The organism is Allomuricauda sp. XS_ASV26 (assembly GCF_041224615.1).
Lineage (GTDB): Bacteria > Bacteroidota > Bacteroidia > Flavobacteriales > Flavobacteriaceae > Flagellimonas > Flagellimonas alginolytica.
On record NZ_JBGFGK010000033.1, the window covers coordinates 288,358 to 346,028 of the forward strand.

General features: G+C 40.9%; 60 protein-coding genes (2 of these 60 only partly in view). 13 read left to right on the forward strand and 47 right to left on the reverse strand.

What is annotated here, in order from left to right; all coding sequences use genetic code 11:
- Positions 1-33: the end of a hypothetical protein gene (locus tag AB9K32_RS13425; RefSeq protein ID WP_369885475.1), read on the forward strand. Its footprint begins 288 nt before the window's first position; the window shows 33 of its 321 coding nt (coding positions 289-321); its start codon lies off the left edge, out of view; its stop codon occupies positions 31-33.
- On the opposite strand, the gene AB9K32_RS13430 is transcribed toward AB9K32_RS13425, so the two are convergent.
- From AB9K32_RS13430 to AB9K32_RS13460, 7 genes are all read right to left on the reverse strand, one after another.
- Positions 19-537, reverse strand: coding sequence for a GNAT family N-acetyltransferase (locus AB9K32_RS13430; RefSeq protein ID WP_369885476.1), 519 nt, complete (start codon positions 535-537; stop codon positions 19-21). The two genes, AB9K32_RS13425 and AB9K32_RS13430, sit on opposite strands and share 15 nt — an antisense overlap.
- A 323-nt stretch (positions 538-860) precedes the next feature.
- Positions 861-1,514 (reverse strand): 3-oxoacid CoA-transferase subunit B, encoded by a 654-nt coding sequence (locus tag AB9K32_RS13435; RefSeq protein ID WP_224835897.1) that lies wholly within the window; start codon positions 1,512-1,514, stop codon positions 861-863.
- 2 nt (positions 1,515-1,516) lie between these two features.
- Entirely contained in the window at positions 1,517-2,218 is a 702-nt protein-coding gene (locus AB9K32_RS13440; protein WP_224835898.1) for a CoA transferase subunit A, read from the reverse strand.
- A gap of 97 nt (positions 2,219-2,315) precedes the next feature.
- Positions 2,316-4,640: a transglycosylase domain-containing protein gene (locus AB9K32_RS13445; RefSeq protein ID WP_369885477.1), complete on the reverse strand. Its 2,325-nt coding sequence runs from the start codon at positions 4,638-4,640 to the stop codon at positions 2,316-2,318.
- 2 nt (positions 4,641-4,642) lie between these two features.
- Positions 4,643-5,131, reverse strand: a complete 489-nt coding sequence (locus AB9K32_RS13450) for a gliding motility lipoprotein GldH (protein WP_224835900.1) — start codon at positions 5,129-5,131, stop codon at positions 4,643-4,645.
- Positions 5,121-6,281 carry a regulatory iron-sulfur-containing complex subunit RicT gene (locus AB9K32_RS13455; RefSeq protein ID WP_224835901.1) on the reverse strand — a complete coding sequence of 387 codons (1,161 nt, stop codon included), beginning with the start codon at positions 6,279-6,281 and terminating at the stop codon, positions 5,121-5,123. The genes AB9K32_RS13450 and AB9K32_RS13455 overlap by 11 nt, the downstream gene beginning before the upstream one ends.
- Positions 6,282-6,383: 102 nt before the next feature.
- The gene (locus AB9K32_RS13460) at positions 6,384-7,415 is read right to left on the reverse strand and encodes a rhodanese-related sulfurtransferase (RefSeq protein ID WP_369885478.1); all 1,032 of its coding nucleotides are present in this window, start codon (positions 7,413-7,415) and stop codon (positions 6,384-6,386) included.
- Between the two features lie 268 nt (positions 7,416-7,683).
- Between AB9K32_RS13460 and recA the strand changes: the two genes are divergently transcribed.
- The 5 genes from recA to AB9K32_RS13485 all read left to right on the forward strand — a co-directional run bounded on the left by recA (position 7,684) and on the right by AB9K32_RS13485 (position 12,586).
- On the forward strand, positions 7,684-8,691 hold the full coding sequence (gene recA, locus AB9K32_RS13465) for a recombinase RecA (RefSeq protein WP_369885479.1): 1,008 nt from the start codon (positions 7,684-7,686) through the stop codon (positions 8,689-8,691).
- 98 nt (positions 8,692-8,789) lie between these two features.
- Complete coding sequence (locus tag AB9K32_RS13470; protein ID WP_369885480.1) at positions 8,790-9,230, forward strand: hypothetical protein; 441 nt, start codon at positions 8,790-8,792, stop codon at positions 9,228-9,230.
- A gap of 27 nt (positions 9,231-9,257) precedes the next feature.
- Positions 9,258-9,788, forward strand: coding sequence for an RNA polymerase sigma factor (locus AB9K32_RS13475; protein ID WP_252081060.1), 531 nt, complete (start codon positions 9,258-9,260; stop codon positions 9,786-9,788).
- Positions 9,789-9,799: 11 nt separating this feature from the next.
- Positions 9,800-11,257: a hypothetical protein gene (locus AB9K32_RS13480; RefSeq protein ID WP_369885481.1), complete on the forward strand. Its 1,458-nt coding sequence runs from the start codon at positions 9,800-9,802 to the stop codon at positions 11,255-11,257.
- Between the two features lie 108 nt (positions 11,258-11,365).
- On the forward strand, positions 11,366-12,586 hold the full coding sequence (locus tag AB9K32_RS13485) for a histidine kinase (protein WP_369885482.1): 1,221 nt from the start codon (positions 11,366-11,368) through the stop codon (positions 12,584-12,586).
- Position 12,587: 1 nt separating this feature from the next.
- Here the strand turns inward: AB9K32_RS13485 and AB9K32_RS13490 are convergent, their stop codons facing one another.
- Positions 12,588-13,319: a 1-acyl-sn-glycerol-3-phosphate acyltransferase gene (locus AB9K32_RS13490; protein ID WP_224835908.1), complete on the reverse strand. Its 732-nt coding sequence runs from the start codon at positions 13,317-13,319 to the stop codon at positions 12,588-12,590.
- A 136-nt stretch (positions 13,320-13,455) separates the two neighbouring features.
- On the opposite strand from AB9K32_RS13490, the gene trpS reads away from it, so the two are divergent.
- Positions 13,456-14,424 (forward strand): tryptophan--tRNA ligase, encoded by a 969-nt coding sequence (gene trpS, locus AB9K32_RS13495; protein ID WP_369885483.1) that lies wholly within the window; start codon positions 13,456-13,458, stop codon positions 14,422-14,424.
- Positions 14,425-14,819: 395 nt separating this feature from the next.
- Here trpS and dprA read toward each other — a convergent pair whose 3' ends face one another.
- Positions 14,820-15,926: a DNA-processing protein DprA gene (gene dprA / locus AB9K32_RS13500; RefSeq protein WP_369885484.1), complete on the reverse strand. Its 1,107-nt coding sequence runs from the start codon at positions 15,924-15,926 to the stop codon at positions 14,820-14,822.
- A gap of 105 nt (positions 15,927-16,031) precedes the next feature.
- Between dprA and AB9K32_RS13505 the strand changes: the two genes are divergently transcribed.
- Together AB9K32_RS13505 and AB9K32_RS13510 are read left to right on the forward strand one after the other, a co-directional pair.
- A complete protein-coding gene (locus tag AB9K32_RS13505) occupies positions 16,032-16,976 on the forward strand; it encodes an SPOR domain-containing protein (RefSeq protein WP_338197587.1) in 945 nt (314 codons plus the stop codon).
- Positions 16,977-17,038: 62 nt separating this feature from the next.
- Positions 17,039-17,554, forward strand: coding sequence for an acyl-CoA thioesterase (locus tag AB9K32_RS13510; protein WP_224835912.1), 516 nt, complete (start codon positions 17,039-17,041; stop codon positions 17,552-17,554).
- Between the two features lie 3 nt (positions 17,555-17,557).
- Here AB9K32_RS13510 and AB9K32_RS13515 read toward each other — a convergent pair whose 3' ends face one another.
- The 19 genes from AB9K32_RS13515 to AB9K32_RS13605 all read right to left on the reverse strand — a co-directional run bounded on the left by AB9K32_RS13515 (position 17,558) and on the right by AB9K32_RS13605 (position 35,578).
- Positions 17,558-18,394 (reverse strand): aldo/keto reductase, encoded by an 837-nt coding sequence (locus AB9K32_RS13515; RefSeq protein WP_369885485.1) that lies wholly within the window; start codon positions 18,392-18,394, stop codon positions 17,558-17,560.
- A 4-nt stretch (positions 18,395-18,398) separates the two neighbouring features.
- Positions 18,399-19,625 (reverse strand): murein hydrolase activator EnvC, encoded by a 1,227-nt coding sequence (locus AB9K32_RS13520; RefSeq protein ID WP_369885486.1) that lies wholly within the window; start codon positions 19,623-19,625, stop codon positions 18,399-18,401.
- Between the two features lies 1 nt (position 19,626).
- Positions 19,627-20,406 carry a DUF4292 domain-containing protein gene (locus tag AB9K32_RS13525; RefSeq protein WP_369885487.1) on the reverse strand — a complete coding sequence of 260 codons (780 nt, stop codon included), beginning with the start codon at positions 20,404-20,406 and terminating at the stop codon, positions 19,627-19,629.
- Entirely contained in the window at positions 20,406-21,323 is a 918-nt protein-coding gene (locus AB9K32_RS13530) for a hypothetical protein (protein ID WP_369885488.1), read from the reverse strand. The genes AB9K32_RS13525 and AB9K32_RS13530 overlap by 1 nt, the downstream gene beginning before the upstream one ends.
- Positions 21,324-21,364: 41 nt before the next feature.
- A complete protein-coding gene (locus AB9K32_RS13535; protein WP_224835918.1) occupies positions 21,365-22,381 on the reverse strand; it encodes a sugar phosphate nucleotidyltransferase in 1,017 nt (338 codons plus the stop codon).
- 90 nt (positions 22,382-22,471) lie between these two features.
- The gene (gene dut, locus AB9K32_RS13540; protein ID WP_338197574.1) at positions 22,472-22,906 is read right to left on the reverse strand and encodes a dUTP diphosphatase; all 435 of its coding nucleotides are present in this window, start codon (positions 22,904-22,906) and stop codon (positions 22,472-22,474) included.
- Positions 22,896-24,359, reverse strand: a complete 1,464-nt coding sequence (locus AB9K32_RS13545) for a lipopolysaccharide biosynthesis protein (protein WP_369885489.1) — start codon at positions 24,357-24,359, stop codon at positions 22,896-22,898. The genes dut and AB9K32_RS13545 overlap by 11 nt, the downstream gene beginning before the upstream one ends.
- 194 nt (positions 24,360-24,553) lie before the next feature.
- Entirely contained in the window at positions 24,554-25,414 is an 861-nt protein-coding gene (gene atpG, locus AB9K32_RS13550) for an ATP synthase F1 subunit gamma (RefSeq protein WP_224836438.1), read from the reverse strand.
- 100 nt (positions 25,415-25,514) lie between these two features.
- Positions 25,515-27,095: a F0F1 ATP synthase subunit alpha gene (gene atpA / locus AB9K32_RS13555; RefSeq protein WP_224835921.1), complete on the reverse strand. Its 1,581-nt coding sequence runs from the start codon at positions 27,093-27,095 to the stop codon at positions 25,515-25,517.
- A 2-nt stretch (positions 27,096-27,097) separates the two neighbouring features.
- Positions 27,098-27,637 (reverse strand): ATP synthase F1 subunit delta, encoded by a 540-nt coding sequence (gene atpH, locus AB9K32_RS13560; protein ID WP_252081048.1) that lies wholly within the window; start codon positions 27,635-27,637, stop codon positions 27,098-27,100.
- Positions 27,638-27,643: 6 nt separating this feature from the next.
- Entirely contained in the window at positions 27,644-28,144 is a 501-nt protein-coding gene (locus AB9K32_RS13565) for a F0F1 ATP synthase subunit B (RefSeq protein ID WP_224835923.1), read from the reverse strand.
- Positions 28,145-28,239: 95 nt separating this feature from the next.
- Positions 28,240-28,431, reverse strand: a complete 192-nt coding sequence (gene atpE, locus AB9K32_RS13570; RefSeq protein ID WP_053970734.1) for an ATP synthase F0 subunit C — start codon at positions 28,429-28,431, stop codon at positions 28,240-28,242.
- A gap of 31 nt (positions 28,432-28,462) precedes the next feature.
- Complete coding sequence (gene atpB, locus AB9K32_RS13575; protein ID WP_252081047.1) at positions 28,463-29,602, reverse strand: F0F1 ATP synthase subunit A; 1,140 nt, start codon at positions 29,600-29,602, stop codon at positions 28,463-28,465.
- A gap of 119 nt (positions 29,603-29,721) precedes the next feature.
- Positions 29,722-30,111 carry a hypothetical protein gene (locus AB9K32_RS13580; RefSeq protein ID WP_252081046.1) on the reverse strand — a complete coding sequence of 130 codons (390 nt, stop codon included), beginning with the start codon at positions 30,109-30,111 and terminating at the stop codon, positions 29,722-29,724.
- Positions 30,108-30,341: an AtpZ/AtpI family protein gene (locus tag AB9K32_RS13585; protein WP_224835926.1), complete on the reverse strand. Its 234-nt coding sequence runs from the start codon at positions 30,339-30,341 to the stop codon at positions 30,108-30,110. The genes AB9K32_RS13580 and AB9K32_RS13585 overlap by 4 nt, the downstream gene beginning before the upstream one ends.
- Complete coding sequence (locus AB9K32_RS13590) at positions 30,319-30,741, reverse strand: polymer-forming cytoskeletal protein (RefSeq protein WP_293297917.1); 423 nt, start codon at positions 30,739-30,741, stop codon at positions 30,319-30,321. The genes AB9K32_RS13585 and AB9K32_RS13590 overlap by 23 nt, the downstream gene beginning before the upstream one ends.
- A 21-nt stretch (positions 30,742-30,762) precedes the next feature.
- A complete protein-coding gene (locus AB9K32_RS13595) occupies positions 30,763-33,264 on the reverse strand; it encodes a tetratricopeptide repeat protein (RefSeq protein WP_369885902.1) in 2,502 nt (833 codons plus the stop codon).
- 130 nt (positions 33,265-33,394) lie between these two features.
- The gene (locus tag AB9K32_RS13600) at positions 33,395-34,090 is read right to left on the reverse strand and encodes an ABC transporter ATP-binding protein (RefSeq protein ID WP_224835928.1); all 696 of its coding nucleotides are present in this window, start codon (positions 34,088-34,090) and stop codon (positions 33,395-33,397) included.
- 18 nt (positions 34,091-34,108) lie between these two features.
- A complete protein-coding gene (locus tag AB9K32_RS13605; protein ID WP_338197555.1) occupies positions 34,109-35,578 on the reverse strand; it encodes a DUF5687 family protein in 1,470 nt (489 codons plus the stop codon).
- Positions 35,579-35,695: 117 nt separating this feature from the next.
- On the opposite strand from AB9K32_RS13605, the gene AB9K32_RS13610 reads away from it, so the two are divergent.
- Positions 35,696-36,742: a 2Fe-2S iron-sulfur cluster-binding protein gene (locus AB9K32_RS13610; protein ID WP_369885490.1), complete on the forward strand. Its 1,047-nt coding sequence runs from the start codon at positions 35,696-35,698 to the stop codon at positions 36,740-36,742.
- 6 nt (positions 36,743-36,748) lie between these two features.
- Here the strand turns inward: AB9K32_RS13610 and AB9K32_RS13615 are convergent, their stop codons facing one another.
- Positions 36,749-37,522, reverse strand: coding sequence for a patatin-like phospholipase family protein (locus AB9K32_RS13615; RefSeq protein ID WP_252081041.1), 774 nt, complete (start codon positions 37,520-37,522; stop codon positions 36,749-36,751).
- Between the two features lie 199 nt (positions 37,523-37,721).
- On the opposite strand from AB9K32_RS13615, the gene AB9K32_RS13620 reads away from it, so the two are divergent.
- Positions 37,722-38,057, forward strand: coding sequence for an arsenosugar biosynthesis-associated peroxidase-like protein (locus tag AB9K32_RS13620; RefSeq protein WP_252081040.1), 336 nt, complete (start codon positions 37,722-37,724; stop codon positions 38,055-38,057).
- A gap of 102 nt (positions 38,058-38,159) precedes the next feature.
- A complete protein-coding gene (gene arsS, locus AB9K32_RS13625; protein WP_369885491.1) occupies positions 38,160-39,248 on the forward strand; it encodes an arsenosugar biosynthesis radical SAM (seleno)protein ArsS in 1,089 nt (362 codons plus the stop codon).
- Here arsS and AB9K32_RS13630 read toward each other — a convergent pair.
- From AB9K32_RS13630 to AB9K32_RS13640, 3 genes are read right to left on the reverse strand one after another with little or no spacing between them, the layout of a single operon-like run.
- The gene (locus AB9K32_RS13630) at positions 39,245-40,294 is read right to left on the reverse strand and encodes a glycosyltransferase family 9 protein (protein ID WP_369885492.1); all 1,050 of its coding nucleotides are present in this window, start codon (positions 40,292-40,294) and stop codon (positions 39,245-39,247) included. The two genes, arsS and AB9K32_RS13630, sit on opposite strands and share 4 nt — an antisense overlap.
- Positions 40,278-40,883, reverse strand: a complete 606-nt coding sequence (locus tag AB9K32_RS13635) for a DUF4254 domain-containing protein (RefSeq protein WP_369885493.1) — start codon at positions 40,881-40,883, stop codon at positions 40,278-40,280. The genes AB9K32_RS13630 and AB9K32_RS13635 overlap by 17 nt, the downstream gene beginning before the upstream one ends.
- 39 nt (positions 40,884-40,922) lie before the next feature.
- Entirely contained in the window at positions 40,923-41,852 is a 930-nt protein-coding gene (locus AB9K32_RS13640) for a DUF6427 family protein (RefSeq protein WP_224835936.1), read from the reverse strand.
- Between the two features lie 39 nt (positions 41,853-41,891).
- On the opposite strand from AB9K32_RS13640, the gene AB9K32_RS13645 reads away from it, so the two are divergent.
- Positions 41,892-42,113 (forward strand): uracil phosphoribosyltransferase, encoded by a 222-nt coding sequence (locus tag AB9K32_RS13645; protein ID WP_224835937.1) that lies wholly within the window; start codon positions 41,892-41,894, stop codon positions 42,111-42,113.
- Here AB9K32_RS13645 and purD read toward each other — a convergent pair.
- The 15 genes from purD to AB9K32_RS13720 all read right to left on the reverse strand — a co-directional run.
- Complete coding sequence (purD, locus tag AB9K32_RS13650; RefSeq protein WP_369885494.1) at positions 42,108-43,379, reverse strand: phosphoribosylamine--glycine ligase; 1,272 nt, start codon at positions 43,377-43,379, stop codon at positions 42,108-42,110. The genes AB9K32_RS13645 and purD overlap by 6 nt on opposite strands.
- A gap of 63 nt (positions 43,380-43,442) precedes the next feature.
- Positions 43,443-44,414 carry a UDP-glucuronic acid decarboxylase family protein gene (locus AB9K32_RS13655; RefSeq protein WP_252081035.1) on the reverse strand — a complete coding sequence of 324 codons (972 nt, stop codon included), beginning with the start codon at positions 44,412-44,414 and terminating at the stop codon, positions 43,443-43,445.
- A 6-nt stretch (positions 44,415-44,420) separates the two neighbouring features.
- Positions 44,421-45,773 carry an undecaprenyl-phosphate glucose phosphotransferase gene (locus AB9K32_RS13660; protein WP_224835940.1) on the reverse strand — a complete coding sequence of 451 codons (1,353 nt, stop codon included), beginning with the start codon at positions 45,771-45,773 and terminating at the stop codon, positions 44,421-44,423.
- A gap of 111 nt (positions 45,774-45,884) precedes the next feature.
- Positions 45,885-46,586, reverse strand: a complete 702-nt coding sequence (locus AB9K32_RS13665) for a WecB/TagA/CpsF family glycosyltransferase (protein WP_369885495.1) — start codon at positions 46,584-46,586, stop codon at positions 45,885-45,887.
- Entirely contained in the window at positions 46,558-47,739 is a 1,182-nt protein-coding gene (locus AB9K32_RS13670) for an O-antigen ligase family protein (protein ID WP_369885496.1), read from the reverse strand. Before AB9K32_RS13670 ends, AB9K32_RS13665 begins: the two co-directional genes overlap by 29 nt.
- Positions 47,733-48,842, reverse strand: a complete 1,110-nt coding sequence (locus AB9K32_RS13675; protein ID WP_369885497.1) for a hypothetical protein — start codon at positions 48,840-48,842, stop codon at positions 47,733-47,735. The genes AB9K32_RS13670 and AB9K32_RS13675 overlap by 7 nt, the downstream gene beginning before the upstream one ends.
- 4 nt (positions 48,843-48,846) lie before the next feature.
- On the reverse strand, positions 48,847-49,998 hold the full coding sequence (locus tag AB9K32_RS13680; RefSeq protein ID WP_224835944.1) for a glycosyltransferase: 1,152 nt from the start codon (positions 49,996-49,998) through the stop codon (positions 48,847-48,849).
- A 2-nt stretch (positions 49,999-50,000) separates the two neighbouring features.
- Entirely contained in the window at positions 50,001-51,083 is a 1,083-nt protein-coding gene (wecB, locus tag AB9K32_RS13685; protein WP_224835945.1) for a non-hydrolyzing UDP-N-acetylglucosamine 2-epimerase, read from the reverse strand.
- Complete coding sequence (locus tag AB9K32_RS13690) at positions 51,080-52,351, reverse strand: polysaccharide deacetylase family protein (protein ID WP_369885498.1); 1,272 nt, start codon at positions 52,349-52,351, stop codon at positions 51,080-51,082. The genes wecB and AB9K32_RS13690 overlap by 4 nt, the downstream gene beginning before the upstream one ends.
- An 89-nt stretch (positions 52,352-52,440) precedes the next feature.
- Positions 52,441-52,935, reverse strand: coding sequence for a DapH/DapD/GlmU-related protein (locus AB9K32_RS13695; RefSeq protein ID WP_369885499.1), 495 nt, complete (start codon positions 52,933-52,935; stop codon positions 52,441-52,443).
- Between the two features lie 3 nt (positions 52,936-52,938).
- Positions 52,939-54,150 carry a hypothetical protein gene (locus AB9K32_RS13700; RefSeq protein WP_224835947.1) on the reverse strand — a complete coding sequence of 404 codons (1,212 nt, stop codon included), beginning with the start codon at positions 54,148-54,150 and terminating at the stop codon, positions 52,939-52,941.
- Positions 54,123-55,403 (reverse strand): lipopolysaccharide biosynthesis protein, encoded by a 1,281-nt coding sequence (locus tag AB9K32_RS13705; protein ID WP_224835948.1) that lies wholly within the window; start codon positions 55,401-55,403, stop codon positions 54,123-54,125. Before AB9K32_RS13705 ends, AB9K32_RS13700 begins: the two co-directional genes overlap by 28 nt.
- Positions 55,404-55,411: 8 nt before the next feature.
- Entirely contained in the window at positions 55,412-56,353 is a 942-nt protein-coding gene (locus tag AB9K32_RS13710; RefSeq protein WP_010516307.1) for a Gfo/Idh/MocA family protein, read from the reverse strand.
- Positions 56,350-57,444, reverse strand: a complete 1,095-nt coding sequence (locus AB9K32_RS13715) for a DegT/DnrJ/EryC1/StrS family aminotransferase (RefSeq protein WP_369885500.1) — start codon at positions 57,442-57,444, stop codon at positions 56,350-56,352. Before AB9K32_RS13715 ends, AB9K32_RS13710 begins: the two co-directional genes overlap by 4 nt.
- Positions 57,441-57,671 carry the 3' portion of an acyltransferase gene (locus tag AB9K32_RS13720; protein WP_224835950.1) on the reverse strand. The gene runs 354 nt beyond the window's last position, so the window shows 231 of its 585 coding nt (coding positions 355-585); its start codon lies beyond the right edge, outside the window; its stop codon occupies positions 57,441-57,443. Before AB9K32_RS13720 ends, AB9K32_RS13715 begins: the two co-directional genes overlap by 4 nt.

A 57,671-nucleotide genomic window follows, 5' to 3' on the forward strand; every position in this document is an offset into this window, starting at 1 on the left:
ATTCTGTTTCTGGGAGATTTATTGAATCTCTAATCGCAACAACCAATCGGTTTGTTCATCTGTTCCTATAAGGTATGGGTGTTCTCCGAACTTTACAAATCCATGGTTCTGGTAAAAACGTATGGCCTTTGGGTTATGCTCCCAGACACCCAGCCAAATATATTGCTTGTGCATTTCTTTGGCCTTTTCGGTAATTCGTTTAAGCATCCGTGAGCCAATCTTTTTGCCTTGATGTTCATTGAGCACATAAATACGTTCAATCTCGAGAGCTTTGGGGTCTTGTACATCCGATTGGGCAGATTCAACATTTAGTTTAAAGTATCCTACCAATTCTTGGCCATCGTATACAAAATAAAAAAATGTGTTTTTATTGGAAAGTTCTTTGGCCAATTGTTTGGATCCAAATGCCTTTTGAAGATAGGCACGAAAGTCATGTGGATCATTGTCCTTTTCAAAAGCATCTGAAAATGTGATTTTGGAAAGTTGTACCAGAGAGTCTAGGTCCGTACTATCACATTGTCGAAAATAAAGTGCCATTCCATCTAAATTACATCTCAAAATACCATAAAAAAAGAGCCTAACACGATGTTGGCTCCAATTTTTTCAGGGGGATGAATACTGACCTATAGCATAAAAAGCTTCTTGATCAATAACATAAAACCTGTAAAAAAATCGTTTCTGTAAACTTGTACGTTCTCGTTCATCGTGGTGTTTGATTTTAGTGCCATGGTCAATAGGTTTTAACGGTGTTAATTTGGGTAAAAATTTCGATATAACCAAATATATAATCGATGAACTGCCTGTAAAAACTATTGTTGTGTAATCTCTTTTTTTTGTTGTAAAATTGCGATTGATTCGATTCAAATATTCATTTCGGGAATATCTCCTTCCACAATCAACTCTCCCTCAGTAGCTTTCTTGATTTCTTCCACCGAAACACCGGGAGCCCTCTCCAATAATTTGAACCCTTTTGGCGTCACCTCGAGCACCGCAAGGTTGGTCACTATTTTTTTTACGCATCCTACACCTGTCAACGGCAGTGTGCAGCGTTTTAACAGTTTTGATTCCCCTGCTCTGTTGGTATGCATCATAGCTACGATGATATTTTCCGCCGATGCCACCAAATCCATGGCGCCTCCCATTCCCTTGACCATTTTACCGGGAATTTTCCAATTGGCAATATCCCCGTTTTCGGCCACTTCCATAGCTCCAAGAATGGTGAGGTGTACATGTTGTCCACGGATCATTCCAAAACTAAGTGCAGAATCAAAAAATGAAGCTCCGGGCAATGTGGTAATGGTCTGTTTTCCTGCATTAATGATATCGGCATCTTCCTCTCCTTCAAAAGGAAAAGGCCCCATACCGAGTACACCGTTCTCACTTTGAAACTCTACACTGATATCATCGCGTACAAAATTGGCCACCAGGGTTGGGATTCCAATCCCTAGATTCACATAATACCCGTCTTTGACCTCTTTTGCGATGCGTTTTGCAATTCCATTCTTGTCCAACATAACTATGCTTTCTGTCTTACGGTTCTTTGTTCAATTCGTTTTTCAAATTTTTCACCTTGGAAGATTCGTTGTACAAATATTCCCGGAATGTGGATTTGATTAGGGTCCAAGCTTCCTGCAGGAAGCAGCTCCTCCACTTCTGCGACGGTAATGGTCGCAGCTCCACACATGCATGGATTAAAATTTCTTGCGGTTCCTTTGAATATAAGGTTTCCCGCCTCATCGCCTTTCCAAGCTTTCACAAATGAAAAATCGGCCTTAAAGGCGGGTTCCAGCACATACATTTTGCCATCGAACTCCCTAGTTTCCTTTCCTTCGGCAACTTCGGTACCATAACCTGCCGGAGTATAGAACGCAGGGAATCCAGCCTGTGCTGCCCGACATTTTTCTGCCAGGGTGCCCTGTGGTGTCAATTCCACTTCGAGCTCACCGCTGAGCATTTGACGTTCGAACTCATCATTCTCTCCTACATAGGAAGATATCATTTTTCTAATTTGATGTTTTTGCAACAACAGGCCAAGCCCAAAGTCATCTACACCAGCATTGTTCGAGATACAGGTAATGTCCTTAATGCCCAAACGTACCAGTTCGCCAATTGCATTTTCCGGAATGCCACATAGGCCAAATCCGCCCAACATAAATGTCATACCGTCCTTAACACCTTGTAAAGCTTCGGCAACATTCGCAACTGTTTTATTGATCATGCATTTCGTATTTATGATTGCCTGAAATTACGATTTAAATAAAAAAGCCCCAAGCAAATTATGATATGCTTGGGGCTTTCTTTTAAATTATTTCCGGTTAGAAGTCCAAATCATCCAAATCGTCGTCGGTATCTATATCTTCCTCTTCTTTTTGCTTGGAACAATCCACATTTATGGATAAGTCCTCCGGCTCTTCAAATGCATCTTGCGACACTCCCAGTTCTTCGTTGGCATAATTCTTTTTCATGTACAAGGCCCAAATAGGCAATGCCATCGCAGCACCCTGACCGTAAGCCAAACGATTGAAATGGATAGATCTTTCCTCACCGCCTACCCAAACACCGGTCACCAAGTTGGGTACCATTCCCATAAACCAACCATCACTTTGGTTCTGTGTGGTCCCTGTTTTACCAGCTATGGGATTATACAGCTTGTATGGATAACCCGTTACAACTTCTTTGTAAACTGTATTATTTACTCCATATGTATGTCTAAGCCTTCCGCCCGATCCGGCTTCGGTAACGCCTTGCAATAGGTTAACCACCGCATAGGCCACATCTTTGCTCAGTACATCCTTAGTTTCTGGTGTATATTCATAAAGCACGGTTCCATTCCTATCTTCTATACGGGTAACCATTACGGGCTTAACGTACACACCTTGATTGGCAAATGTTCCAAAGGCCCCTACCATTTCATAAACGGATACATCCGGTGTTCCCAGCGCAATGGAAGGCACTTCGGGAATTTCTTTGGTAATCCCCATGCTTTTCGCAATTGAAACCACCGCACCCGGGCCCACTCTATCTATAAGTTGAGCTGTTATTGTGTTTACCGAGTTCGCCAGAGCGTTCTTTAGCGTCATATCTTCCCCAGAGTATTTGCCATCGGCATTTTTTGGGGTCCAGGCTTCCATGTTTCCGTGTTTTCCTGGCTCAATACTATACTGATTGTCCGGCAAGGTATAGCAAGGCGAATAACGCAACTGATCAATGGCCGCTGCATACACGAAAGGCTTGAACAAAGAACCTGCTTGCCTTGCTCCCTGTATCACATTATCATATTGGAAATGCTTGTAATCTATTCCTCCGACCCATGCTTTTACATGACCAGTTTGTGGCTCCATGGACATCATCGCGGTTCGCAAAAAGGTTTTATAGTACCTGATTGAGTCCAGTGGGGTCATTATGGTATCTTTCTCGTAGGAATCACTGTTCCAATCAAACACGGTCATTTCCGTCTTTTTGTGGAAAGTAGCTTCGATATCTTTATCCGACAGTCCCTCGCGTTTTAGATGACGCCACCTGGCAGAGCGTTTCATGGCGTTTCGCATTATGGTGTCCACAGCGCCTTTACTGATGTCCAAAAATGGTGTAGTAGGGTTGCGCTCGGGCGTATTTTGGTTAAAGAACTCGGCCTGAAGGTTTTTCATGTGTTCCTGTACCGCTTCTTCTGCATTTTTTTGCATTCTGGAATCTACGGTCGTGTAAACTTTTAACCCATCCAAATAGATATTATACTTTTCACCATCGGGCTTTGGGTTGTCCTCTACCCATCGGTTCAACCAGCGTTGCATGTACATTCTAAAATAGGTGGCCAAACCTTCCCTATGTGATTCTGGGTTAAAATTGATTTTCATCTCCAAGCTTTGGAGTGAGTCTTTCTCCTTTTCCGAGATGTATCCATATTTTGCCATTTGGCCCAACACGGTGTTTCTTCGGTTGAACACCAATTCTTCTCTTCGTATGGGATTGTATAGCGATGAATTTTTGAGCATTCCTACCAAAACGGCTGATTCTTCTGTTTTTAGCTCTGTTGGTTCTTTTCCAAAATAGATTCTGGCCGCGGAACGGATACCATCGGCATTGTAGTTAAAATCATAAATGTTCAAGTACATGGCTATGATCTCCTCTTTGGTATAGTTCCTTTCCAGACGGGTGGCTATGACCCACTCCTTTATTTTTTGGGTAACGGCTTCGAAAAGGTTTCTGGATCTTACCCCCACAAAAAGCTGACGTGCCAATTGTTGAGAAATGGTACTTGCACCTCCTTTGGATCCCAGATAGGCCAATGCTCTGGCAAATCCCCTGGCATCGATTCCTGAATGATCATAATACCTGGCATCCTCTGTTGCAACTAATGCGTCCACAATATTTTGAGGCAAGGTCTCATAATCCACCCATGTACGGTTGTCATCCAAATAGAGCTTACCCAAGGTTTCGCCATCCGCTGAAATGAATTCCGTGGCCAGATTTGTCTCGGGGTTTTCCAATCGTTCAAAAGTGGGCATTTCGCCAAACGCGCCCCAAGAGGCCAATTGAAAAATAAGAACAACGGAAAGTATTCCTATTGCGAATACAATCCAAAACCACTTAATAAAAGGTCGAAAATTTTGTTGCTGTTTTTTTTGACGCTTTTTTGCCATTATTATTTGGGTGCTTTTTCTATTTCCAAACCAACATCTGTTACTCCTTCCAAAATATGGAGTCCTTCCACATTGCCATTTTTGCGCATGGCGTGCGAAACATTCACTTTATATACGCCAGATTCCGAAAAATCGATCATTTCCTTGTACCAAAGTTTATTTTCCTTTACGCTTCCCATTCCCTTTCCCAACCATTCTCCACTGGGTTCCGCCATTCTATATTCCAACGTATCCTTAATTGTGTTGCCGTTGGGATACTCTAACTCGGTAATTAAGAATAAATTGCTAAAAGGATAAGAATCATCATTTCTAATATTGATGAACAGGTTATAGGTCTGTGTGGAGTCCAGTTCGGAAAACTGAAAATCAACTGTTTTATCGAGCTCCCACTTTCCTTCCTTGATCGGCCGATAATCGGAATACACCAACAACTCATTGCAAGAAGATAGGGTCACTACTGCAATAAGAAGCAACAAAATTTTATTTCGCATTGGATGATGCTTTAGGTTTTGGCTTTCTTCGCTTTTTATTTCTTCGCTTTTTCTTTTTGGGCCTATCGAATCGGGTGAGACTGTCTTGACCGACCACGTTCTCGAAGGTTGTTTTCTCTTCGATCACATTGTCGGCAGCATACTCCTCGAGACTTGCCACTTTTTGATTTTTTTTGTTCAGTTCCAAAATTTCCAACACTTGATCTTTGGTCAAAGTGTGCCAAATTGCAGGTTCGTCCTTGTATGAAAACCAAAGCTTTTCCTTAAAAATATCTGCTTTCTGACAAAAGGCCAGGCCCTTGTTTGTTTTTAGCTTACAGTCCGACGAAGGAAAGTTTTTTAGGGCTTCGAGATACATATCGAGCTCATAGTTGAGACAACATTTTAGCTTGCCACATTGACCTGCCAATTTTTGGGGGTTCAAGGCCAGTTGCTGGTAGCGCGCAGAGGCCGTACTCACCGATCTAAAATCGGTCAACCAAGTGGAGCAGCAAAGTTCACGACCACAAGAACCGATTCCTCCCAAACGTTGTGCTTCTTGCCTGTAGCCGATTTGGCGCATCTCTATTCTGATACCAAAGGCTTTGGCCATGTCCTTGATCAATTGTCTAAAGTCCACACGATCTTCTGCCGTGTAATAGAAGGTAGCTTTGGAACCATCGCCTTGGAACTCCACATCGCTCAGTTTCATCTGAAGTTTAAGTGATATAGCAATCTCACGGGAACGCTTTTTGATTTCTTCTTCCTTGTCCCTACATTTTTGCCAAATATCAATATCCCTTTGTGAAGCTTTTCTATAGATCTTTGGAATATTCTTGTCCTCTGGTGAAACTTTTTTGCGTTTCATTTGAATACGCACCAGTTCACCGGTCAATGTAACCACTCCGACATCGTGACCGGACTTGGCCTGAGTGGCCACAACATCACCTATGGACAATTGAAGATTGTCCGAGTTCCGATAAAATTCTTTTCTGCTATTTTTAAAACGTACCTCAACGCAATCAAAGGGTTTTTGACCGTTGGGCAACGACATATTGGAAAGCCAATCAAAGACTGTTAGCTTGTTACAACCATCTGTGCCGCAAGTTCCATTGTTCTTGCAACCACGCGGTTGTCCATCCTTGCCGGTTGAACAACTGCTACACGCCATATTTAATATCTTGATTTAAGGAAATTTGAACCATCTCCTTAAATAGGGTTCATAAAAATTACTCATTGTAAATATAGTACAATTTGTGGCAGCAGGGAAATGCTACTTCTTGTATTTCAACACAGGGGAACGTCCTTTTTTAAATATTTTGTTGCTGGCGCCCTTTCCCTTTCGCAAACGTTTTTGTTCTTCATAAGGTAAAGCATGCACTTCTTTACATTCCACGGAACAACAATTGTTCATCTCTTGGGCACATTCCTCGCATTGAATAAACAATAAATGACAAGCTTCGTTGGCGCAGTTCACATGGGTATCGCAAGGTTTTCCGCATTGGTGGCAGTGCGCTATCACTTCGTCAGAAATTCGTTCGCCCCTCCTATGGTCAAAAACAAAGTTCTTACCGAGAAATTTGTTTTCCAAATTCTTTTCGCGCACTTGTCTGGTGTATTCGATTATCCCGCCTTCTAGTTGGTACACATTTTTAAAACCTTTGTGTTTGTAGTAGGCACTGGCTTTTTCGCAGCGGATACCTCCCGTGCAGTACATCACAAGTTTTTTATCCTCCTTGTGCTCAGCTAAATTTTGCTCAATAATATCGAGTGAATCTCGAAAGGTGTCTACATCTGGAGTTATGGCATTCTTAAAATGGCCTATCTCACTTTCGTAGTGGTTGCGCATATCCACCAACACAGTATTTTCGTCCTCAATAAGTTCGTTGAATTGCTCTGCTCCTACATGGACTCCTTTATTGGTGACATCAAAAGTGTCGTCGTTGAGGCCATCGGCCACAATCTTTTTGCGGACCTTTACCTTGAGTTTTAAAAAAGATTTATTGTCCTGTTCAATGGCAATATTCAAGCGTACATTTTCCAAGAAAGAAATGCTATCCAAATGCTCCTTAAAAATCCCGAAATTCTCTGCCGGCACCGAAAGCTGGGCGTTGATCCCTTCGTGAGCGACATAAATGCGGCCAAGAACATCCATGTCGTTCCAAGCCAAAAAAAGATGGTTCCTCAAAATTTGAGGATTCCCTATATGTGCATATTTATAGAAAGAGATCGTAAGCCTATCCTTGCCGGCTTCCTCAATAAGAGCTTCCCTTTCTTTTGCACTTAATGTATTGTACAGTTGCATGCTATACCTGATTAAGTTAAAGAATGGTCCTTTAAATTTTTTGCAAAGATAGGGATTGAAAACAACAGTAAATCAAAAGGGCCATTAGGCCCCCTTAATTCACTTTTTCTTTTTCACAACTAAATTTTCTTTTCTAGCAATTCTGAGCTAAATAAAGCTCTATAAAGATGAGTTAGTACACCCAAGATGCATTGTTATTAAAAAGGTTGCGTCGTCTTTGTGGCATGTAGAAAGAAATGGTATTTTAGCCTTCCTAACAATTTTTACCATGAGCAAAGAGAAAGAAGCAAAATTAAAAGCCCTCAAACTTACACTAGATAAATTGGACAAAACCTACGGCAAAGGTGCCGTTATGAAAATGGGGGACAGTGTTGTTGAAGATGTCGAGGTTATTCCTTCAGGGTCGTTAGGTCTGGATATTGCACTCGGGGTCGGTGGTTACCCAAAAGGAAGGGTTGTTGAAATATATGGTCCGGAATCATCCGGTAAGACCACTTTGACCTTGCATGCGATCGCAGAAACTCAAAAGGCCGGTGGCATTGCCGCTTTTATTGATGCCGAACATGCTTTTGATCGTTTTTATGCGAAAAAACTGGGGGTGGATATCGATAATTTGATCATCTCACAGCCCGATCATGGGGAACAGGCCTTGGAAATAGCCGATAACCTTATCCGTTCCGGCGCCATTGATATTGTGATTGTGGATTCCGTAGCAGCCTTAACTCCAAAAAGCGAAATCGAAGGGGAAATGGGCGATTCAAAAATGGGGCTCCATGCACGATTAATGTCCCAAGCGCTCAGAAAACTTACCTCAACCATAAGCAAGACCAAGTGTACCGTAATTTTCATAAACCAGTTGCGGGAAAAAATCGGGGTAATGTTCGGCAACCCCGAAACTACCACCGGTGGGAATGCCCTAAAATTTTATGCTTCGGTGCGTTTGGATATTAGAAGGTCTACCCAAATTAAGAGTACCGATGGTGAAGTCCAAGGGAACAAGACCCGGGTAAAAGTGGTAAAAAACAAAGTGGCTCCTCCATTTAAAACCGCCGAATTCGATATTATGTACGGAGAAGGTATTTCAAAAATCGGCGAAATACTCGATTTGGGCGTAGCATACGAAATTGTAAAGAAAAGCGGTTCTTGGTTCAGTTATGGAGACACCAAATTGGGACAAGGCAGGGACGCGGTAAAAACATTACTGTTGGACAACCCCGAACTGTCCGAAGAATTGGAAGAAAAAATACGGGAAGCCATTGCCGCAGTAAGCGAATAAGCTTTTAATCGATTTTTTGGGCAGATTAACTTTTGGTTATGAAAATCCTACGCAACCCTTGATTGTACCGCACATCTAAGGGAAAAAGGATTTTTGATATGAAAAAAGTGTTAATGCCCGTTGTGTTATTTGTGGCATGCTCATGGTTCGTTTCCTGTGAAGTGGACGATGATTCCCCCAATTTTTACTTTACCGCGCTTCATACGATAGAGGCCGATGTGCCCGAATCTTTCGAATACGGTAGAACTTACGACATCGACATAACCTACCAACGCCCCAATGGCTGTACATTTTTTGAAGGGTTCGATGTGGTGCAGACCTCAATGACCGATCGCGATGTGGTGGTGATCGGATCCGTGCTCACCGACGAAAACAGAGCGTGTACACAAGCTGTTGAAGAAGTAATGGCCACATTAACGTTTAATGTAATTTACAACAAAGATTATACCTTTAGGTTTTATGCGGGAGACGATGCCGAGGGGAACCCGACCTATTTGGAATATACAGTTCCTGTAGCAACGGAATCCACGCAAAAGTAAAAATACGAATCCAGAATTGACCAACATTTGGATCTTGAAGAACTGATACATAACTGTAAAAAAGGGAATCGGCAGGCGCAAGCTGAGTTATACCGAAGGTATTCCAGCATCCTATTTGGTATGTGCTTAAAATATTCCCGGAACAAAACCGAGGCGGAAGATAATCTGCACGACAGTTTTATGACCATTTACGAGAAAATAGGGCAGTTCAATTTTAAAGGGTCCTTTGAAGGGTGGATCAAAAGAATAACCGTAAACACAGTTCTTCAAAAGTATCGAAAGGATCAACACCTCAATGTGGTTTCGGAAAACACAGAAGATGAGGTCGAGGTGGACACCGAGGCTACCGATGTCAGCCTCTCCACACTTTTGGGATACATTCAGGAATTGCCGCATAAATACCGGTTAACATTCAACCTTTATGTATTGGATGGCTATAGCCACAAAGAAATTAGTGAGCTATTGGGAACCTCAACAGGAACCTCAAAATCGAATTTGGCTAGGGCCAAGGCCATTTTGAGAGATAAAATAGAAAAAACCAAGATCAACATTGCTTAAATAGACAGACCATGGGGAAAAAGAATTTAGAGCAATTGTTCAAAGAACAGTTTCGGGACTATCAAGAAATTCCGGACCAAAAAGTATGGAGTGCCATTGAATCCTCTTTGGACAACAAAAAACAGAAGAAACGGATCGTGCCCATTTGGTGGTACCTAGGCGGTGTTGCCGCTGCCTTGGTGGTCGTATTGTTCGCTATCGATCCATTTGCCGGTGAACCGGCAGAGCAACAAATCATTACAAATGTCGAGGACGACCCCTCCTCTCCAACCAATGCCGAAAAGGATGTGGATACCGACACTTTCAATAAACCATCTCTTTCTCCTGGTACTGATTTAACGCTTGAGGACAAAGTTTTGGCAGATACAGAAAACTCCAAAAAGAACAGTAATTCCAAGCCTTCTAACAATAAAGCAAATACAACTTCGAGCTCATTGCCCACTTCCACCACCAAAAACAATTTCACTGTAGCAGATAATGTACCTGAAAATAATTTGGCCCCATCGGAACCTAAATTTTCAAAAAGCCGTGGAACAGCATCAGAAAGCAATGCGGTCTTGGCCTCCAATAAACTTGTTGGAGAACCTACTGATAAGCAGCAGTCTATTCCAACTACTCCCAATTCAGAGGAAGCAATTGCGTCTACCGAAGTAGAAAAGGATAAGATGGAAAAACAATCCATTTATGATGCCATTAAAGAACAAGAAGATCTAGATAAGGCTGTTGCCAACAACAACGCTGGCAAATGGTCCGTTGGCCCTTCTTTGGCACCAGTTTATTTTGATGCTTCTGGTGATGGCTCCCCAATCGGCCCCGACTTTTCTTCCAATTCAAAATCGGGAAACCTTAATCTAAGCTACGGGCTCACCGTAGCCTACGAAATAGGAAAAAAAATAAAACTGCGTTCCGGGGTACATCGCGTTAATTTCGGGTACAGCACCAACGATGTTCTTTTCTCCTCTACATTAAACGCCGCAGCAACGGACAGAATCGCTAATATTGACTACAAACCAAACCCAACAAACATAATTGTTGAAAGTAGGGATGCAAACAAAGGTTCGCCATCCGCGACCTCTAAAGAAATAGCGTTGAACAGTACTCCCGCCCTAGATGGTAAAATGGTGCAACAATTGGGCTACATAGAGGTCCCTTTGGAAGTAAATTATGCTCTTGTGGACAATAAGTTCGGTGTGGATTTGATAGGGGGCTTTAGTTCTCTGTTATTGGTGGATAATTCCGTGTTGTTGGAATCCAACGATTTGGTAACAGAGGTGGGTGAAGCGAACAATATAAATTCGCTGAATTTTAGTGCCAATGTGGGCATGGGCCTCAATTATAAGTTTTCCAAAAAAATCAAGATAAATGTGGAACCTGTTTTTAAATATCAATTGAACACCTTTTCCAATGTTTCGGGTAATTTTCAACCGTATTCCATTGGTGTTTACAGTGGTTTTAGTTTTAGGTTTTAGCATAAAGAAGTTGGTTAGGAAGATTGCTCCTCTATGCAATCATTTAAGCGCTCTTGTTGATCAAGAGCGCTTTTTTTAAACAAAATATTCGCATATTATTCTTACATTATGCCTCAAAACACAAACCAACTCCCTGACAATGTGAATGCTGATCAATTTGAAAATATCCTTATCTATTTTTCCAAATCCCTTATGGGCATGGAAAATGAAGAAGACATTCTTTGGGATGTTGCAAAAAACTGCATTTCCAAATTGGGGTTTGTCGATTGTGTGATCTACTTGGTTGACCCTGGCCAAAAAATGCTAATTCAGAAAGCGGCATACGGGCCAAAAAGCCCAAAAGACCAAACATTGTACAACCCTGTGAAAATTGCGGTTGGAGAAGGCATTACAGGCAGTGTCGCAACCACTGGTTCACCCGAACTGATTCTCGACACTACGAAGGACTCGAGATATATCGTGGATGATGATTTTAGGCACTCAGAAATTTGTGTCCCCATTAAATATGAAAATGAAATTTATGGTGTAATAGACTGTGAACACCCGGAAAAAGGTTTTTTTACTGATCGGCATTTAAAAATGCTATCTGCCATTGCATCTATCTGTGCCATAAAAATTAGAAGTGTGCGCACCAATAGACAATTGCTGGAAAAACAGCGTAAGCTTATTGAGGTAAGGGAAGAAATACTCGAGCTAAAGTTAAAAACACTGAGTTCGCAACTTAATCCGCATTTTGTGTTCAATGCCTTAAATGCCATACAATACTTTATTACTTCACAAAATACCAAGTTGGCCCTTGATTATTTTTCTACATTTAGTAAGCTTGTCCGGTTTTATTTAAAGCAGATAGGTCAAGACTCGGCTTCTCTGTACAACGAGGTCGACATGTTGAATTGGTATTTAAAGCTTCAAAAATTGAGATATGATGATTCTTTCGACTACACTATCTCAATGGAAAAAAATAATATTATTTCAAAAGAAGCTTACATCCCGCCTTTTGTAATACTTATGCTCTTTGAGAATATTGTGGAACAATCCATTATAAATGGAGTTACCGATCAGCATTTTAAGATTGGAATAAAAACCATAAAAAACAAGGTTACTTTTGATGTTGAATATCATTGTAAAGGGATGGATTCCGAGTCCCCAGACAATCATTGGTACCGTAAAAACATGATAAATTGGAAAGAGCAGATTGAACTTTTGAACACGGTAAAAGGGTATCAAATTTTCCATGAGACCACGAGCTCCTTCAACAATGGAACAGATATAAAACATATTGTTTTACAACTGCCCAACCTTGCTATATCGGAAAACGCAATGGATTAATTCAAATCAGTTCCTCAAGAATAACATCCCTGACCTCTTCCCTTAAGGTGGATGTGTCCTCCGGACTCAAGATCCCGGTTTCAAAAAATTGATGCACCCGTACCCGGATTCTACCAGGTCCGCCACTGTAAAAAGTAAATGAGAACCTCTTTTTGTTATCATAAAAAGTCATCGGCACCACCGGAATTTTATGGGTTATGGCCATTTTAAATGCTCCGTCCTTAAAACTGTCCAAAACTACTTCTTCGTCAGGGACCCCTCCTTCTGGAAAAATACAGATACTTAAACCTTGATCCAATCGCCTTTGTGCCCTTCGATACACACCTGTGCGGCTTTTAACACTGTCCCTATCCACCAAAATGCAAACTCTTTTATAGAAAAATCCAAATATGGGAATCTTTACCAATTCCTTTTTGCCCACAAAAACAAAAGGGTTTTTACTTACATGGAGCATCAACATAATATCGAGCATGCTGGTATGGTTGGCCACCAACATATAACTCTTCCCCCTATCCATCCGTTGTTCGCGCACAACTTTAGGAAAGCATCCCATACCGTACAAAATGGGACGAGCCCATAAATTTCGGGCCAACCAGAAAAATTGGGGATAGGTCTTCTCCGAAATTGTAGTGGCCAGTAGAAAGGGAAAAAACAGAAAAATAGGAACAGCCACCAAAATATAGAACCAAACCCTATACAACCAATGCCCCACATTTTTGATTATTCCAAGCATCTGCCAAAAGTAACCTATTTCCCAATTTTAATCGATATGGGATGTATGGGCATAACCGGTTCTTTAAACAAACAGTCCTATATCCAGCTTTTTTTATAATCAGCGGATGCTTACTTTTACGGTCAAAAAATTAAAAATGGCCAGAATTCTTACAGGAATACAAAGTACAGGCACACCCCATTTAGGAAATATTTTAGGTGCAATTGTCCCTGCCATTGAAATGGCGGGCAACCCTAAAAACGATTCCTTTTTGTTTATTGCCGATATGCATTCGTTAACTCAAATAAAAAATGGGGAGCTGTTAAGGAGCAATACCTATGCCATTGCCGCTGCTTGGCTCGCTTTTGGCCTGGATATTGAAAAAACTGTTTTTTACAGACAGAGTGATATTCCCCAAACTGCGGAATTGGCTTGGTACTTAAGCTGCTTTTTTCCATACCAGCGACTTACATTGGCCCATTCCTTTAAAGATAAGGCCGGCAGGCTGGAAGATGTGAACGCAGGACTTTTTTCCTATCCCATGCTAATGGCCGCGGACATATTGTTGTACGATGCAGAAATTGTTCCTGTAGGGAAAGATCAACTGCAACATTTGGAAATAACAAGGGATGTAGCTTCTCGTTTTCACAATCAGATGGGCGAAACATTTGTAATGCCCGAGGCCAAAGTCCACGAGCAGACCAAATACGTTCCAGGAACAGATGGTGAAAAAATGAGCAAAAGCCGCGACAACCTTATAAACCTTTTCCAAACCGATAAAAAATTAAGAAAACAGATCATGGGCATTGTTACGGACAGTACACCCATGGAAGAACCCAAAGATCCCAGCAAGGACAATGTGTTTGCACTGTACAAGCTTTTGGCCAGCCCAGAGCAAATCGAGGAAATGAGCGCCAATTATTTAGCGGGCAATTATGGCTACGGACACGCCAAACAAGCCTTGTACGAGCTTATTATAGAAAAGTTCGAAGAGCCCCGGGAAAAGTTTGAGTATTACATGAACCATACAGGCGAGATCGACGAGGCCTTGGCCTTTGGTGCGGAAAAAGCCCGAAAAGTGGCCAATGAGGTATTGGTCCGTGTTCGAGAAAAGTTGGGGTATTAGCCTTTTATCGATATTTTGACTTAATAGGCCCATATTCAAGGAGCGGGTAAATTTGGACTTCCTTGCCAAACCCTTTTTAAAAAGGAAAGAAAACCCGATTTTTTGTGGCAAGTCTTCGATGAACAACGCCCTAAAACAGAGTGACTGTTCTGTTATCATTCCATACGACGAATGTCATTCCTGCGCAGGCAGGAATCCATCATCAAAAAACTGAAAACTAAATCTGGTGGAATTCTTTGCTCTTCTTCCACAAGCTCAGGATGAGAGCTCTTGATGACGGTTCGCAACAACACCTTACCACACCCATAACTGTCTGTTGAACGACCACCGACTATCGTTTCGAATACGCTCAACGACCTACTACCCACTGCTCCCTACCAATTGAACCTCGGAAACTACACCGCCTCGAACAGTTTACCGGGCAGTGATCGGATCACGCCCTTCATTTCCATGTTCAATAATGTGCTGGAAACCTTAAAAATGGGCAGATTACATTCCAAAGCAACGGTGTCCAGTAGTTGTTTTCCGTTTATTTGCAAGTAGTTGTAGATTGACTGTTCTGTTTCATCCAACTCGACAAACAGCTGCTTTTGCACCGCTTTTTCTTGTTTTTCCGCTTCAATTTCCCATCCTAGAAGATAAACCAGCTCGGCTGCAGACGTCAATATATGCGCTTTTTGATATTTTATGAGGTCATTACAGCCTTTGCTCCATTTATCGGTAGCCCTGCCAGGAACGGCAAAAACTTCCCGGTGGTACCCATGTGCCAGATCGGCGGTTACCAAACTCCCCCCTTTTTCCGCAGATTCGATCACAATGGTTGCTTCACTTATTCCTGCAATTATGCGGTTTCTTTTGAGGAAATTTTCCCGATTAGGCTGGCTTGTACTCCAAAACTCGGTCATAAACCCACCATTTCGCTCTATTTTGGTTTGATATTTGGCATGTACCTTAGGATATATTTGATCCAATCCATGCGCCATACAAGCTATGGTCTGTAATCCATGGTCCATGGCCGCCTTTTGAACAGCAATATCCACTCCGTAGGCGAATCCACTAACGATAACCGGGTTCAACGGCGCCAATTCCTCTATAAATCGATGACAGAACGAGACACCATAGTTGGTCACATTTCTTGTGCCCACCACACTGATTAGCTTTTGACCCTTTAAATCTATATTCCCGCGCTGAAACAATATAATAGGCCCGTCCAAGCAATGTTTCAACCGGGCCGGATAATCTTCATCCATAAAATAGGAGATGGTAATATTCTGCTTGGACAGAAATTCGAATTCTTCTTGGGCTTCTTCAAGGTAAATTGTGTCCTGCAGACCTTTCAAAGTAACTTTTCCAATGCCATCAATTTTTAAAAGATGATGCATTTTATCTTCAAAAACTGCTGTTGGGCTTCCACAATGTGCAATTAATTTCTTGGCGGTCACATCCCCGATATTGGGAATGTTTTGCAGCCGTAAAGCCGCAATAATTTCAGGTTCAGTCATTTGATTTGGGAGTCAAAGTTGTTCACAAAATACAGATTTTTAAATGTTAATAAAAAGTTATGCCGCATATTTTGTACTCCCCCTTTTTTTGCAATATTTGTGGCTATGCGGATAGACTCATACCTAGAAAAATTATTGTTCGAGTACAACTGTGTGGTTGTTCCCGGTTTTGGGGCGTTTTTAGCTCACGGAAAATCCGCAGAAATCGATTTGACCACCAACACATTGGTACCACCGAGCAAGGTAATTTCCTTTAATGCCCAACTTACCAAAAACGATGGGCTATTGGTATCCCACATATCCAAAGAAAAGAATATCGGGTACGAGGAAATGCTAAAGGAAGTGGAAAATATCTCACTGGATTGGAACAATAAATTATCCAAAGGTGAGAGCATTGAGCTTTTTGGTATAGGCAAACTGTGGCACAACAACGAGCATAAAATCCAATTTCAGCCAGAGGAAAAAATCAACTTTTTGACGTCTTCCTTTGGATTGTCCGCTTTTGCCGCTACGCCGATCAAGCGTGAGGTGATCAAGGAGGAGGTTGAAGAACTGGAAGAGCGCATTCCATTTATAATTACCCCTGAGAAAAGGGAACAGACCTCGTTCAGGCCTTGGTTAAAATATGCCGCGGTTATTCTATTGGCCGTTTCCATGGGTGTAACATCGTACCGAACTTATGATGATTTACAGCAAAAAGAGGTTGCCGCCCAGCAAGATGCACAACAAGAAGTTTCCCGTTTGATCCAAGAAGCTACTTTTTTTGAAAGTTCTCCTTTGGAACTGCCAGCCATCAACCTTAGCGTGACCAAAAAGAAAAGGGGGCACCACCATATTATCGCGGGAGCTTTCCGGGAGCAACAGAATGCTGAAAAAAGGGTAGGTCAACTTAAAGAAAAAGGATACAATGCCTTTTATCTTGGGGTAAACAAATATGGCCTGCACCAAGTGGCTTACGATAGCTTTGAAGACCCTCAAAAAGCACTGCTGTTCCTACGAAAGGTCAAAGTTGAGGATTCCAGGGATGCTTGGATGCTTTCCGAAAAATAAATAATCCCGCTTTCTTTTAAAACCTTTCCGTACTTCAATATCTTTGCGCAAAATTTAAAGGTATGACGCCTAAGACTCCTAGTGAATCACGTACGGTAATGACCGATTTGGTATTACCCAGCGAAACCAACCCGTTGAACAACCTATTTGGCGGTGAACTATTGGCCCGCATGGATCGTGCTGCCAGTATTTCTGCCCGTAGACATAGCAGACGTATCACCGTAACTGCCTCCGTGAACCATGTTGCATTTAACAGCGCAGTTCCTTTGGGCAGTGTGGTGACCGTAGAGGCTTCTGTTTCCCGCGCTTTTAATACCTCCATGGAAATTTTCTTGGATGTTTGGATAGAAGATCGCTTTACGGGAGAGCGTACCAAGGCAAATGAGGCCATTTACACCTTTGTTGCGGTGGATGACACCGGCAAACCAACGGAAGTCCCACCGTTGGAGCCGGAAACCGAGCTGGAAAAGCAACGTTTTGCCGCTGCGTTACGACGTAAACAGCTCAGCTTGGTACTTGCCGGTAAAATGAAACCTGCCGATGCTACCGAACTAAAAGCATTGTTTACTACTTCCTAAAGTTTAAAAATCAAATTTGTCCGGATCGGGGCCAAATCGTTTGCCTTTGTCCAAACTATCGAGGAGCTTTACGTCTTCATCCGAAAGTGTAAAATCGAACAGCTCCGAATTGGCTTTGATCCGTTCTTTTTTGGATGATTTAGGAATGGTGACCACTCCTTTTTGCAGATCCCATCGCAGCACGATCTGGGCAATTGTTTTGTTGTATTTAGCTGCCATGTCCTTCATAATGTCCAAATCAAAGATGTTCCCTTGCATTAAAGGGGACCACGCTTCATATTGGATTTGGTGCGAGCTGCAAAAATCCATCAACTCTTGCTGCACCAAGTAGGGATGAAACTCCATTTGATTGACCATGGGCACAATCTCGGCGGTATCCAAAAGATCTTCTAAATGGTGCTTTAAAAAGTTGCTAACTCCGATGGCTCGCACCCGTTTTTCCCTGTACAGTCTTTCAAGTGCTCGCCAGGTGTCTTTGGACAGGTCCCCTTTGGGCCAATGGATGAGGTACAAGTCCAGATAATCGGTTCCCAAACGATTTAAACTGGCTTCGAATGCCTTCAATGTAGCTTCGTATCCTTGATCGGTATTCCAAACTTTACTTACCAAGAACACATCTTCCCGAGGTACATTGCTTTGCCTTATTCCTTCGCCCACCCCTTCCTCATTTTCGTAAATGGCAGCAGTATCTATATGACGATAACCTTGGTTCAAAGCTTCTTTTACCGCATTGATCACCTCTTCTCCATCTTTGGAAAGGTAAACACCAAGCCCTAAATAGGGCATCTGGACCCCATTGTGGAGTTCAAAGGAGCCTTGCAAGTCTGATAATTTCTTCATAGTGTTAGAGTTGATATATCCAATCTTCAGGGTTCAATCGGTTGGAATCCCTATACAGATAGAACTTCAATTTTGTTGTGCCATCAAACCGATTGGTATTTATTTCGCCCAAAATATCCTTGGCAGCTACTTTATCCCCTTTTTTTACATAAAGATCGGATAGGTTATAATAGGTGGTGATGTAGTTTCCGTGTTTTATTTGAACACCCTTGTTCCCACCTGGAACGGTAAGTATGGCTATTACCTCTCCCTCAAAAATAGCCCTTGCCTTGCTGCCCTTGTCCGTAGTAATGGTAACCCCATTGTTCCTGTGCTTGATTCCAGGATACAATTTATCGGCATAAACCCCGTACCCTTGGCTTTTAACTCCTTTTTCCACCGGCCAAATAAGCCTTCCTTTATTGGAGGTAAAGTTGTCCGCAACCAATTTAGTTTCCGGGGTCATGGCAAAAGTTGGACTGCTAGTCGATTTACCGGAGCTTTTATTAGAGCTGGCGATCGCACTTTTGATCATTCGTTCTATCTCTCGATCAATTTTACGGGCCTCTGCCTGCTTCTTGTTTATTGCTGTAGTATATTTTGCCTCGTTTTGTTTTATGCTCGTTAAAAGGCTCTTTTGGGTCTCTATTTCTTTCGTCAGTTCATCTTTTGCCTTTCTATTCTCCGCAATGAGTTGGTCTTTTTGCTTGCGCTGACGTACCAAATCCTGGTTTAAAAGGGTAAGCTCTTCGGTTTTCTTTACAATATCTTCCCCTTGTTTTTTTCGATGTTTGGCATATTGTTGCATATACTGAAGCCTTTTAAAAGCCTGAAAGAAATTCTCAGCTGAAAGCAAAAACATGAGTCGATTGTTCTGTGATTTATTCTGGTAGGTTTTTTGGATCAAATGGGCATAATCTTCTTTTAGTGCATTTAAGTCTTCTCTTAATTTGCTTATGCTTCTGATGTTTACATTTATCTGCCTGTTTAGCAAGTTCGACTGTTGGTTGGTTACTCGAATAAGTTCTTGGCGAACGTTGATCTTGTTGTCCAAGGCTTCCATTTGGTCCAATACGGTGCCCTTTTCTTTACGTTCTGCAAAGAGCAATCTATTGATTTCCTTAATTTCTTTCTGCAGTCGTTCTCGTTTGGCCTCCAGTACTTTTTGCTCGCTGGTCTGGGCAAAACTCCCCGATGAAACAAAGAATATAACTAACGCATAATAAAACAGATATGAATTTTTATCTTTCATACTACTTTAATATAATTTTATCATATCCTTTGGGTATCTTATAGGGAAAACTCATGGGTTTATTCAATTCCAGGTTTCTAAAACTTAGGTCAATAGTGGTCAGCTCACCTGCTTCTTCGGCGACAATCTTAACTTCGTTCGGCAGCACATTTCCTGAAATATCCTGATAGGTATATTTAGCCATTAGTTGTCTGGAATTTTCCGGCTGGGATATTTCTTGAGACGCTATCTTAAAATTTTTAGGTTCCAACTGAAACAGTATTTTGAAAAGCTCTTGGGCCTTTTTCGGTTTTAATTGGTAATTCCCATTGTACACTTCGCTATTGAATTTTTCCTTTCGCAGGTCCAACACAGCATTGCCGAGGAGGAGGTTCTGTACTTTTTCAAAATCCAATTGGGTGCCCAAAAGTTCGCTCAAATAACTAAAATCCCCATCGAAATATTCGTTTTGTAACTTGTTGTAGAAGGAAACCTTCTTTGGGGTAATGTGCGCCTTGACCACTCCTAAGGGAGCACTCATCCAAATAACCTTGTCCTTTTCCATTCTTAGGCTCACATTAACTCCTTGCGAATCGTCTCCGTTGGCGTAATCTATCTTTACCCTTCCTCTCAATGTCTTAAAATTGGATTGATTGGCGTAATGGGCGTTTATAATGTTCTTTGCCGTAAGACGAGAATTGACCTCCCCACCAGTAATGGATTTAGTGCTCTTACAAGCGCCCAATACGAACAACAACATTGGTATTGCGGAGAATCTTATTATATTTTTATGTAGGTTCATTATAATCCCGAATTGATTTTGTTCAAATACTCGTTTGCCTTTTGCGTATTCCCAATTTTGGTGTATCCTTCGAAGAGCTTTTGAAATATCCTATTTTGCAAAGTTTGATTGTCCAAAAGATAATCCAGTCCACTTTCCAGCACTTGAATGCCCTTGTTGGAATTTCCGGTGCCAATAAGGGCCGTACCATATGCATAATAAAAATAGGGCTGTAAGGGATAAGTGTCCAGAGCCTCTTGCGATTCGCTCAACAGCTTCTTAAAATTGGACGCTGAGATCAATTGTTCCATTGTTGCTTGCAATTTTAGTACCGGATCGTTGCTATTGTTTCTTTCTTCCACTGTCCGAACTTCTTGCATCTGACCTCCTTTTTCCAAAGAATCGTTTATTTTTCGAGTCAGCTCTGTTTTTAAACCCGAATTCTCCATGCTACCCAACACTTTAGAAGCTTCCTCATACTTTTTCATCCTAAAGAGCGAAACCGCCATGTTTTGCCGTAACTTTTCATTTTGATAAGGTATGCGTTGCTTAATCCCTTCTATTGGGCTTCCCTGTTTGTCGAGAATGGTCAATATATTGTCCAAATACCAATAATCTTCAGGTTTTGAAAGAAGTGCTGCAACAGCATAATCTTGAGCCTGTATGTACTTTTTGTCCAAAAGATAGGCTTTGGCCAGTTCGTAGTCCACAACACTGTTATCGGGCTCCAATTGCTTACATCTTAAAAACAGATCAATTGCTCTATCGTAGTTTTGGATACCTTTTTGTTTTAAGGCCTCAAAAAAGTTTTCTTGAAACTCATCGGTATATTCGTCGAGGTAGACCTCGGCGCTTTCTTGTTCTTCTTGGGCATAAGTATCGCAGGGCACCAACATCGATGCTACAAAAAACACCCAAAGAAGTAATACATTTTTCATACCGTCTTAAGTCCCCGTCAAACTAAAAATCTATACTAAAGTTATTCCAAAACGGAATAATCTCCAATACTAATGGTCTCAAAATTACCATTGTACACCACATGGTTCCCGATCATGGCATTATCCAGGTTTGCGTTGCTAATTTTACTGTTGCTCTGGATAAGGCTATTTTTTATGGTAGAATTTTCCAATACCGTGTTTGCCCCTACGGATACATATGGGCCGACCGTGGTATTTTTCAATACCACATGCTCCCCGATAAAGCATGGTTCTATAATGTTTGCATTTTCTTGTTGTACCGTTTCGGCCACCATATTCTCCCCTTCCTGCTCCAAAAAGCCCAACATGCGCTGATTGGTTTCCACGGTTACATTTTTATTGCCACAGTCCATCCATTCGTCCACCTTTCCGGGAACAAATTTCATGCCCTTTTCCATCATTCGTTTTATGCCGTCGTTGATTTGGTATTCGCCCCCATGCGTAATATCGTTATCCAACACATGTTGTAGCTCGTTTTTGAGAACTTCCACGTCCTTGAAATAGTAAATTCCGATTACCGCTAGATCGGAAACAAATTCTGCTGGTTTTTCGACCAACTCAACAATTTCATTTTGATCATTTAATTGTACTACTCCATAAGCTTCGGGATGTTCTACTTGTTTTACCCATATTACGCTGTCCGCAGATTTGTCCAAATCAAAATCTGCACGGATCAATGTATCGGCATAAGCTATTACCGCTGGTCCACTAAGGGAGTCTTTTGCGCTCATTATGGCATGTCCGGTTCCAAGTGGCTGATCTTGTCTATATATTGATCCTTTGGCTCCCATTTCGCTGGCCAATTCCATTAAGCTCTCTACAACATCATCGCCAAAAAAGGCGGGATCGCCCAGAATAAAGGCAACCTCATCAATTGGTTCACCCAACACTTTGGCGATATCGGTAACCAGTCGGTGTACTATCGGTTTTCCCGCAACAGGTATCAATGGTTTCGGAACTGTTAATGTATGTGGTCTTAATCGGGAACCTCTTCCCGCCATTGGAACGATTATCTTCATAGTTTACGCACCTGTCTGGCCAGGTGTCTCTTTTTAATGGTTAGACTTTTATTAAAAAGGTCAAGACTAAGCTCGACCCTACATTCTTCTTTATTTGGTTCCGGTACTTCCGAACCCACCTTCGCCTCTATCGGTTTCTGAAAGTGCTTCAACTTCTTCCCACTCGGCGCGCTCATGTTTGGCAATTACCATTTGGGCGATACGCTCTCCATTTTCCACTATAAAATCCTCATTGGATAAATTGACCAAGATTACCCCGACATTACCGCGATAATCCGCATCGATGGTTCCTGGTGCATTGAGCACTGTAATCCCTTTTTTTGCCGCCAATCCGCTTCGAGGTCTTACCTGCGCTTCATAGCCTACCGGAAGCTCCATAAACAGTCCTGTAGGGACAATAGCCCTTTCCAAGGGTTTCAATGTTATGGGTGAATCGATATCGGCCCTTAGATCCATCCCTGCCGAGGCAAGGGTTTCGTAATGTGGCAACTTGTGGCCGGATGTATTGATTATTTTAATTTTCACGTTTTATAAAAATACTTCTAAGTTTATCTCCTTCCATCTTATATACTAACCCCAAAAATAAGAAAAGTAGTATGCTGCCCACTATTAAATTTCTATTAAAAACATAGAACGATAGTATTGAGAACAAGAGTGATACAGCGAAATAAAAGACAATTTTCCTCATGTTATAGGGGACAGGGTAATATTTTTTTCCAAAGTGATACGATAGGACCATCATGGTCGCGTAGGCCGCCAGAGTTGCCAGGGCCGATGCCATATATCCTATTTTGGGAATCAAGCTTATATTGATGGCCAAAGTGATGATTGCTCCAACGGAAGAAATATAGGCGCCAAATTTGGTTCTATCCGTTACTTTGTACCAAACTGAAAGGTTGTGATAAATGCCCAAACAGAAACTTGCCAAAAGTATGATAGGAACCACGTCCAAAGCCTCCCAAAAAGCAGAATCCCTGACCAACAATCTTTTTAAAGGGTCTATGAACACCATTACCCCTAAAAAAATGAGACTGCCCATAATTACAAAGTAATTTGTGATCTGGGCATAGGTTTTTTGAGGGTTCTCCGAGTCTGCGTGGCTAAAAAAAAACGGTTCCACCCCCAACCGAAAAGCGGTTCCAAACAGCGTCATGAATACCGCCAATTTATAGCAGGCCGAATATTTCCCTATCTCTGCCTTGGCAATGTCCTCTGGTAATAATCGATCTAAAAGAATGCGGTCGAACACCTCGTTGACCGTAAATGCAAGTCCGGCCACCATAATGGGCATGGAGTACTTGAGCATTTCCTTCCACAAACCTTTATCAAATTTATATTTGGTGTCAAAATAAATTCCGCTCACCCATAAAAAGGCAGCACCACTGGAAATTACATTGGCAATAAAGACATACTCTATCTGAAAATCTGGTTTATAAAGAGCTGCCCAAAATGATTGCCCATTTTCAGCCAATCCGGGCAATAGGGTCAAGAAAAATATATTCAACAATAAATTAATGGCCACACTGGTGACTTTTACTATCGAATACCTTAATGGCCGTTCATTTGCCCTGATCCAAGCGAACGGCACTATGGCCAATGCATCTAGCACCAGAATCAAAATAATATATATGATCAACGATTCCTGTACATCTATAAAGGCGGCAAAGGTTCCTTTGAAAAGAAAGGCTGCGCCAAAAAATATAAGGGAAGACATCAGTAAGGATATCAAGGATGTAGAAATTACATTTCCCTTATCCGAGTATTTATTAAAGAATCGGAAAAAGGCTGTTTCCATACCATATGCCAACACTACATTAAAAATGGCAAACCATGAGAAGATCACCGATATTTCCCCATAGGTTTCCGGGTCCATTACAGAAGTGTACAAAGGCACCAATATAAAGGAGAGGACCCGCGGCAATACCGTGGCCAAACCATAGATAAATGTTTGTTTAAAAAGCTTTTTTAGTGGATTCAATAGGTGTTGCTTCTTTGAAAACCTTGCTTAGGCGGCTACAAGTTACGCAAAAGCCAGTATTACCTAAACCTTATTGTCCTAAGAAAAACCAAAAAGGCCACCGAATCGGTGGCCTTTGTATATATTAAATTATGTATATCCTAATTGTTCAACGCTTCTGCTATTGAATATTTAGCCTCACTCTTTGGTTCGGCTTAATTGTTCAACGCTTCCGCTCCACCAACAATTTCGAGGATTTCGTTGGTAATCGCTGCTTGACGTGCTTTGTTGTACGTTAATTTAAGCTCGTCCCTAAGCTCTGCGGCATTGTCCGTTGCTTTGTGCATGGCCGTCATACGGGCACCGTGCTCACTCGCAAAAGAATCTCTAATGGCCTTGAACAATTGTGTCTTCAAGGATTTAGGTATCAACTCTTTTACGATTTCCACTTTTGAAGGTTCAAAAATGTAATCGGCAGCAATGGCTTCGTCACCTTCTGCACCAACGATGGGCAGGAACTGCTCCGTCATTACAATTTGCGTAGCGGCGTTCTTAAACTTGTTGTACACCAATTCGATTTTATCATAATCACCTTTGGTGAACAAACGCATTAAAAGTTCGGCAATTTCGGCAACGTTCTCAAAGGTTAAATCATCATACACCTTGCTCTGGTCGCCTAAAATGGTATGTCTTTTTCTAAGGATATCGTTTCCTTTCTTACCAATGGTATAGAAATCGACCTGTTTGCCCGGATACTTATTGGACACCAAATTGTTGCTCTGCTTGATGATGTTGGAATTGAATCCACCACAAAGACCTCTATTGGAAGTAATGGCTACCACCAAAACTTTGTTCACTGGCCTTTTGTCGGCGTACTCGCTTCCTCCATCTCCTTCCAAACTGGCGCTAAGCCCTTGTAGGAGCTCGGTCAGTTTATCGGAATAGGGACGCATCGCCGTGATAGCATCCTGTGCCTTCTTCAACTTTGCAGCAGATACCATTTTCATGGCACTGGTAATCTGCATCGTTGATGAGATGGATGATATCCTGTTACGTATTTCCTTTAGATTTGCCATATTCTTCTTTGTCATTCCGCACTTGATGCGGAATCTTTTTGGTTATGGATTCCTGCAGTGCCCTTCGACTACGCTCAGGGCCCCTCAGAAATGACAATTGTTATGCTTTGTACTTGCTTGAAAGGTCCTTGCAAACAGCAGTCAATGTATCGGTAACCTCGTCGGTCAATTTACCGGCTTTAAGCGTATCCAAAACATCTCTGTGCTTGGCGTTCAAGAACTCCAAGTAATCTTTTTCAAACTCTTTTACCTTGTCCACAGGAACATCTCTCAACAAGTTCTTGGAACCTGCAAAGATGATGGCCACCTGATCTTCCACGGTAAATGGATCGTTCTGACCTTGTTTCAAGATCTCCACGTTTCTACGTCCTTTTTCGATTACGTTCAAGGTAGCGGCATCCAAATCGGAACCGAACTTGGCAAAAGCTTCCAATTCACGGAACTGGGCCTGGTCAAGTTTCAAGGTACCTGCTACTTTCTTCATGGACTTGATCTGCGCGGAACCACCCACACGTGATACGGAGATACCTACGTTGATTGCAGGACGAACCCCTTGGTTGAACAAGTCTTGCTCCAAGAATATCTGACCATCGGTAATGGAAATTACGTTGGTAGGGATATAAGCGGATACGTCACCTGCCTGTGTTTCGATAATTGGAAGTGCTGTTAAAGAACCTCCACCTTTTACTTTAGACTTCAACGATTCAGGAAGGTCGTTCATATTCTTTGCAATAGCATCGTCACCGATTACTTTCGCAGCACGCTCCAATAGTCTGGAGTGAAGGTAGAAAACATCTCCAGGGTAAGCCTCACGTCCCGGCGGTCTTCTCAACAACAAGGAAACCTCACGGTAAGCTACTGCCTGTTTTGACAAGTCATCATAAATAATCAATGCAGGACGACCTGTATCCCTGAAGTACTCACCGATAGCAGCACCCGCGAACGGGGCATATACCTGCATAGGAGCAGGGTCGGAAGCATTTGCGGCAACAATGGTCGTATAGGCCAATGCCCCTTTTTCTTCCAACGTTTTGGCGATGGCGGCTACCGTTGATGCTTTCTGACCTACGGCAACGTAGATACAGTAAACCGGCTCACCTGCATCGTAAAATTCTTTTTGGTTTAGGATGGTATCGATACAAACTGTGGTCTTACCTGTTTGCTTGTCACCGATCACCAACTCCCTTTGTCCACGACCAACCGGAATCATGGCATCGATAGCCTTGATACCTGTTTGCATTGGTTCGTCAACGGGTTGTCTAAAAATTACACCAGGAGCCTTACGTTCCAAAGGCATCTCGTAGGTTTCACCAGCAACAGGTCCTTTACCGTCGATAGGTTTACCCAAGGTATCCACCACACGGCCAACAATTCCTTCACCAACATTGATGGAAGCAATACGCTCGGTTCTCTTAACAGTAGCGCCTTCCACGATCTCTTTGGATGGGCCCAACAATACAACACCTACGTTGTCTTCTTCCAAGTTAAGAACGATACCTTGCATACCACCCTCGAACTCTACCAACTCCCCGTACTGGGCATTGGAAAGTCCATATACACGGGCAATACCATCACCTACTTGTAATACGGTACCTACTTCATCCAAAGAAGCGGATGCTTCGAAACCTGATAACTGTTTTTTCAAAATTGCTGATACCTCAGCGGCTTTTACTCCTGCCATTTTTATAGACTATTTGTAAATTCTCTTTTTAATCCGTTCAATTTGTTTGCGATGCTTGCATCGTATTGGGTGTCGCCCACCCTAAGTACAAACCCTCCGATGATGCTCTCATCGATTTTATTCTCCAAAGTCACCTTGTTGCCGGTAGCTTTGGTAACCTTGTCCAAAATCTTTTTCTCCAACTCGGAGGTCAAAGGAACAGCAGTTGTTACATAAGCTACTTCTTCTCCCTTCAATTTTTCGTGAAGGATGATGTACTTGTAGGCCACTTCCTGTAACATATCTATTCGCTTGTTGCTGATCAACGTTTGAAGAAGACCTTTGGTGATTTCGTTGGCACCTTTGAAGATTTCGAGCAAACTGTTCTTCTTTACTTCTGATTTTATGATAGGGCTCTCCAATACATTTTGAAGTTCCACGTTTTCAGAAATGGTCGCAGCTATCTCCCGCATGTCTTTTTCAACGGCATCGGCCGCTTTCTTTTCGACTGCGAAATCCAAGGTTGCTTTTGCGTAGCGTATGGCTGCCCTGTTTTGGTTCATGGTCTGTTAGTTCAGTTTAATATCGCCCAACATGTCCTCTACCAACTTTTGTTGTTTGGTTTTATCGGACAATTCTTCTTTGATTACTTTTTCCGCAATCTCAACGGATAGGTTGGCCACTTGCGCTTTGATGTCGGCAACCGCAGCTTTCTTCTCAGCTTCAATAGTAGCTTGAGCTTGCTTGATCACCTTATCGCCTTCAACTTGGGCTTGTTCCTTGGCTTCAGCAATAATGCTTTCTTTGATTTCCCTGGCCTCTTTCAACAACGCGTCCCTTTCAACTTTGGCCTCCCTCAAAAGCTTTTCGCTGTCGGCAGTAACGTTCTGCATTTCCTTTTTTGCCGCCTCAGCTGCCTCAAGTGCATCTTTTATACCCTCTTCACGTTTTTCAACCGCACCAAGGATAGGTTTCCATGCATACTTTCTAAGCAATAATAAAAGAGCGATAAAAAGCAACATCTGCCAAAAAAACAACCCGAAGGAAAACTGCTCGATTAACTTTTCCATTTATCTTATTCTATTAATTCTTTTAAACTATATCATTTAAATCAATGAAGGGCCACAGCCAACCGCTATGGCCTTCATCAATGTTTTTACGGTTATTAAGCAGCAAAAAGAGCGGCGAAACCGATACCTTCAATAAGGGCTGCTGCAATCAACATTGCTGTTTGGATCTTACCAGAAGCTTCAGGTTGACGTGCAATGGCTTCCATTGCTTGTCCACCGATTCTACCGATACCCAATCCTGCTCCGATTACGATCAAACCAGCACCTACGATGTTTGGAATTGTCATGATATATGAATTTAAATATTAAACGTTCTAATTAATGATGATCTTCTTCTACCGCCATACCAAAGTATAGAGCGGACAACATGGTGAAAATATACGCCTGTAATGCCGCCACCAACAATTCCAATAAGGAAAGTGCGAATGCCAACAAGAAAGACAATGGGCTACCTATCCAGTTCTTGAATATGAACATAAGCCCGATAATACTCATCAATACCACGTGACCTGCGGTAATGTTGGCGTATAAACGAATCATCAACGAAAATGGCTTGATGAAGGTTCCCAACAATTCGATGGGCGCCAATATAATTTTCATTGGAACAGGTACTCCCGGCATCCAAAAAATGTGTTTCCAGTAGTTTTTGTTCCCCGTAAATGTTGTAATAAAGTAGGTAATGATCGCCAATGCGAAAGTAACGGCAATATTGTTGGTTACGTTAACCCCAAGTGGTGTCAATCCTAAAAGGTTGATAATCCACACAAAGAAGAATACCGTTAACAAATAGCTCATGTACCTCTTATACTTGTGCTCACCAATATTAGGGATAGCTATTTCATCGCGAACAAAAAGAACAAGGGGCTCCAAGAATCTTCCCAATCCTTTTGGCATTGTACTCTTCTGATATCTTTTGGCCATGGAGCGGAACACCAAAAACATAAGAAGCGCCACTGCAATTATGAACACAACATTCTTTGTTATGGAAAAATCCAAAGGCTTTTCGTTGGTAGGATGGGAATCGTCCACCACCAAGTTCTCACCAAAAGCATCCTCGGTATGTGTTTCCTCACCATGGTGCCCTCCGTAATTAATGGTACCCTCGGCGTCGGTCTTATAAATTTTATTATGGTATAGCTTGTAGTAGTTCCCATCAACCTCAGCCACGCCTTCTCCGTGCTTTAATTTAGATGAAGAAAAAACCTTAAGGCCGTTGTCCCAAAGAATTACAGGAAGCGGAAAGCCAACGTATTTATGTTCCCCTGTATCCGTAGTGTAGGAATAAAGGTTGAAATCATGCGAATCCAAAAGGTGATGGTCGATGTATTCCTTAATCTCTGTTTTTAAATCATGGCCGCCGGTTTCAACTTCTTCTCCCTCATGGTTTTGGGCCGACACAAATCCCGCAATCAAAAAGATTACGGCAACTATTTTTTTACTGAAAAAAGAATTTCGCATATGATCCAACTAATGGGTCTTCAAAAATTGGTGCAAAAATACATTCCCCAATCAAAAGAAAAAAGCTTTTTACAGTATTATTTTTTTTATTGTTTTTTTAGGTGATTTTCAGGGCTTTGCTACACAGTATTAAGCAGTTTCACCAAAAAGAATGTTTCGAGCACCGATGCAAATCCGTAGGGCACAAAAAACACAAGGAACTCCAAACGTTCCATATTGCCGTCTTGATTAAATCCTGGATATAAAAAAATGAAGAATAGGGTAAATTTTATAAGACTTCCCCCCAAGAAAAAAAAGCCCAGCAGATCACGATGTTTATTTCGAAAAATATAAATGGCAAAAAACACGATCAATGCCATTATGCCGTTCAGCACATAACTTTTCACAATTTGAAGGCCGGAAAGTTGATGCCCTTTATTTTCAAGCAGCCAAATCTGGGCAAAAAACAGCACAACTAGACCCAATAACAAGGAGGAAACAAAAAGGGCCGGGTAATACCTAAATTTCAATCGTTGATTTTTTTTAGTTGTTGAATCACCAAATATATGGAAATGGCAACCGCTAGCAGGGTACAAATGGGAAGGAATATTTTTTCGGTACCGTAATGGGCGTCCAGCCACTTGCCTCCCCATACGCCCAAATAAATAACAATGCCCATTTGAATGGCAGAACCAGACAAACGGGCAGCTGTATTAATTGCTTTGTTATACTTTTTCTTAGGAGGCTTTTGCTGGCTCATCTTTTTTGGATGACTGCATTTTAGTGGCCGTTGCAACAGCTCCTTTGCCCATGGTACAGGCGGCGTTAAAGGTAGCTCCGGGTTCTACGGCCAATTTGGCCACGCTCACGGTTCCTTCTATCGTTGCAGAAGATTTTAAAGAGAGTAGATCTTTTACCATAAGTTCTCCATTGAACTTCCCTTCTATATCCGCGTTTACACACTCTACCTTTCCGTTGATGTAACCATCTTTCCCAATGACTACCTTACCGGAAGTGGTTACATTTCCTTCCAGTTTACCGTCTATCCTAAAGTCGGCCTCGGAAGTAATGTCGCCTTTTATTGTCGTGTTCTTTTCAATTCTATTGGGCTGGCCGCCAAATTCATTCATAGGTCGTGGTTTTTTGTTGTCGGAAAACATGGTGTTCTGGGGTTTTGGGGTTTAAAATTGTGCTTTGTACGATTCTAAATTTTTGTGGACTTGTATTATTTTGTAATTCTCTGATAAAACTACAAAATTCTCATCTTTAATAAGGTAGTCCCTGTTGTTTTTTATAAGTTCTGCAAAGCCCAAGGCAAAGTCTTTGGAACGGAAACCATGTACCACCACAAACTGATCTTCCAAATTATAGATGTCCTTGGATATCCGGTTGTTGTACCGCAGTTCTTTTATTACCTCCTCGAGTCTCTTTTTCAGTTCGTTCGCCTTTTCGTCGTTCCTGATCTTAAACTGGAATACTACCTTCCAATTACCGGCTCCTGTTGAACCCGTTTCTGGAGAAAACTCTTTGTTCTCCAATTTTGGCAATTGTTCCTCCACGATCTGTTCCGCTTTTTTACCTTCTGGATTATTGGGGTAAGTCAGCGCCACATAGTTCAAAGCTTCTTTAAAAGGTTCAAATCCCTGTAGGCGGCCAATGGCATTGGCCTTCAGCATTTCGAACTTGGGCACAATGGGATCTCCCGTAAACTTGCTTATATATTCTTCGGATCGGGTAATTACATTTAAAAATTCCTGTTGTTGGTATTGTTTGAACAATGCTGCGTACCTGGCATCTGGGCTATCGGTATTGCCATCCAATACCGCCTGTGGGTTTAGCAAGATCTCCGCATATCGTGTATCGGGGTGATTGGAAATAATGTCCTGCCTTATATTGTTCGCCAATGGACTTCCTGATTCTTCGTAGATTTTGTAAAGGTTATATTTTGATGGCAATATTAATCGCTCCTCGGGATTAGAAGATAGTACGCGCTCCAATTTGGCGGCAGCCAGCATATTGTCCTTGAATTTTTCTTTATAAATAAGGCCTAACTGATAATTGGCAAAGTTGCGTTCGCCCTTTAAACTATCGATCACGGCCACGTCGGTAGGTATCTGGGCCAAATAGTACTCCGTGGAATACTTTTGATCCTCTGTTAAATCATCCTCTTTGTTAGCGATAGGTTCGCCGGTGGCTTCGGAAACGGAGACCCTGGCCTTGTTGCTCCACCTCCAATCGTCTTCGAGCGCCCTGTTGCCCCATCGGGTCTTAAAATCGTTTTTTCCGTAGCCCAAACTGGTAATATTGTAAAAATAGAACTTGCCTTTGTTCTCCTTTCCGCCTTTACTGTCCGCAAAAGTGGCGAATCCGGCCACTGTTTTTTGCAGTTGCTTTTCTGCCTCTGCCTCCTCTTTTCGTTTTAATTCGGCAATATAGTCATCAAAATAGGCCTTACGCTCGGCAACGGGCATTTGATATAGGGTAATAACACTGTCGGCATGCTGAACAATATCCTCGTATTTGATTACATCTTCAAGGTTGTCCAACTTCTTTGTAATATCGCGGTGTTTTCTGGTATTTTCATTCAGGTTGGTCAAAGTACTATCATAGTATGACCCCGCAATCCTATACTGGTCTTCATCAAAATAATAATCGGCCAAACTCTGATAATTGAGCGCATTTAACTTTCGTTCTCCCTGTGTGGCTTGGATGGATTTATTATAATAGGCCAATGCCAAACTATCGGATTCAAATGCCATGTGGTATTCGGCCACTTGTCGATAAATTTTATCCAAGAAAGGTCGGTTTTCCCTGTTTTCTTCCAGTTTGGTAAGGTATTCCAACATTTCTTCCCTGTTGTCCTCGGTAAGTTGGGTATTTTGGATTTTTTTCAGATGCGCGTTGATCATATACACTCTCGGCGATTTGCGGTTGAGTGCTATAACCTTATCGTAGGCAAAATTGGCACTGTCCTTATGTCCCAATTGATCGTACAACTGCCCAATTATGAACAGGTATCTACCTTTTTCCGGATTCTTTTTGGTGTAGGCCTGCGATATTTTAAGTTTTTGGATAGCTGTATCCGGGGCATTAAGGTTGATGTAACATTGGGCCAAAACGGCATTGGCGTCGGCATATTCCTGATCCTTGAGCCTTTCGTACTTAAAAAGACGTTTTAGATTTTTTATGGCCACCTCGGGGTTGTCCAATCGCATATTGGTTTTTTCTCGCCAGATGGTTGCCTCGTTGAGTTTATCGCTGGAACTATATTTTCTCAGGATGTAGTTGAAAGATTCCAAGGCAGGGATATAGCGCTGATCGAAGTATCGGGACTTCCCCAGCAAAAGAAAGGCTTCGTCTGTTTGTGGGTTTCTTTCTTCATCCTTAATGTCCATGCTGTGCTTTTGGATGGCCTTGGTGGCCTTTTCCTCAGCAATAATAAAATTGGGATTGTTATCTTCTGAGTCGAGTTTTACCTCGTCGGTGACCTTAAGGCGTTCCACGGGCAAAATTTCCCAATAGTCGTCCCTATAATTGGCGTTGATTTCTTCCAGCCCTTGTTGAAAGGCCAAATTTCCGTTGTACAAGGTGTTGTACTTTGTGTTGAGTGCATGCCAATTTCGGTTGACGAATTTGTCCTTTTTGGTGGAACAGGCATTAAAAACCAGTCCTCCCAAAACCATGGCCCCTATAAATGTGTGATGAAGCTTCAAAATTATCGATAATCTTGTGTAACCATTAACTCAAAAATGAGCGGATTATTATAAGCCTTATCGATAAAGTGCAAGAATTTCTTCAGGTCGTTTTAAAACATCAACCCGCAAAGAAAGCTTCAAGCTCTTTCATGGTTTCTGCCGAGGTGTGGATGTCCTTTACAATTTCGCCTTTGTTGAGCACCACGATACGCTCGCAGACTTCGGTTACATGAATCAGATCATGACTGGACACCAAAACGGTAACTCCCTCTTTTGCGGCCAGATCTTTTATAATTCCCTTTAATCGAATTTGCGTGGTGGGGTCCAAATTGGCAAATGGCTCGTCCAAAATAACCACTTCGGGGTTACCGATAAAGCTGGCCACTATACCTGCCTTCTTTTGGTTTCCTTTGGAAAGGTCCCGCAGATACTTTTTTTGACCCAAGATCTCTCCATGGAAAAAATCTTCAAAATTGGACAAGAGTGCATCTACATCCGCCTTGTTCCTGCCACGCAGTTCGCCGATAAAGTAAAAATACTCTTCCGGGGTCAGGTAGCCGATCAAAAAAGTCTCATCGATAAATGCAGAGGTAAAGGGTTTCCATGCTTCGCTTTGGTCCACTTGTACCTCGTTGTTTATAATATGGCCTGTGGAAGGTTGAATCAAATCCAACAACAAACTAAATAGAGTGGTTTTTCCTGCTCCGTTGTTCCCAACAAGGCCAAAGCTCTGTCCTTTTGGTATTTCCAATTGATCAATGTTCAAAACGGTGTTCTGTCCGTAGGTCTTGGTTAAATTATGAACTGTTATCATCTGTGTTTTTTATGTTGGTTATTTCTGTTTGTATGCTTGTAATGTTTTGTACTTCTCCTTTTTATAGATGCCCTCGATCATGGTAAACACTTTGTTTTTAAAAACAAATCCGAGCAATCCAAAAACTGCCACAAAAATGTATCCGGCCATAGGAGAAATTAAAAAGTGTCCAATGGCGTAAATACCCATGGGCAAGGCCAACTTTGGCAGCGTGAGCAATAGTGTTTTGGCATTAAATGCCTGTTTATCGCCAAAGGCCTTTTTGTTAGAGGTTAAATCTATCGGTGTTTTTACATAGGCCCCTCCCCAAAGCACAAGGTAACTGTTAATACCGATATTATAGATGGCGCCTACCAATACTGCGGCATAGGCCTCCCAACCAAAATAGATATAAAATGAAGCCAAAATGGTGGAAATAATGGTTGCAATGATTACCAAGTACCATTTTGAGGAAAGGTACTCACGATATTTAATATTCTGGCTCATCATTAAAGGATAATAGCTACTGTCCCAGCTGGGCACATACTGCCCAAAACTGAAGAGAAAACCTCCGGTAACAAATATGCCTGCGAATACTTTCCAGAAAGGGCCTTCATAAACTTCCAAAGCTCCGGTAAAAAATAGAAGTCCGTAAAAAATAAAGAAGGCTCCTGCTATTACGGCCGAACGTGATCTCTTGTTCCTTTTTATCAGTTTGATGTCGTTCTTGAGGAATGTTCCCAAATTGCCAAAGCGGTCCAACCACTCCAAATTTTCTGTTTTGGCCACCGATTGCTTTTTGGCCAGACCACCATCCAAATACATATGTTTTTTAAAATAAGCATAGGCTCCATAATACATGCCAGCTAAAGCTGCCCATGGTATTATGGCCGACCAGGGCATATCGTAAAATAGGTCGAAAACAGGTTGGGTGTAAACAGTAATATCAAACCATTGGTAATACTGCGATGCCCCGGCCAATATAAATATGGCCGCAAATACATAGAAAACCCCATTTTGATTGTTCACCATAACATTGATAAAGTTGTTACAGTAAAACAGGGCCATCAATGCCAAGTGCCATCCAATAACCTGCACGGGAGGATAGCCCTCTATCAGTAAAACAATACTGAACGGCACAAAAAAGAAGGCATGGGCAATATTAAAAAAAGAGATTACCGTTTTCCCCAATGAAAAGTTTACCACCTTGCTCTTATTTATGGGCAAATAGAGCAATGGTTTTATATTGGTCACCGGCATTTTTTGCAGCATGTACCTAAAAACAAGATCAAGGGCCATGTAATAGACCATAAACTGGTTGACAACACGCAAGGGGTCGCCTATCTCCATTTTCTCGATCAAATAAAAGGCCCCGACCCCCATTCCCAAGAAAACAACAATAAAGTAAAGGGCACCCAAGGCCATCAATATTTTAAACCAAATCTCTGTTTTAAAACTGGCAGACCTAAAAAATGACTTCCATTGAAGTCCCATAAAATGTTTGAGCATGGCTGGCTTTTTTTTGTTGGTGTCTAATTTATCGGTTTTGTTACAAAACCCATGCTTTTTCTTAAAATGACTGTTCAAAACAAGCGTAATGCTTAATTTTGTAACAAAATTTTGTACATGAGCGCATCCCATGCTTTAAAAATAGCTGCAGTGGACCAACTAACTCCAAACGCTGTGGCCCTTACTTTTAACATTCCTGAAAACCTTACAAACGCTTTTGCCTTTAAAGCAGGACAATACATCACTATAAAACACGAGATGGACGGAAAAGAACTCCGCAGGGCCTATTCCATTTCATCCCCCCCTTCATCTGGTAAACTTACAGTGGGCATTAAAAAGGTGGAAAATGGTACTTTTTCCGTTTTTGCCAATGAACATATCAAAGTTGGCGACACCTTTGAAATTATGCCCCCCGAAGGCCGGTTTATCTTTGAAGACGATTCGCCCAAAAACATTGCTGCTTTTGCGGCAGGTAGTGGTATTACCCCGATAATGAGCATTGCCCAAACCGTATTGGAAAGCAATCCCGAGAATGTTTTTGTTTTGGTATTTGGCAATCAATCGCCAGAAGAGACCATGTATTTTAAGGAAATACAAGCTATTAAAGAACAATATGGTGATCGTTTTTTTGTACAATATGTGTATAGCAGATCTACAGAAAAGGACGCTCTTTTTGGGAGGATAGAAAAATCCACCGTAAACTTTGTACTGAAAAACAAGTTCAAGGAAACTGCTTTTGATGGATTTTATCTGTGCGGGCCAGAGGACATGATCCACTTGGTAACGGACACTTTAAAAGATAACGGTGTTGATGAGGGCGAAATTCATTTTGAACTTTTCACAAGTGGGGATGCCGAAGATTCCTTGGCCGAAGATTTGGAAGGGAAAACCCAAGTAACCGTAATTTTGGACGATGAGAGCTACAATTTTGTAATGGATAAAAAAGAAATTGTCCTAGATGCTGTTCTAAAACAAGATATAGACGCGCCGTATTCCTGCCAAGGTGGTGTATGCAGTAGTTGTATAGCTCGCTTAACGGATGGAAAGGCCGAAATGGTGAAAAACCAAATTCTAACCGATGGCGAAATCAGTGATGGTTTTGTCCTGACTTGCCAATCACACCCAATTACATCAAAAATTACCGTGGATTTCGATAATGTATAAACTGGGTCAGGTCTTGGAAAGTATGTTGTCCAAGGCCTTGCGCCCATGTTCGTAGCCGATGTTATAAGCATTTTCAATGCCTTTCTTGTCCAACACGCCTATTTTTTCAAGTCCTTGGGGCTCAATAAAAAGGTCGCACCTCTGCAATTTTTCGTCGTTGGAAGCGTGTATCATCAAACTGGTGACTCTCCCTGTCAATTGAAACGAATTTCGAAGGTCCTTTTTTTGCAGTGGCACGGTGACGGACACATTGCTCCCGATCATAAAATCGGTTTTATCCTCCACATATTCCGTTGGAAAGTTGTTCATAATTCCCCCATCGGCATACAGGGCATCATTGATTTCAACAGGACTAAAAACTGGGGGAAGCGCAGCGGAAGCCAATAAGGGCTTTATAAGTTCGCCTGTGTTAAAAACAGTTTCTTTGCCCCTCATTAAATCGGTGGCAACAATATAGAGTGGCCTTCCCAAACTTTCGAAGGAGTTGGATGGGAAAAAGTGCTCAAATACATTGGCATACCGTTCAGTATCTATAAAACCGGGTTTGTTTATGGTAAAAAAACTATACTGGAACAATGGTGTTTCTTTAAAAAAAGAGAGCATTTCTTCAGCGGAATTTCCATTGGCATAAAGTGCGCCCACCAATGCCCCGATACTGGTCCCGGAAACAACATTGGCCTCTATCCCGTGTTCGCGCATGGCTTTGATCAAACCTATGTGAGCCATTCCCCGTATACCCCCACCGGATAGCACAAGCCCTATTCTTTTATTCTTAAACATCTATTCCTTTTAGAACAAATGTACATTTTTGGATGGTTCCATAGTGTAAATATATCAACCGAATCGTCATCTTAATATTAAGTTGATAAACAGGCTACATTACTAGTCTATTGCAGATAGAAATGGATTTTTGAAGGTTACAGCAAAATACAATCGTGATATTTGTTGTAAGTTTAGGTGTAACATAAAAATTTGAAGCATGTCCAAATCCTATTACGATCCGGCAGACCTGAGAAAATTTGGTAATATTACAGAGTGGAGCGAAGAGCTTGGCAATAAATTTTTCGATTATTACGGCAAAGTGTTCGAGGAAGGTGCTTTGAGCGCTCGAGAAAAATCATTGATCGCCCTGGCTGTTGCGCATGTAGTAAAGTGTCCTTATTGTATTGATGCCTATACCAAAGATGGTTTGCAAAGAGGCATAACCAAAGAGGAAATGATGGAGGCCGTGCACGCAGGTGCAGCGATCGAAAGTGGTGCCACTTTGGTTCATGGTGTTCAGATGATGAACAAGTACGAGAAACTTTCCATGTAGTTTCTAAAGCGCCTTGCCCATAGAAATAAGACCGCTACCCTTTTAGATGTTAGCAATAACCTCAATTGAACTGGATTGCTCTAAATCCTATAAAAGCATTAAATGGAACAAAGCATATTGACAGACCTAAAAAAAGCAGCTAAAAAATCATTAAAAGCCAACCAAAACGCACTTGCCAGTACACAAAAGCAACTTGAAATATTGAACGGGGAACTTTTTGAGGGTGGCGATCTACCTTACTTTAAGGATAAAATTACCGAAACGGGTCAGTCTCCCTTAAGACCAAAAAAATTAGAGGTGCTTCAAATCAACGTCGGATATATGTGCAACCAAGTTTGCGGACATTGCCATGTAGATGCGGGCCCCGACCGAAAGGAAATTATGACCCGAGAGACCATGGAACAGTGTTTGTCCGTAATCCGGAATACCAGCGCCCATACGTTGGATCTTACTGGTGGTGCCCCCGAAATGAACCCTGATTTTCGGTGGTTTGTGGAAGAGGCTTCCAGGGCCGGTATCAAAGATTTTATCGTACGGTCCAACTTGACCATTATATTGGCCAACAAGAAATACCACGATCTGCCGGAATTCTTTAAAAAGCACAATGTTCATGTAGTTTCATCCATGCCCCACTATACCCGTGGCAAAACGGACAAACAACGTGGCGATGGGGTTTTTGATAAATCCATAAAGGCTTTGCAAATGCTCAACCAAGTGGGTTATGGTAGACCAGATAGCGATTTACGTTTAGATCTGGTGTACAATCCTTCCGGAGCATTTTTGCCCACTGATCAAGCTGCCATGGAGCATGACTTTAAAAAAGCGTTGAAAGCTGATTTTGATATCGATTTTCATAATCTTTTTGCAATTACCAACTTGCCTATTTCACGGTTTTTGGACTACCTCATCGCTTCGGACAATTACGAGGATTATATGTATTCTTTGGTAGATGCCTACAACCCTGCTGCGGTAGAAAATGTAATGTGCACCAACACCATCTCAGTAAGCTGGGATGGTTGGTTGTACGATTGCGATTTTAACCAAATGTTGGACCTTAAAGTAGCAAGTAAGGTAAAACACATCAAGGATTATAATGATGATGTGCTGAGCAATCGGGATATAATTATCTCACAACATTGCTATGGGTGCACTGCAGGGGCGGGCAGCAGTTGCCAAGGAACGGTGGCTTAATGGTCCAATATTTCCACTAGCTTATCCAGCACCTCTTGAGGTTTGATGGTGCTCATAACATTTTCATACCCCTCTGGCACTTTGTTGCCATACACAGAGGTCGGAATCAAAGGATATTTTTTACTATCCGCCAATAGGGCATTGTCCATGGGCTGCCCAAACGGATAAAACCCAGCATATGGGTGGGTAACCCCCCAGAGTGTCACTACCGGGATACCATAGTTTGCTGCTAAATGTGCATTGCCGCTATCCATGGACAACATGGCATCCAAATTTGAAATTAATTGTAGTTCTTCGGAAAGATCGAGCTTGCCAGCCATGCACAAGGCGTTTTCATACGTTCCTGCTACCTTTTCCAACACATCAACCTCTTTGGCCCCACCCCCGAACAATAAAATTTTATACTTATTGGTATTGTTTAACTGCTTAATAACTTCCTCTGTAGAATCCAAAGGATACATTTTTCCATCATGAGCTGCAAAAGGTGCAATTCCAACCCATTTCTTGGTATCTTGTTGCACCAGACCCAGTACTTTTTCAGATAGCTGGATCCTTTCCAGTGGTTTTGCTTTGGTTAAGTCGATGGGGAAACCAAGCCCGGCAAACACATCGGCATAGCGTTGGTGGGTTGTCTTTAGTTGTTCAAAAACTTTGTTTTTGGGCCGGGTGAGTGCTTTTTTGTCCCTTCGCCCCTTGTCCAATTGTACAACGGGCACCCGTTCCAAAGTAAAATATTTTTTAAGAACCCTGCTACGCAGTACATTGTGAAGATCGGCCACTGCATCAACCTTTAATGGTTTAAGTTCTTTAAATAACCGCCAAAGCCCAATAAGTCCCTTGTGTTGTTTTTTTACCTCCGCTGCTACAACTTCCACATTGCCCATCCCATTAAAAATAGGCGCAAACGATTTTTTGGTGAGCACCGTAATCCGCATTTGGGGGTATTTTTCTGTAAAAGTTCGTAGTACGGGCACAGTCATGGCCACGTCACCCATTGCAGACAAGCGGATAACCAATATATGGGTATGTTCACCCTTTTTGTCCACGTAAAACCGGGTTTAGTTCATCATCGTTGTACATTTTCATTTGCTTATACACTTTCATGTACCTGTCCCCGGATTCAATATCCATTAATAACTGATCTATGGCAGTGGACAGGTCTTTCTTTTGCTCGAGCAATACGGCGAGTTTATCGCTACATTTTTTAATATGCTCGGAAGAAGCATCCGTTCGGTTTACCTCTTCTTGCATATGATAGATCTTCAGGGCCAAAATAGAAAGCCTGTCAATGGCCCATGCCGGGCTCTCCGTATTGATCTTGGCATTTTGCTTTACCTGTACCGATTGGTATTTATTTAAAAAGTAACTGTCTATATATTCCACCAAATCGGTACGGTCTTGGTTACTTGCATCAATTTTACGTTTAAGGTCCAAGGCTGCAACAGGGTCAATTTCCGGGTCACGTATAATATCTTCATAATGCCATTGAACGGTGTCTATCCAATTTTTTCTATACAACAGGTGCTCCACTTTATCCTTTGGATAAGGGTTAGAAAATTCTTGATAGACATCATCCTTGAGATGGTACTTTTCTATACTTTCCTCAAATATGTTGAAGGCAAAATTGCTGAACATAATAGTAGTTTTTTTCAAAGATATTGCTTTATGGCGTACTTAGTTTAGATGGACCACAAAAAGAGTGGAGGCCAATACCAAACAACCGATCAAAACCACTTCTCGAAGGTTTTGTTTTTTTATTTCTTCAAAATAATTGGTAAGGAAAATTGATGCGGGAAAAAACGTGATCATTACCGGCGAACGATCCACAGGGTTAAACAGAATCAATACCGTGGCCAGCAAAAAGGTAAAAAACACAATTCGTAGGAGCAACAATTTTCCCCCGCTCACATTTCGCAGGCGCACAAATACGGTGATGGAAACAATGGTGATCAAAATTAGATAAATCAATATTTTGAAATCCAACACTTGAAAAAAGGATTTATCGGTAAACAATCCTAAAGAAAATTGATAGTGTTCCGCAAAAAAATGAAGAGATCCCTTTAGCTTGAGCACGGTAAACGTTAAAACAAAAACAGTGGCCGTTCCCAAAACAGGCACCAGCCAATTTTTAAAGGTTTTACGGTCGTAAACCCCTATCACATAAAAGATCAAGAGCATAAACGCCAAAGACCAATCGTAGAATAAGCTTGCGGTGGCTATTAACATGGAAGCATCAAAAATCTTGTGCTTTACGTTCCTAATGGATTTAATGGACAACACCCTCCAAAATGCCATAAGCAGAAAAAAATTGGCAAAAATAATGTTCTGGTGCCCCAAATGGTCGGAAAAGGAGATGGCCAAAAGCACAAAAAACACCATGGTATAGGAATTGGACTCGGTCGCCTTTTCCTTTCTCACAATCTGATTTGTAATGAAAACGGAGAGTAGCAATGCGGTGAACATCAGCAATTCAAAAGGGATGATCTGGCTAAATTTTTGCCCGCTAGGCCCAAAAAAAATATTGGCAAAATAAAAAAGGAACAAGAACACTCCCAGCACAATATAGTTTATGGGCTTTGTTTTTCCGAAAAAGCTTGAAATCATCCTATCTTTTGCTACTTTTGTAAAGTAAATATAGCCAACATGAGCAAGTTTTTTTACGGTATAGAGGACTTATTTGTAAATTACCTATTCGCACCTTTGGATTTTCTACGCTTTATGCACAGCTGGTGGGGTGCCAACACGATCAACTGGATCTTTATGATCATTGGTTTTATCGCAATGGTCTATTGGATGAAACAATTAAAGATCTTTAATGACAATAACGAAGAGAACAAGGAGATCAGCTCCCATTCTTATCTATAGGTCAAAACCAATATCTTTTCTGTAGTACATTCCATCAAAATGGAGCTTTTCCATATTTTGATAGGATTGCTGTAACGCTTCCTTAAAATCTTTTCCGAAAGAAGTGATGGCGATTACGCGCCCTCCATTGGTAACTACTTGCCCGTTCGACACTTTGGTTCCGGCGTGGAACACAATGGAATCCCTAATGTTTTCTGTACCCGTAATTACCTTGCCTTTTTCATAAGCTTCGGGATAGCCACCAGAAACTGCCATTACCGTAGTGGCCGCTCTATTGTCAATATCCAGTTCTACTTTATCTAATGTCCCCTTGGCCATGGCCATAAGCACCTCTACCAAATCACTTTTAAGCCTTGGGATCACCACCTCGGTCTCAGGATCGCCCATTCGAACATTGTATTCGATCACTTTAGGCTCGTTGCCAACTTTGATCAGGCCGATGAAGATAAAACCTATGTAAGGCAAATTGTCTTTTTTAAGGCCATCCACGGTCGGTTTTACAATCTGGCGCTCTATCTTGTCCATAAATTCGGAATCGGCAAATGGAACAGGGGAAATAGCCCCCATTCCTCCTGTGTTGAGCCCAGTGTCTCCCTCTCCTATTCGTTTATAATCTTTTGCTGTAGGGAGTATTTTATAATTAGCGCCATCGGTAAGAACAAAGCAGCTCAGTTCTATGCCGTCAAGAAACTCTTCGATAACGACCGTTGCACTTGCGTTTCCGAATTTGGAATCGAGCAACATGGATTTAAGCTCATCCTTGGCTTCTTGAATGTTTTGAAGAATAAGTACTCCTTTACCTGCCGCCAGACCATCTGCCTTGAGCACGTAGGGCGGTTTTAAGGTTTCCAAGAAGGCATAGCCCTTTTCTAATGTATCTGCCGTAAAACTCTGATATGCTGCAGTGGGAATATTGTGCCTCATCATAAACTCTTTGGCGAATTCCTTGCTCCCTTCCAGCTCTGCGGCCGCTTTTTCCGGCCCAATTACAGAAACTGCCTTTAGCTCGGTATCGTTTAAGAAAAAATCGTGAACTCCATTCACCAAAGGGTCTTCCGGCCCCACTACCACCAAGTCAATGCTTTCTTTCAACACCAATTGTTTAATGGCTTCAAAATCGTTTACGCCCACTTCGACATTTGTTGCTATTTGAGAAGTGCCTGCGTTACCGGGCGCAACAAAAAGTTTAGAAGTTTTAGGGCTTTGGGATATTTTAAGGGAAATGGCGTGCTCTCGACCACCTGAACCTAGGACCAGAATGTTCATGTATTAAAGTTTTGGCAAAAATAACTCAATTGTATTTTAATTTAAGAGTTATTTGCGAATGATCTATTGTGAAAATTCTCTGTGGGCCTCCCACAACTGATCATGTGATAACGATTTGAAATACTCGAACACTTTTTTGAGCCCATCGGAGCGGTGCACCTTGGGTTCCCAGTCGAGTATTTCTTTTGCCCTCGAAATGTCGGGCTGGCGTTGCATAGGATCGTCTTGCGGCAATGGTTTAAATACGATTTTCTGATCGGTTCCTGTAAGTTTTATGATTTCTTCCGCAAATTCCAGAATGGTAGTCTCATCGGGATTACCAATATTGATGGGCTCTACATAATCGCTCATCAATAAACGGTAGATTCCTTCGATTTGATCATCGATGTAGGTAAAGGAGCGTGATTGCGAGCCATCACCAAAAACCGTTAAGTCTTCGCCACGAAGTGCCTGCCCCATAAAAGCAGGGACTACACGGCCATCGTTCAATCGCATTCGAGAACCGTAGGTGTTGAATATTCTAACTATTCGGGTGTCCAATCCATGATGCCTATGGTAGGCCATGGTGATGGATTCCATAAAGCGCTTGGCCTCATCATATACCCCTCTTGGACCAATAGGGCTAACATTGCCGAAATAATCCTCATTTTGTGGGTGCACCAAGGGGTCGCCATATACTTCGGATGTGGATGCCACAAGAATTCTTGCTCCATGGTCACGGGCCAAGCCCAATAAGTTCAAGGTTCCCAAGGAGCCCACTTTAAGGGTATCTATCGGAATTTTAAGATAGTCGATAGGGCTTGCCGGTGAGGCAAAGTGGAGGATATAGTCCATTTTTCCGGGTACATGGACAAATTTGGTAACATCGTGATGGAAGAACTCGAAACGTTTTAAGTGAAATAGATGCTCTATGTTTTTGATATCGCCTGTGATCAGGTTATCCATTCCGATAACATGATGGCCCTCGGCAATGAACCTATCGCAAAGGTGCGAGCCTAAAAATCCGGCTGCCCCGGTGATGAGTGTTTTTTTCATTTGATTTTAATATGCTTTCGCCTCTCCCTTGATTGCGTTGAGTACTGTCTGAACTATAATTTTTAAATCGAGAAACAACGACCAGTTTTCTATGTAAAAAATATCGAATTTAATTCTATTCTGTATGTCTGCCTCTTGTTCTATTTCCCCTCTATACCCCCGTACTTGTGCCAATCCAGTAATTCCAGGTTTAACGAAATGGCGCACCATATATTTGTCCACACTTGTTGCATACTCGTTGGTATGCTTTACCATATGGGGCCGTGGCCCTACTACGGACATGGTTCCAAATAGCACGTTGTAAAACTGTGGAAGCTCATCTATACTGGTTTTCCTTATAAATTTTCCGATTTTGGTTATTCGCATATCGTTTTTTGTGGCCTGGATATGGTCCGCATTATTATTTGGGGCCATTGATCGGAACTTATAACAATAAAACTCCCTGTTGTCTATCCCATTCCTTGTTTGCCTAAAGAATACTGGGCCTTTAGATTCCCATGTTATCAATAAAGCCAAAATTGGAGTTAGCCAGGAAAGCAGCCCAATTATAACAAAGAGTGAGAATACAACATCGAAAGTCCTTTTAATAAATGCATTGATAGGACTATCTAAAGGAATATCCCTTAGAGAAAGTACCGGTATGTAATCGTAATACTCAAACTTTAACTTTTTGGAAAAAATGTTCTTATTGTCAGGTATAAATTTTAGTGTTTTGAGATTATTATCCGCAAAACTGATAAACTTACCTATCTCCTCGTTTTTGAGCTCCGATACGGAACAATAAATTTCGTCAATACTATTTTCTTGTATGTAACTAAAACAATCATGCACCTTAAAACCCTCTGCCTTTGGTGCAAATTGCTTTTTAAAGTTATACCCAAACTCCCTTCTTTCCTCAAAAACCTTTCGTAGCTGATCTGTTTTTTTGTTCTTGCCAATTATTACAACATTTCTTAAGCTGCCCTTTACCTTTTCCCTATACTCCATCAGCAAGAAATAGCCCAAAAGTTTTAGGGTAGATATGGTCAAACAAACGATGATAAAATATTGCCCTAGGGCCAACCTGCTTATTATTGGTTGCTTAAAAAATCCTATAAATGCATAAAGTACTAAAAAGAAAAAAACAAATTGTACAAACAACTGCTTAACAATGTAGGTCACTTTTGAGAACCTATAAACAGTGTAAAACTCGTTTTTTGTAGCAATAACAATCCAAGCAACGGATATATATATGTGGATTAATAGCGGTGTTTGAAAGTTAATGGGCAAAAGATGTAAAAACAAATTCAAAACAACTAGATCAATAATATATTGAATAGCCGTAATAAGACTTGAATATCTAAGTTGTGCAAAAAACATACTGCCACAATAATTTGTCAGCAAAGATATCAACTTTTATACCGTTAACACTTGTATTGTTGTTCTTAAAAGAGGAATGTGCTTTATTTTGGTAAAAACCAATACCCGTGCTTACTTAAAAATAAAATCTATACCAAACAGGATCACCGCTCTTGGGTAGTCTAAAAGATATCTGCTGATCAACTTTGGTTCGTCTATCATTCTATATAGCCACCTCAAATTAAATCTATCATAGAACCGAGGGTAATAAGAAACTTTATTGGTGGTTTGATGAATAAAACCACCGCAGGTATATGCTGCTCCATTGAACCCGTTTTCCTTTAACTCAATTAGAAATTGTTCTTGATAAGGTGTGCCCATCCCAATGACAACCACTTCTGGGTTTTTATGTAAAATATCATTTATAGCGCCTAGTCTATCTTTTGGAGTGGAGAAATAACCATTTCTAAAACCAGCTATGTCTAGTTTGGGCCATTTATTTGAAATAACCTCAATAAATCCGTTTATGGCATCTGTTGTAGATCCAATAAAATATATCGATTTATTTGTTTTGATCACTTCTTCGATTACCAACGGAGCAAGAGAAGTCATGTCAAAACTTGCCCTGTCAACCTTAATTCCAAAAAGCCTTAATAGTCGTACCAGGACAATACCATCTATATAAATGCCATCAAAATTCGAAAAAAGTGTTAGGTTCTTTCTAAAGAACAAATAACTAAATGGGTTCAAAAAAGTATAACTGCCAGAATCGGTCAGGTTCAACTTATCGAATTTCTTGGAAGTTTTATTGATCAGTAAGTTTTTGGGCGTCATGCATTTTTAATTTTTTATTCCAACCAATAAATAAGCAAATAAAGAATGTTGTAAAAAAAGCACCATGGTGTCTTTCAAAAAAGGACTCTATCAAACAAACATAAGCTACAATCAATACAAAATAAGATGGCAGCAAAAATTGATTGCTAGAGCCATTTCCAACATAACAGATCACTAATATATAGAAAGCTAAAAGTACAAGCCCTCCCCCAAGCAAAATATGAAAATATTGGTTGTGTGCGTTGTATCCATTTTTATATTCCCAACTGTTCTCTCCCCTATTCTTCTGCATAATGTTGAACTCATTGCCGATGCCATGACCAAATAAAGGTTTTTCCAAGATCAATTTTTGATTGATCGTATAGTTTCTTATTCTAGAAGCTTCTCCATCTATTTTAATAAAATAGCCTTGTACCTTTGTAGATGACAATGCCAGCATTATAATGATAGGCAACAAGGTCATTATTGAGGTTATGAGCTTTGCCTTTTTGGTCCACAATTTCTGAATTAAAAAAAGCATTAGCAAAACCACATTGATAAACATACTGCTTTTGGCTCCAGTAAAATAAAACATGGTCCAAGAAAAGCCCAGAACAATGAAAAACATTAAGAAATTCAACCTGTGATTAATAAAAGTATAGTGCCAAATAATCGCTACCATTAAGTTTACATAGACTCCATAATATATTTTATGAATGTCAACTATGGTAGTCTTGTTCCAGGCTTCATAAAAATCCTGGGGGGGGTCACTACCCATTAAATAGACCATTAGATTGGCTATACCAACCAACAGGACACCTGCTGAAAACGAATAAAGGGTGATCCTAAAGCTTTTCTCGTTCAGTTTTTTGCTCAGCACCAAGACATAAAAAAACATAAATAGACAGATTGGGACCGATAACATTTCCATATCTGGGCTTACCCGAAAAACCCATGCATTGACCAGTGTATACCCAAAAATTAAAAGTACAACGTAAAACGAGGGCGCTTTTATGAGACTTTTATTGATTCTTATGTTAATTAAAGAAACAGCAATTACGGGTATAAGGGCTTTACTGCTCCAGTCTGGGTCCAGGCTAAGACTAAAGCCGAAAATGGCCAAAGCAATCAAAAATACTCTTTCCCAAATACCCTTTTGTTTGCTTTTTAGCATACCGCATTTATTTTCTTGTTCGTGACCAATAGGAACACCAATCCAACCACAAAATAAATACTATTGAATGACGATACCGATAAACCATTTAACATTCCAATACCAAGGATCACTAAATAAGACTTGGAGGATAAGCCGGATTGTTTACATATGGTGTAAAGTATTACCAACATAAACAATAGACCAATTAGACCATGGTCGTAAATTATCCGTAACAAGTAGGAGTGAAAGATCACCGAGTAACAAGTGCCGTCGCCGCTATAACTGAACAACGTTTGGTAATAGGCCAATTGTTGGCATACATAAGGGTCTAAAGCGGTTATACGCTCTGCACCTACAAGAAAGTCCCAAAAACTCCAGTTCTCGACTTCTTTAAAAAAAAGCATCAAAAAACGAAACCTATCTACCTTTTCTAAGTCAAATGCGCCACCCATTCGCTGTTTTATTACCTCATAACCTAGAACAATAAAGAGCATTGCGCCTGGTAATAATACGTGGATTCTTTTTAGCAGTAGCTTATAATTGACTACGGCCAAAACAAAAAACAAAATTAAAATTGCCGATTTAGACCCAGAGAGCAAAAAAATAATCGCCAACATAAGCTGTTCTCCATAACTTACTCTTTTATTAATTAAATAAGAAAGATAAAAGACAAGCGTCAAAAACATGAGCTCATAATTATTTTCATGGAAAAGAATGGGGCGATCGTTTCCAAAAACGAATTTTGCCAACAAGTATTTCAAGAGAAAAATCCAAAGCAAAAACTTATATAAACGCAAAATGGCTACTCCGGTAAATAGCGTTTTCCCTGATATAAAGAACAAAAGGGACGCATAAAAAAAGAACTTGTAGATCAAAAGAAAGTCCAAAAGATTATTGTGCTTTAAAAACACGGCGTATCCCATGCTAACAAAAAAATACACCAATGTACAGGTCAGCATGGTAAGATTCTTCTTTTTGATCTTTAGTGCAGAAACCATAAAGATCACGATAAAGAAGCCTTCAAAGAAAAGGTTGAAATACCTGGAATATGAAAAATGTACAAATGCCGCAAGTGTTACTGCATAAAAAACCCATAGCAATATTTTGGCGACTTTGCCCATGGTGTTAATTGGATTCTATAGCTGAGTTCATCACTTTCTCAAAAAATCGAAGTCTTCTTCCTTCGATATCGTCTACATGCACATATTTTTTGACATCTTCTTTGTTGATGGTGAAATCGGTGCATTTATCCACGAATGCTTCTACCTTGCCCGATGAAGATAGAATACCTTTCTCACTATTGGGTAACTGAAGGACCCAATCTGGATAACCAAGAGACTCAAAAGCTGTATCCTTATACGGAAGAATAACAGGTTTACAGCAAGCTACATATTCCCTAACCTTTAAGGGGCAGGCCTCCTCCATATTGTTTCGGAAAAATGCCAGGGTAGCAATGGCACAAGCTGCACGCTCAAAAAGTTTTAGATATTCTTCTTTTTTTAAATAACCGTGAAATTGAACATTTTTTGTTGCCCCAACGTGTTCTGTGGCAGAAATACCGACTACATCAAAATTAATTGTGGGCATTTTTTTTGCCAACTCCACAAGAATATCAACACCATGCCATGGCATGCCTGGAGAACCTATGAATATTACTCTTTTTTCTGTTTTAACACGGTCCAATTCTGGATATTTAGAAATGTCGATAGAATTGGGGAACACCTCCAGTTCCTTGCCTTTTACCTTACTTGCCTTGGCAATGTCAAAAGTAACAGCGGCCATCCCGGATACACCATTAAAAAGCCTTTCCTTCGTAAACAAAAAATAAATATACCTTAAAAAATACTTTATACTTTGTTTGGATTGTAGCTTATATTCCGAAGCCATATCGGTATTTAGCTCCAAAACCAATTTGTACTTGCTGCCTAATTTTCCGTAGAACGGCTGGTACAGCGCACTTCTTGCATAAACGATGTCCGGAGAGAATTCCGCTATAGCTTCAAGGACTTCGGAAAACGTACTGCTAAGCCCTATCCAATCTTTTAACAAATCAACAGGCAAAAGACCCAGCTTTTTTGATTTATATGCTGCTATCTTTTTTTTATCGTTGATTGATGATAGGGCCGTGGAATCAAGCTCTGACAAGTCTCGAGAAGTGACCAAAAAGACTTTTACTGTGTTTGTATTTTTTTCCCACGCCGATATCTGGCTGGATACTTTGTTTAAAACACCATGGTACCTAACAATATCTATAGGGAGGACATAAGCTATTTTCACTTTTATTTTTGTCTTAAAAAGTCTACTATTAATTTGGCGGAGTCTCCATTACCATACAAAAAGGTCTCTTTTTCAAATTGATTTTTTCCCAAGGCAGTATCAACTTCATCTACAAGTTTATTAAAATCCTTGATCAGAACGTTGTAACCGTTTTGTACCAGTTCCACCCATTCGGTTTCGTCCCGTAGTGTTAGACAGCCCACTTTATGAAAATAAGCTTCTTTTTGTACCCCACCAGAATCCGTAATGATTAACTTGGATTGCTTTTCCAACATAACCATGTCTATGTAGCCCACGGGGTCGATGAATTTTATGTTGGACGCTTCCCTATCAAAACCTATTTTTTCTAAAGCTCCCTTAGTCCTTGGATGCAGCGGTAAAACCAAGGTATGTTTTGTAGCAACGAGTTCCAGGTTATTAAAAATATCTTTTAACCTTTCCGGGTTATCTGTATTTTCCGCCCTATGTATGGTGCATAAAATAAAGTTCTTGATATTTAATCCGTATTGGGAAAGCACTTTGCTTTTGGATTCTGCTATTTGTCCATAAAAGAGCGCGGCATCAAACATCACATCGCCCACTTTGCATATCTTCTCCTTTTGGATTCCTTCTTGGTTTAGGTTTTTTACAGCCGTTTCTGTTGGTGTAAACAAAATATCGGAAACGTCGTCCGTTAAAATCCTATTGATTTCTTCCGGCATTCTACGGTTAAAGCTTCTTAGCCCCGCTTCTACATGCGCAATAGGAATGTGAAGCTTAACAGCCGCAAGTGCTCCTGCCAAGGTAGAGTTCGTGTCTCCATATACCAAAACCCAATCTGGTTTTTCCTTTAGGAGAACCTCCTCTATTTTGATCAACATTTGTCCCGTTTGCAATCCATGTCCCCCGCCACCTATACCTAGGTGGTAATCTGGTTTAGGAATGCCCATTTCCTCAAAAAAGATATCGGACATATTCGCGTCAAAATGTTGCCCCGTATGCACAATTGTCTCTTTTACCCCATTATTTTCGGCTACAGCCCTGGATACTGTTGCTGCTTTAATAAATTGGGGCCTTGCACCAATTATAGTGACGATTTTTATCATATTTTACAAATTCTTTTGAACAAACTGAACAATTCTGGTTCCCTAAAAAAGGAATTGTGCCAAAGTACGTTAAAATTACTGCTTTGGCGAAGGCATTTCTCCTTTAGGTTGTTCGCAACTGTTTCAGCTTCTTTATAATTTAAATTTTGATATTTTTTTAAAAACAGACTGCCTTCCATAAGTATCAATGGTCTTTCGGAAAGAGCAAGCTCTTTTCTATTTGGGACATTATACAGTTTAAAGTCTCTTGCTGTTCCGCATCTAAAGCCTACATGCTCCGCATATCCAAGAGTTGCATCGTACTTTAACCCCGCAGCTTCCCAATTGAGTTCTGTAACGCCAGGTTCCCACCTAAGATAATGTTGTCTGCCCCCCTTTATATCTTTTGGATCCCCACCTGCTTTTTGGTAAACCTGCCTAAGAAGTTCTACTTCTGCTTTAGTGGTTGCCACATCCATATAGGAACCATAACTCGCATGATATCCTATTTCGTGACCTCTAGAGATAATACGCTTCATCAAGACGAGTACGTCTTCACTTTCTATATCATAATCACCATCTATTGGTAGTTTATTATTCTTTGGGATAAAATAAAATGCCGCCTTTAACCCATTGGACTCACAGACATCCATCATAAAATCAAATGTGTTAAAAGGATCATGTTTTAGATTTTGTAAAATGGACACTTTATAAAACTGATATATCGAGGTCCAAAATTGTTTGATGGACTTTCTATGAAGAATGTCTCCCGCAAGTCGTTTAATAATACCTGGAAACTTGACTCCTTTATCCAAAAGATTATCCACATCACAACTGATATTGGCGCGAAAAAAATGTTCTTTTTTTGTTGCCCCCGGCCACAAGTGCTGAATTTGATTCCATAATAAATTTACATAATCGTCCACAATCGGCCTAGTTAAAAATCCTTCCTTGAATGCTAAGGATTCATTGGCAGGAAAACGGCCATGAGCATCTCTTTTTGTGTTGATAACTTCTTCGTATCTGGAAAGCATAAAAAAACAAGATCCAAAAATGTCCAAGCCTATTTTAACTTGGTCTCTTTGTTTTTCAATTTTTCCGTTCCCATAGATTATAGGTAGCCCATCTTCCGTATTTATCTGTAGAGGTAATTTTGGCAAAGATTCTTCTGACAGCCAACTTATTCCTTTTCCAAATTGGTCAAAAAAAACATCTTCTATTTCTATTGTTCCTTTTTCACCTTCTTTTTCTATACTTATTCCATCCGAATCTTCAGTATACCGTACCAAAAAAGGAACACCTAAAAATAAACCTAATATTTGTTCAAAAATGTATTCTTTCTCGTTAGAGCAAGTCGAGTTGGTCCTTATTATAAACACTAGTCCGTTCTCCTTTTGATTATTCTTGCGGGATTACCTACAACAATGGCATATTCCGGCACATCTTTTGTGACTACGGAACCGGCACCCACAACAGCTCCGTTACCAATTTTTACGCCCTTTAATATTATTGCCCCTGCACCGATCCAGACGTCTTCTCCAATTACAATGGGTTTATTTACATGAGGTTGTGCGTTCATTGGCAACCCTATTTTCATACCATGGTCCCTACCCCAAATTACTACTTTTGGTCCCAACATAACATTGTCCCCAAACTTAATGTTGCCAAGTATGTGGCAATGTGCATTCATGTAAAAATTGTTGCCCACAATAATTTTTGGTTCACCGATCAGTCTGCAATATGGCTCAATTGTTGCACTTCCGTTAAAGCTTATATTTGAAAAAACCGTGTTATTGTACATTTTTACGTTTTTAAAGCGTAAAAGTGTTTTCTCAAGAAAAAGCTTTATTCTGTTTTTTATACTTTTTGCCATATTTTACTTTACCCTTCTCAACAACTTTTTTGCCACCTGTTTTACCAATGTGGTTATGGTATTGCCCTGATCTATGATAAAGGGCTTTAAATCACCTTTTGTGAACATGGCCAGTCTATTTTCGTCTCCCTTATATAGATTTTGCTTAAATAACCTAAAATAGCCTTTTCTCAACACTAAATTGACCACCTCGTGTTTAAGATATGAAAAATGGACAAGTTTAGTGCTCTGTTCGTATTTTGGAACGGTTTTGCCCAAAGCATCAAGCCATTGCGTTTGTTGCAGAAACACTCCGGATAAATTTCCTACCCTGTGCCACATCATCGACCTAAGGTTTATTTCCATTAATTTGTAGTCTCCATCTCTAGGGTCGTATTTAAATTCTGGTTCGCATATGCCGTAAAGGTCCATCCCGTTCAATAACGCCTGTCCATGGGCCCTTATAATTTCAGGGGCTTCGTTGGATGCGCTGGAAAAAACCCCATAATCATCAGGGTATTGTGTTAGCTTTCTTCCTATCCACTCGTTTAGGATTGTTTTGGTCTTTGGAGATCTGTAACCCACATAGGCATAAATGGTTCCGTTAGTGTGGCCAGGGACTATCTCCGACGCCAGGAACGACACCCCTTTTTCAAAATATGTTTTGAGGCTCTCTTGGTGCGTGGAGAGTTCATTCTCGGATGAAATGGTGACCGAACGGAATACCTTTATTTTTAAATCTTCTCTTTTGTTCGGTTTAATGATTATTGGCAATCTTAGCCTGTTCGCAAGATCGGGGACATCATTTATGTTTTTTAACTCTACCGATTTCGGATATGGAACCCCAAGTTTTTCGCAAAACTGATACTGTACCGCCTTGTCGCTAGCTGAAATGATATTACCGGGATTAAAAGGTAAAAAGGCAAAGTCTTCTATCTTTTCCCTGATACTATATAGGTTTTCAATAAACAAATCGTCTGTTGGGAAGAGCACCAAATAACCGAATTCCTTGCTTAGTTTTTGCAAAGCCAACAACAAAGTACCTGATGTTTTATCGACAGACAATTTGGTGTTGAACAAATTACTGTATCCAGCCAATTGTTTGCCATATTGCACAAGAGCTATGTTTTCAATATTTTTCTCGTGCAGCTCCAAAGCAATGGAATAACCATTAACATAGCCTCCCAATACTACTGCGCAATTGCCCTTTATAGCTTCCCTTGTATAATTTTCCACATTATAAATATTAATACAAAATAATGAAAAGAAAGCGCAATAACCTGAACGAGCAACATTGTTGATAAGGATAATTTAAGAACATAAGCCAATAAAAAAATGCCCAGAGTAATCAGCACCAAACCTAATTGCCAGTAAAATGATATCTTTTGCTTTTCATATATGCTGTTTGTTACCGTTACAGGTACAACAATTAACCTTACGTAAAAAAGGGGAAGTAGTATTTTTGCATATCCTCCGGCCTCACCCCATTCCTCGCCAAAGACAAATACAAATAGATGTTCTACAATAAAATATCCAGGAATAAATATAAAAGCACCAACAAGGGTCAGTTTTTTAATTGTGCCTATGAAAATCGAGAGGGCTTTTTTTTGATTCTCTTTATTTTCTGATAATTTTTGAAAATAGACTTGTCCTACGGAATTGCCAACTAGTATTATTGGAAATCCTAAATACTTATAGGCAAAAGAGTAATGCCCTAATGGGAACAACCCATAAAACCATGAAATAAAAAAGTTTCCGACATTAACTGATATTGAGTTAAAGAAAATGCCCCACATTGAAAATTTAGGGAAGTCTACATATCGCCGTGCCAGTTTTTGGATTTCTTGTGCTTTAGAGCCAAGTATAACATCTCTATATTTTAAGAATGCTTTGGAAAGGCGAATATTTCCAAAAAAATGTGAAAGTGTCTGTCCCAGAATTAAACCACCAGAAGTAAAGTTCAAAGCCCCCAAACCTAATTGAACCAAGCCGCCCCCAGAGGACTTGAAAACATTTGCCCTTGCAATATTTTTGAATTGTTTGGACCTTGTATTAAAGTAATTCAACGCATTAAAACATCCTATCATTAAGACACTCAATGGAACAAGGTACAGCCACTTTTCTAATTTTGGGTCTCCTAATAATACAGCTATCTCTGAGCGAAAAAACAATACACCTATAAGGGCAATAAGGGAGACTGCAACAGAAATAAAAATGGAGAGCAATGTCAACTGAACCCCTTTCCTTTCTTCCTTTGGCAAAAGAATGGCCAATTCGTACCTTCCGGTTGCCAAAGAACCTAAAATCTGTGTAATTGCCAAATAAAGGGCTAAGCGACCAAACTCCTCTGGAGAGTATATTCTGGAAAGAAAAGGGGCAATAATGAGAGGAATTAGCTGAGCCAAGGCAGTTCCCGATGATAGAATAAGAACATTTCTAAAAAACTCAGAGGTTTTAATTTCCTCTATTAAAGCCTTTAATTTTCCCACACCTAACTTTAGTTGTCCAAAAACTTATGATATTCCCCCTTTGGGCCAATTGGCTGCGTATTCCTTATATCGTGCACTATTTCAATGGCGGTCCTGGCGGCTTCCAAACCATAGCCTTTACCGTTCAAAATATCTTTATAGACCATGGTGTGCAAATCCGTAAAGCCCCCACTAAATTCCAATTCTTCACCATTAATGGTGATGGATCTAAAAGTTGTTTGACCTTTTTCTTTAACCTCTTTTGGCAGATATTCCGAGTTTATGGAAAGGAACCAGCGCACCCGGGCATTTTCGAACTCCAAGTAACCCGCTGCCCTATCTTTCTCATGAACATGGACCACATTTTCCTGCACATTCCCAAATATCCAAGAAAGCATGTCGTAGAAATGTACCCCAATGTTGGTGGCAATACCTCCTGATTTGCTCACATCGCCTTTCCATGAGGTCTGGTACCAATGACCTCTTGAGGTCAGGTAGGTCAAATCAACATCGAATTTTGTGTTCTTGTCTGCTTTGGCTACTTTTTCTCGTAGGGCAATAATACTTGGGTGTACCCTTAGCTGAAGTATGTTATATACCTTTTTTCCCGTGTTTTCCTCAACTTTTTTGAGCTTGTCTATGTTCCATGGGTTGAGCACCAAAGGCTTTTCGCAGATGGCGTCCGCACCGCTCCTTAAGGCAAATCGTATATGGGCATCGTGCAGATAGTTCGGTGAACATATGCTAACATAGTCCAAGAAAGTGTTTTTCTCATATTTTAATTTTTCAATATGGCGATCAAACCTTTCAAATTCCACAAAAAAGTCGGCATTTGGAAAGTGTGAATCTATAATGCCTACACTATCGCCCTTATCATAAGCTGCAAGAAGATTATTGTTTGTATCCTTGATTGCTTTCATGTGTCGCGGAGCTATATATCCCGCTGCACCGATCAATGCAAAATTCTTCATATAATAGTATTAAGATTTGTTGTTATGTAATCTATTTCGGCTTCTTCCAAATATGGGTTCATTGGAAGACTCATTACTTCTTGTGCACATTTTTCTGAAACCGGGAAATCACCAAGTGTATAACCTAGGTAAGAAAAGCATTTTTGTAAATGCATTGGAATCGGATAGTGAACGGCTGTTGGTATTCCTTTTTGCATAAGGGCTTTTTGAACTTTGTCTCGCTCTTTCACCCTTATTGTATATTGGGCCCAAACCGATGTTCTATCGTCTTTTACAAGTGGTTTTGCTGCGTTATCTGATATCTTGTTCGAATAGCTCTCTGCAACGGCCTGCCTTCTTGAGATGTCATTCTCATATGTGGCCAACTTTACATCAAGAATAGCTGCTTGTAAGTTATCCAATCTACCGCCCATGCCTATGTAATGATGTGTATATCTTTTTACTTGGCCATGAACGCGCATGGCCTTCATTTTTTCATAATCTTCTTCATTGGTTGCAAAAACTGCGCCCCCATCTCCAAAACAGCCCAAGGGCTTGGCGGGGAAAAAGCTGGTGCATCCAAATGTAGAAACATTACAGCTTTTTTTGCCTTTATATATTGCGCCAAAGCTTTGCGCGGCATCTTCTATTACGGCTAGATCGTACTTTTCCGCAATTGCATTGATGTCATCCATATCGGGCATTTGCCCATATAGGGATACTGGCATTATGGCCTTGGTATTTTTGGTAATTGCCTGTTCAATTTTTGAAGCATCGATGTTATATGTATCTTCATCAATATCAACAAAAATGGGTTTTGCCCCTAAACATGCAATGGTCTCTGCCGTAGCTATAAAGGTAAAGGGTGTGGTGATAATTTCATCTCCCGCCCTAATTCCCATGGCCATTAGTGCCAGTAGTAAAGCATCCGTACCAGAGGAACATCCCAGTGCATATTTGTTTCCAGTGAAACTTGAAAGGTTCTGTTCAAACCTTTCCGTTTCTGCTCCAAGTATATATCTTGCGGAACGCATTACATCCAACGCCACTTTTTCAAATTCTTCCCTATGTTCTTCGTACGCCCTGCCAAGATTTGCGAAATCTATTTTCATGTAGTCTTGTTTACCTTGTTGTTTTCGAGTAGATATTTTTGATTGCTTTCGGGGCAAGTGGCCATTCCAGAATTGTCAAAATCCAACCGATGCCCATATTCACTTACCCATCCGATCTGCTTTGCCGGATTCCCCACAAGAAGGGCATATGGGGGCACTGCTTTTGTAACTACCGCTCCTGCACCGATCAAGGCATATTCCCCAATATCATTACCGCAAACCACAGT

Excerpts from the sequence above, each read along its gene's own strand:
- arsS (WP_369885491.1), top strand. The coding sequence starts at position 38,160 with ATGGAACAAAGCATATTGACAGACCTAAAAAAAGCAGCTAAAAAATCA.
- AB9K32_RS13450 (WP_224835900.1), bottom strand. The coding sequence starts at position 5,131 with ATGCGAAATAAAATTTTGTTGCTTCTTATTGCAGTAGTGACCCTATCT.
- AB9K32_RS13605 (WP_338197555.1), bottom strand. The coding sequence starts at position 35,578 with ATGCTCAAACATTTTATGGGACTTCAATGGAAGTCATTTTTTAGGTCT.
- AB9K32_RS13710 (WP_010516307.1), bottom strand. The coding sequence starts at position 56,353 with ATGAAGAATTTTGCATTGATCGGTGCAGCGGGATATATAGCTCCGCGA.
- AB9K32_RS13460 (WP_369885478.1), bottom strand. The coding sequence starts at position 7,415 with ATGCAACTGTACAATACATTAAGTGCAAAAGAAAGGGAAGCTCTTATT.
- AB9K32_RS13585 (WP_224835926.1), bottom strand. The coding sequence starts at position 30,341 with ATGAGCCAGCAAAAGCCTCCTAAGAAAAAGTATAACAAAGCAATTAAT.
- AB9K32_RS13620 (WP_252081040.1), top strand. The coding sequence starts at position 37,722 with ATGTCCAAATCCTATTACGATCCGGCAGACCTGAGAAAATTTGGTAAT.
- purD (WP_369885494.1), bottom strand. The coding sequence starts at position 43,379 with ATGAACATTCTGGTCCTAGGTTCAGGTGGTCGAGAGCACGCCATTTCC.
- AB9K32_RS13530 (WP_369885488.1), bottom strand. The coding sequence starts at position 21,323 with ATGAAAAATGTATTACTTCTTTGGGTGTTTTTTGTAGCATCGATGTTG.
- AB9K32_RS13670 (WP_369885496.1), bottom strand. The coding sequence starts at position 47,739 with ATGCTAAAAAGCAAACAAAAGGGTATTTGGGAAAGAGTATTTTTGATT.
- AB9K32_RS13435 (WP_224835897.1), bottom strand. The coding sequence starts at position 1,514 with ATGTTGGACAAGAATGGAATTGCAAAACGCATCGCAAAAGAGGTCAAA.
- AB9K32_RS13445 (WP_369885477.1), bottom strand. The coding sequence starts at position 4,640 with ATGGCAAAAAAGCGTCAAAAAAAACAGCAACAAAATTTTCGACCTTTT.
- AB9K32_RS13695 (WP_369885499.1), bottom strand. The coding sequence starts at position 52,935 with ATGGCAAAAAGTATAAAAAACAGAATAAAGCTTTTTCTTGAGAAAACA.
- atpH (WP_252081048.1), bottom strand. The coding sequence starts at position 27,637 with ATGAACCAAAACAGGGCAGCCATACGCTACGCAAAAGCAACCTTGGAT.
- AB9K32_RS13600 (WP_224835928.1), bottom strand. The coding sequence starts at position 34,090 with ATGATAACAGTTCATAATTTAACCAAGACCTACGGACAGAACACCGTT.
- atpB (WP_252081047.1), bottom strand. The coding sequence starts at position 29,602 with ATGCGAAATTCTTTTTTCAGTAAAAAAATAGTTGCCGTAATCTTTTTG.
- AB9K32_RS13615 (WP_252081041.1), bottom strand. The coding sequence starts at position 37,522 with ATGTTTAAGAATAAAAGAATAGGGCTTGTGCTATCCGGTGGGGGTATA.
- AB9K32_RS13655 (WP_252081035.1), bottom strand. The coding sequence starts at position 44,414 with ATGAAAAAAACACTCATCACCGGGGCAGCCGGATTTTTAGGCTCGCAC.
- wecB (WP_224835945.1), bottom strand. The coding sequence starts at position 51,083 with ATGATAAAAATCGTCACTATAATTGGTGCAAGGCCCCAATTTATTAAA.
- AB9K32_RS13675 (WP_369885497.1), bottom strand. The coding sequence starts at position 48,842 with ATGGGCAAAGTCGCCAAAATATTGCTATGGGTTTTTTATGCAGTAACA.
- AB9K32_RS13645 (WP_224835937.1), top strand. The coding sequence starts at position 41,892 with ATGAGCAAGTTTTTTTACGGTATAGAGGACTTATTTGTAAATTACCTA.
- AB9K32_RS13440 (WP_224835898.1), bottom strand. The coding sequence starts at position 2,218 with ATGATCAATAAAACAGTTGCGAATGTTGCCGAAGCTTTACAAGGTGTT.
- AB9K32_RS13520 (WP_369885486.1), bottom strand. The coding sequence starts at position 19,625 with ATGAAAGATAAAAATTCATATCTGTTTTATTATGCGTTAGTTATATTC.
- atpA (WP_224835921.1), bottom strand. The coding sequence starts at position 27,095 with ATGGCAGGAGTAAAAGCCGCTGAGGTATCAGCAATTTTGAAAAAACAG.
- AB9K32_RS13525 (WP_369885487.1), bottom strand. The coding sequence starts at position 20,406 with ATGAACCTACATAAAAATATAATAAGATTCTCCGCAATACCAATGTTG.
- AB9K32_RS13470 (WP_369885480.1), top strand. The coding sequence starts at position 8,790 with ATGAAAAAAGTGTTAATGCCCGTTGTGTTATTTGTGGCATGCTCATGG.
- AB9K32_RS13595 (WP_369885902.1), bottom strand. The coding sequence starts at position 33,264 with ATGGTTTTGGGAGGACTGGTTTTTAATGCCTGTTCCACCAAAAAGGAC.
- AB9K32_RS13665 (WP_369885495.1), bottom strand. The coding sequence starts at position 46,586 with ATGACGCCCAAAAACTTACTGATCAATAAAACTTCCAAGAAATTCGAT.
- AB9K32_RS13635 (WP_369885493.1), bottom strand. The coding sequence starts at position 40,883 with ATGTTCAGCAATTTTGCCTTCAACATATTTGAGGAAAGTATAGAAAAG.
- AB9K32_RS13515 (WP_369885485.1), bottom strand. The coding sequence starts at position 18,394 with ATGAAGAAATTATCAGACTTGCAAGGCTCCTTTGAACTCCACAATGGG.
- AB9K32_RS13505 (WP_338197587.1), top strand. The coding sequence starts at position 16,032 with ATGCGGATAGACTCATACCTAGAAAAATTATTGTTCGAGTACAACTGT.
- AB9K32_RS13455 (WP_224835901.1), bottom strand. The coding sequence starts at position 6,281 with ATGGCGTGTAGCAGTTGTTCAACCGGCAAGGATGGACAACCGCGTGGT.
- atpG (WP_224836438.1), bottom strand. The coding sequence starts at position 25,414 with ATGGCAAATCTAAAGGAAATACGTAACAGGATATCATCCATCTCATCA.
- AB9K32_RS13640 (WP_224835936.1), bottom strand. The coding sequence starts at position 41,852 with ATGATTTCAAGCTTTTTCGGAAAAACAAAGCCCATAAACTATATTGTG.
- AB9K32_RS13610 (WP_369885490.1), top strand. The coding sequence starts at position 35,696 with ATGAGCGCATCCCATGCTTTAAAAATAGCTGCAGTGGACCAACTAACT.
- AB9K32_RS13565 (WP_224835923.1), bottom strand. The coding sequence starts at position 28,144 with ATGGAAAAGTTAATCGAGCAGTTTTCCTTCGGGTTGTTTTTTTGGCAG.
- AB9K32_RS13535 (WP_224835918.1), bottom strand. The coding sequence starts at position 22,381 with ATGAAGATAATCGTTCCAATGGCGGGAAGAGGTTCCCGATTAAGACCA.
- AB9K32_RS13510 (WP_224835912.1), top strand. The coding sequence starts at position 17,039 with ATGACGCCTAAGACTCCTAGTGAATCACGTACGGTAATGACCGATTTG.
- AB9K32_RS13485 (WP_369885482.1), top strand. The coding sequence starts at position 11,366 with ATGCCTCAAAACACAAACCAACTCCCTGACAATGTGAATGCTGATCAA.
- recA (WP_369885479.1), top strand. The coding sequence starts at position 7,684 with ATGAGCAAAGAGAAAGAAGCAAAATTAAAAGCCCTCAAACTTACACTA.
- atpE (WP_053970734.1), bottom strand. The coding sequence starts at position 28,431 with ATGACAATTCCAAACATCGTAGGTGCTGGTTTGATCGTAATCGGAGCA.
- AB9K32_RS13660 (WP_224835940.1), bottom strand. The coding sequence starts at position 45,773 with ATGTTTTTTGCACAACTTAGATATTCAAGTCTTATTACGGCTATTCAA.
- AB9K32_RS13480 (WP_369885481.1), top strand. The coding sequence starts at position 9,800 with ATGGGGAAAAAGAATTTAGAGCAATTGTTCAAAGAACAGTTTCGGGAC.
- AB9K32_RS13430 (WP_369885476.1), bottom strand. The coding sequence starts at position 537 with ATGGCACTTTATTTTCGACAATGTGATAGTACGGACCTAGACTCTCTG.
- trpS (WP_369885483.1), top strand. The coding sequence starts at position 13,456 with ATGGCCAGAATTCTTACAGGAATACAAAGTACAGGCACACCCCATTTA.
- dprA (WP_369885484.1), bottom strand. The coding sequence starts at position 15,926 with ATGACTGAACCTGAAATTATTGCGGCTTTACGGCTGCAAAACATTCCC.
- AB9K32_RS13715 (WP_369885500.1), bottom strand. The coding sequence starts at position 57,444 with ATGAAAATAGATTTCGCAAATCTTGGCAGGGCGTACGAAGAACATAGG.
- AB9K32_RS13490 (WP_224835908.1), bottom strand. The coding sequence starts at position 13,319 with ATGCTTGGAATAATCAAAAATGTGGGGCATTGGTTGTATAGGGTTTGG.
- AB9K32_RS13590 (WP_293297917.1), bottom strand. The coding sequence starts at position 30,741 with ATGTTTTCCGACAACAAAAAACCACGACCTATGAATGAATTTGGCGGC.